Here is a 53,325-nt window from a genome sequence, read left to right as displayed (position 1 = left end):
TGACGAGGGGGCGGGTGACGCTCGCCGTGCATCCTCCAGCTCACGCAACCGCCGCAGCTCCCCCTCGGTCGCGGTGCCGTCGCGGCCGTACGCGCGGCGCTGGAGCTGTCGCAGTTCGTCGGCGTCATTCTCCGGCAGCACCGTCAGCACCTCCTTCGCGCGTGATCATCAGAGCGGAGTGCCCGTTGCTGGCGGTCGGAAGCTCCAGGCGGACGACCTCACCGCTGGGCTCGTTCACCACGTTCAGCACGAGGGTGGCGCTCTGCTCCTGCATCGTGAGCGCATCGGCGCACACCCGGGGGAACGCCGCGTCCGAGCCGTCGTAGATCAAGCAGGTCTGGAAGCCGTCGAGCTCCATTCCGGTCCACACCGGCACATCGCCGTCATAGCCGACCACCCACAGCGAGTTGATCTGGAACCCCTGATCCGCGATGCGCTTGGCCTTCTCCGCCTCGTCGGCATTCGCCCACGTCATCCCATTGGTGGTGCCCGGTCCGAACTCCGCCACGTTCGCGGCGACGGCAGGCTCGCCGGAGGCCGTGAACACCATCTGCACGTTGAGCTCGCGGCGGGTGTCCGCCTTCGACTCGAGCGTGACCGCGCCGAACAGTCCCGTCCTGCCCACCGTCTCGGTGCGCTCGCAGCTGGGCAGTGCAGACGGCGAGGTCGCCACGAGCAGGCAGGTGATCGCGGCGGCATTCTTCGTCGCCACCCAGATGACCGCACCTTCCTCGACGGCGAGGGCGCGCAGCGAGCCCCGGTCGTAGTTCCCGCTGGCGAGCAGGGAGCTCTGCCACTCCTGCTGCTCCGGACTCAGGGCGACGGTGGCGGACCCGGACCCGCCGGACAGCGCCCATCCGAGCCCGACGCCGACCAGCACCAGCGTCGCGACGGCAGCGGCGAGCGGAAGCCAGCGCGTACGCAGCCATGATCTGTCCGGTGGCCGCCCGGAGCCTCCCGAGTCTCCCTGGTCCATGCCGGTCGTCGTCACATCGCCGTCTGTCGAACCCGGCAGGTCCTCTGTCTGAGGCTTCTCGTTCCCTGTCTCCGGCGTCGAGGCTGCGACAGGAGCTCCGACGGGCGGATCCGCGACCGCGGGCGTCGGCTCGGCACGGCGCCGCTCCAGTTCGCGCAGTCTGAGCGCTTCGGCCGCGGTGAGCGATGCATCGCGACCGTACGCCCGCGCCTGCAGTGAGCGCAGCTCGGCGAGCTCGGCCGCGTCCGACATCGGTTCAGCCGAGCCGCTCGAACTGCATGCCGGCCCAGACCAGCCAGCCCAGGCTGTAGACGGTCGCGCAGAGCCCGAGCACGAGCGCCCAGCGCGCGATCGCACGGTTCTCGACCGGGCGACGCAATGACATGATCGCCGCGATGACCGCCACCACTGCGACCGGAATCCCCCACCCCACGAAGAACGACGCTCCGAGCGCCACGATCGCGGCCACCAGCGCCCACGGCGCCAGTCGGGTGTCGTCGATCGACACGGTCCCGGTGGACGGCTCCCACTCCGTCTCCTCGGGGGCGTCGATGTCCGGTCCCGTCACGACGACCGGTTCGATGCCCACCGGGCCCGTGGGCAGGCGGGTGTAGCCGTCGCGCCGCGCGCCGGGAAGGCGGGCGGTTCCCGCGGGGTGCTCCACCTCGTCGCTGGGGCGCTCGATGCGAGCCGCCGGCGTCGGGGGCGGGGCCGGCTCCGCGTCGGGAGCGCCGGGGGCGGCGCTCATGCGGGCACCGCCTCCGCGACCTGGATCTCCGTCACGGGAAGCGTCGAATCCGCCCCGAAGGCGAGCGTCGACGGCGGACGCCCGGAAGAGATGAGCTCGGCGGCGAGTGCGGCGATCATCGCCCCGTTGTCGGTGCAGAGCGAGAGCGGGGGGATGCGCACGGTGACGCCAGCGGCGTCCGCGCGCTCGAGCGCGACATCGCGCAGCCGTCGGTTCGCGACGACCCCTCCCCCGAGCAGCAGGCGGGGGACGCCGAGATCGGAGCACGCGGCGAGGGCCTTCGTGACCAGCACGTCGACGACGGCCTCGCGGAAGCTCGCGGCTACGTCGGCGACGGGCACGTCGATCCCCTCGGCCTCGCAGCGCTCGACCCAGCGGGCGACCGCCGTCTTGAGCCCAGAGAACGAGAAGTCGTACCGGTGCTTCGCCAGGTCGGAGGCCCGCGACAGTCCGCGGGGGAACCGGATCGCGTGCGGGTCGCCGGTCGCCGCCGCCCGATCGATCTCCGGCCCTCCGGGGTACGGGAGCGACAGCAGCCGGGCGACCTTGTCGAAGGCCTCGCCCGCGGCGTCGTCCATCGTCTCCCCGAGCAGCTCGACGTCTGTGGTGAGGTCTCGCACGTGCAGCAGTGAGGTGTGCCCGCCCGAGACGAGCAGGGCGATCGTCGGGTATTCGAGCGGCGCGGAGTCGGCCGTGAGGATGTCGGCCGCGATGTGCCCGACCAGGTGGTTCACCGCGTACAGGGGCTTGTCGATCGAGACGGCGAGGCCCTTCGCGGCGCCGACACCGACCATCAGCGCGCCGGCGAGCCCTGGCCCGCTGGTGACCGCGACGGCATCGAGGTCGGCGAGTCCCACCCCCGCTTCGGCGAGCGCGGCGTCGATCGAGGGCTGCAGCGCCTCGAGGTGCGCCCGCGCGGCGACCTCGGGAACGACGCCGCCGTAGCGCGCGTGCTCGTCCATGCTCGAGGCGATGGTGTTGGACAGCAGGGTGCGCCCACGCACGATGCCGATGCCCGTCTCGTCGCAACTCGTCTCGATGCCCAGAACCAGCGGTTCGCTCATGCCTTCGCCTCCTCGTCCGCCACGGAGGGCGTCGCATGGTGCCGCAGGTGCATTCGCATCACGATCGCGTCGACGCCATCCGGCTGATAGTAGTGCGGGCGGCGGGCGATCTCCTCGAAGCCCTCGGCACGGTACAACCCCTCCGCGGAGGGGTTGTCGGCCCTGACCTCCAGGAAGACCTCTCGCGCACCACGCTCCGCCGCCGCGGCGAGCAGAGCGCGCAACAGGGCGCGTCCTCTCCCGTGTCCCCGATGTTCGGCGAGCAGTGCGATGGTCTGGATGTCGGCGTCGGCGCTGCCGAGCAGTGCCCGTACCCCGCCGTAGCCGATGACCTCGCCGTCGTGCTCGTCGACCAGATACCGGCCGTGCGGGCTGACGAGTTCGGCGACCATGGTCTCCGAGCTCCAGGCATCGGTCGGGAAGGACCTGTTCTCGATCGCCATGATCGCCTCGAGGTCATCTGCTGTGGCGTCTCGAAGGGTCATGTGCCCACCTTCTTCGGGGCACCGGGGAGCGTCACATCAGGGTGCCGCATGTACAGGGGCTCCTCCCCGGCGAGCGTGCGGCCGGCCGCGAGAGCCCGCGCGCCGACCCGTGCGAGGTCCGTCGCGGACAGCGTCGACACATCGATGCGGCGGATGCCGTCGAGGTGGGCATCCGCGTCTGCCGCTCGGACGAGCACGGTGTCGGCGACCACAGCGGGGATGCCGTCGTCGTCGAGACCATCGAACACGGTGATGGCGACCTCGCGTCGGCGCGCGTCGGTCACGATCGCGAAGGGTGGGGTCTCGGTGTCGAGAGCGGTGAGGGCTGCCGCGACGTGGCTGGGGACGGGGACGACGGGGAGGTCGCGGCCGAGGGCGAAGGCGCGCGCGGCGGCGATGCCGATGCGCAGGCCGGTGAACGGCCCCGGCCCCATGCCGGTGACCACGTGCGTGATCTCCGTGTCGCCCGCCCCGCCGGAAGCATCGCCCGCCTCGCTGAGAACTTGCACGAGCAGGTCTCCGATGACCTCGGCATGGCCGAGCGGGTCGACGGCAGCCGCTTCGGCACGTCGTTCCCCGTCGGCATCGATGAGGGCGACGGCAGTGCCCAGGGAGGTATCGACGGCAAGGATCACGACTCCAGATTAGCCGCCGTCCCCTGCGGAGGGCTGCCGACCCGAGCCGCGCACCCCGGGTCAGCCGAGCGGCGCGCGCAGGGGGTAGTCCTGGTCTTCCAGGATCACCTGCGCGGCGGCTCCTGTGGTCTGGTTCACGATCACGGGGGCGAGGAGGTTCACGCTCACGCCCTCGGACGAGGGGTGGGCGACCACCAGCACCAGCGCGTCGTCGGGAGAGCCGAGAGCGAGGCCGTCCGCCTGCTCATCGCTGAGGGTCGGCGCGTAGTCGCTCAGCACCGTCCGAGGATCGACCAGGAACAGGCGCAGTTCCGCATCGTCGACCGCCCGCAGGGAGAACAACCCGTCTGACCCGTCGACGGGGGCGAGTGCGAAGTCCACATGGGGAGCCAGTCCCGGAGGCGGGGCGATGAACGTCAGTACGGCGCTCATCGCAGGAAGTCCATGAGCGACGGCTGCAGCACACGCGCGTTGACGGCGAGCGCCGAACGGTACACGAGCTCCTGCGCCTGCAGACGCACGAGCACCTCGATCGAATCGACGTCCTCCACCGCCGTCCTGCGGGACTCGAGGGACACGGAATTCTGCACTGCCGCCTCCTTGGCGCGTTCGATCTGGGACTGCCTGGTTCCCACCGAGCCCTGCACCCCGAGCATGGCGGTGCGTCGACTGTCGATCTCGCCGAGCCGGGGCCCGACGTTCGTGCCGGAGCGGAGGTCCGCCACGATCTTGTCCACGAGCGCGAAGACGGAGTCGTCTCCCGTGCCGAAGACCGCGGCGCCGTCGGTGTCGACGCGCACCGAGGCGGCGTCGGAGACCCGACGGGTGACTTCCGCTCCCGGCACCCCGCTGTGACTGTAGTCGGCGGCGAAGGCGGCCGTGTCGGACGTGCCCGCGAACACGGAACGGCCGAGCAGCCGCGTGTTCGCCTGGGACAGCATCTCCTTGCGGATGCCTTCGAGCTCGACCGCCAACGCCTCCTTGGCCGTCGCGTCCAGCGCCCCGTCGTTCGCGCCCTGGGCCGTCAGATCACGCACGCGCGCGAGCAGGGCGGTGCTCGCCGTGATGGCCGTGTCGGCAGCGGTGACCCAGGCGAGGCCGTCGTCGATGTTGCGCGCATACTGCTCGGTGCGACGCTGCTCGGCGTGAAGCGCCAGTGCCGTGGCCGCGGCCGCCGGGTCGTCGGACGGTGCGGCGAAGGCACGCTGGGATGTCGCCTGCTCCTGCAGACGCGCCAGCTCGGAGAGGTTGGACTGCAGCTGGCGCATGGCCGTCTGCGTCATGGCGGATGACGTCACTCGAGAGATCACGGTGCTCCTTCGCTCAGCGTCCGACGAGGCCGGTGCGGTTGATCAGGACGTCGAGCGCCTCATCCACCGCTGTCATCACACGGGCGGCGGCCTGATAGGCGGTCTGGTAGGTGAGCAGGCTGATGGTCTCCTCGTCGCCGTCGACAGCGGCGACCGACTGCTGGGCTCCGACGGCGGCGACCGCTGCGGAGTCGGAGAGCTTCGCGCGCTGCACGTCGGCCGCGGTCGCGACCCCGAACCGGGTGACCTGATCGGACCAGACGGCGTCAGGGGAGCCAGCGCTCCGACCGATCTGCGAGATCAGGTCGGCGTTGGTCGCGTCCAGGGCACCGGCACCGGGCGCCGCGAGCGCGAGCTCGGAGGCCGAGCCGACGGCGACGGTCAGGCCCAGTGCGGCGGAGCCCGTCGTCGGCACGGTGAAGAAGTCTCCCCCGGCCTGGCCGGTGGAGGTCACCCCTGCCCTGTGCTGGGCGTTCATGGCGTCGGCCAGCGTCGTTGCGACCTTGTCGTACGTCGCCGCGAGCCCGGCGAGCATGCCGCCTTCGGAGGCCGGGGCCAGCACCGACAGCGAGGCACCGAGCTCGCCGCCGTCGATCGACACGGGCAGATCGGGCGCAGACGCCCACGAGAGGCTGAACCGCTGCCCCGAATCGATCGAGGCAGGCCCGGTCAGCACCAGGTGGCGTGAATCGGAACCCGATACCAGCGCGTTACCGCCCAGCCGCACGGTCATCGTGCCGTCGCTCTCGATGGTCGCCGCCGCGCCGGACATCCTGGCCACGTTCTGCGCGAGGACGCTGCGCTGATCCATGAGCTCGTTCGCCGAGCGGCCGGAAGCGAGTGCATCGCGGATCTCTCCGTTGAGGACCGCGATCTGGTCGGCGGTGGCGTTCACCTGGGAGACCGTGCGGTCGGCGGAGTCGCGCGCATTGCTCCACTGGGTGGCGACGTTCCGGTACCCGCCGGCGATGTGCGAGGCGAGCTCCTTCGCCGATTCCAGGATGCTCGAGGCCGCTGCCCCCGAGTCCGGCGTGTTCGCGAGGTCCTGCCAGCCGGACCAGAACTTGGACAGCCGGGCGGCGAGTCCGTTCGCCGTGGGCTCGGCCAGCGATGCCTCGACCGTGGTCGCGGCCACCGCCCTGGTCGACCAGTACCCCGAAGCGCCGAGGGCGTCGCGCACCCTGGCGTCGAGAAGGGCGTCACCCAGGCGTGCGACGCCGTCGATCGAGACGCCGTGCCCCGGGAGGGCGCCCACGCTGAACCGTCCGGTCTGCGCGATGGCCGCGACGGCCGAGGTGGTCACGCGCTGCCGCGTGTACCCCTCCGTCTTCTGATTGGCGATGTTCTGCCCGACCACGTCCATGCCGCGTCGGGCAGCCGCCAGTCCGCTGGCCGCCGTGTTCAATCCGCTGAAGGTCGACATGATCCCCTCTCGGTCACATCTCGGTGTCGATGATCCGCGCGGCGTCGTCGCGCGCGCGGTCACCCTTGGTCGTGTACTCGCCCGTGTCGTGCCCGAGCGCGGCGATCGTCTCCTGCGTCGCGCGGAGCACTCCGCTGAGCTGCTCGGCGTTGGCGTCGCGCAGCTGCTCGACCTCGGCGGCGAGCTTCGACAGCGCTCGCAGATGGTCGGCGAACACCTCCTGCCATGCCCCTTCCGGCGCGTGCTCGATCAGCTCGCGGATCGTCGACGCCTCGGGAGCTCCCCACTCCTCGGCGACGGTGGCGACCTCGACGGTGCGGGCGAGGCCTGCGCCGCGCAGTCGATCGAGCACCTGATCGATCTCCCGTGCGGCAAACTGGATCCACTGGGATCGCCCGGCGGCGAGGAGCAGCTGCTGCTCATCGAGCTTGAACAGCAGCATCTCGAGCAGCTCGCGCTCTCGCCACAGCTGTATCGATAGTTCGTTGGCTCCCATGATCCCCTTTTCCCCAGTGATCGCCCCGCCTGACAACGCGGCCAAAGGTCACTATCGGCCAGCGTCTGCCTAACGTTACTATGTGGAACGGCGATGGATAGTTCTCCCCATGTACAAATCACAAAACGTGTGATATGTGCATCTGTTCATCTCCTCGGATCTTTCGGAGTGCATCCAGAGAGGTGGATCATCCCCCATGTCGTCGCGCGCTGAGCGCAATCTGCTCATAGAGAGCAACCTCCCCCTGGTCGGATACCTCGCCGCCGAGACCCATGCCCGCGCCACCCACATCCCCCGCGACGAGCTCGCGGCCGTCGGAGCACTCGCGCTCGTGACAGCCGCCGAAGCATTCGATCCGGAGCTCGGCGTACCCTTCGGGGCCTACGCCCGCCGACGCATCCTCGGCGCTTTCGCCGACGAGATGCGCTCGATGGACTGGGCCTCCCGCGGCATACGCAAACGCATCAAGGAGACCGTCGCCGTCCGCGAGGCGCTGACCGCCGGGCTCGGCCGCACCGCGACGGTCGCCGAGGTCGCCACCGCGATGGGCGTCGCGAAGGACGTCGTGATCGAAGCACTCGGCGACGCCGCCAGGATGCTGACCACTCTCGACGACCCCGCCGCCCGTGACGTCACCGCCGACATCCCCCTCCCCGAGGAATCGGCGCTGGTGGGAGAACGGCGCGAGGTGCTCGAGCAGGCGGTCATCGCCCTGCCGGAGCGCATGCGGCGGATCGTGCAGGCGGTCTACTTCGACGAACGCCCCGTCAAGGAGATCGCCGAGGAGCTCGGGGTGACGCACTCCGCGGTGTCGCAGCAGCGCTCGGAAGCGATCCGGCTTCTGCGCGACGCCCTGGACCGCTACTACGCAGAGGGGTCGACGCCGGCAGCGACGACGCGTGTCTCCCCCGCGGCCCGCGATGCCTACTTCACCAGGATCGCGGACGCCGCCGGCTCCCGGATCGCCGGGGTCTTCCGCGAATCGGCGACTGCCTGAGCCGATTCCCCGCCGGCCCGGCTAACGCGCCGGGACCCTCCGCCGATAGGTGTGACCGGGAGACCACGGATGGTCTCCCGCACAACACCATTCACGGAGGAGAACCCTTATGGGTATGCAGATCAGCACGAACGTGTCGGCACTCAACGCCTACCGCAACCTGTCCAACACGCAGAACGACCTGTCGAAGTCGCTCGAGAAGCTGTCCAGCGGCTTCCGCATCAACCGCGCGGCCGACGACGCTGCAGGCCTCGCGATCTCCGAGGGCCTGCGTTCGCAGGTCAACGGCCTGAACGTCGCGGCACGCAACGCCCAGGACGGCATCTCGGTCATCCAGACCGCTGAAGGCGCCCTGACCGAGGTCCACTCGATCCTGCAGCGCGTTCGCGACCTGACCGCTCAGGGTGCGAACGACTCGAACAACACGAAGTCGCGCGACGCGATCCAGAAGGAGATCAACACCCTCGGTGATGAGCTCACCCGGATCGCCGGCAGCACGAACTTCAACGGCATCAAGCTGCTCTCGGGCGGCGACACGCTGACGTTCCAGGTCGGCGCGGGCTCCGTCGCCGCCGAGGACCAGATCTCGGTCGCCCTGACCGACTTCGCCACCCTCGGTGCCGACATCAAGACGCTCGCGGCGACCATGACGGACGCCGCGACGTACGGTGCCGCGCTGGCGGGTATCGACACGCAGATCCAGGCGGTCTCGACCGCACGCGCCGGCTACGGTGCGCTGCAGAACCGGTTCGAGTCGACCATCAACAGCCTCAACGTGTCGGCAGAGAACCTCTCCGCCGCCGAGAGCCGGATCCGCGACACCGACATGGCGTCCGAGATGGTCAAGTTCACGTCGAAGAACATCCTGTCCCAGGCAGGTACGGCGATGCTGGCACAGGCCAACCAGGCCAACCAGGGCGTGCTCCAGCTCCTGCGCTGAACCACGTCATAGGGTCCGGACGCCCACCGGCGTCCGGACCCTGTCCGCTCCTCAACAGGAAAGGCGACCATGTCCCTCTCGCTCGACGGCCTCGTCTCCGGCCTGAAGACCACCGAGGTCATCAAGGCGCTGATGGATGTCGCCTCCATCCCCCGTTCGCTGCTCAAGGCGAAGATGGATGACAAGAACGGCATCGTCACCCAGCTGCGCACCCTGAACACGGCGGTGCAGAACCTCGCCACGGCAGCCGAGAAGGCCGCGACCCGCGACGGACTCGCCCGCTTCACCACCTCGTCCTCCTCGCCGACGGTCACCGTCGCCACCCGCGATGGTGCCGCGCCCCTCTCGGCCGACATCGTCGTCGACAAGGTCGCCAAGAACCACACGATCGTCTCCGCAGCCTCCGCCGGGTGGCCCGTCGACCCACCGGTGATCACCCTCGAGAACGCCAAGGGCGAACGCGTGCAGGTCACCGCAGACTCCACGTCGATGCAGGACGTCGCCCGCGCGGTGAACGAAGCGGGCTTCGGCATCGTCGCCGCGGCCGTCCCCGCCGGACGTGACGCCGACGGCAACTCGATGCACCGCCTGCAGTTGCGGGCCGCGGACTCGGGAGAGGCCGGCCAGTTCCGCGCCTACCGCGGAGACACCGCTGCGGTAGCGGCCGGCACCGCCTCCGACATCTCCACCGAAGCAGGAGCGGCCGTCATCGACGTCGGTGCCGACGCCCAGGTGCGCCTGTGGGCCGGCACCAGCGCGGAGCAGGTGCTGACCTCGTCGAGCAACACCTTCACCGACCTGTTCGACGGGGTGGACGTGACCGTCTCCGCGGCCTCGGCGGCGCCCGTGACCATCGGCGTCGCCGTCGACACCGCTGCTCGCACCAAGGCCTCCGCCGAGTTCATCGCCGCCGTCAAGGACATCCTGACCCGCATCGACAACGGCTCGAAAGCGACCATCGCCGCCAAGCAGGGCGACAAGACCACTCTGGGCGTCTTCACCGGCGACAGCGCGGTCCGGGGACTGCGCACGGCCCTCGCCGATGCGGTGCAGCACCCCGTGAACGGCGTCTCCCCTTCGTCCATCGGCATCTCGAGCGACATGTACGGCGTGATGAGCTTCGACGAGGAGAAGTTCGCCGAAGCCCTCGCGAAGGACCCGGATGCCGCCGCAGGACTGTTCTCCGACATCGCCTCGCGGGTGCAGGACACCGCGAAGGTGTACTCGGACAAGTACGAGGGGCTTCTCACCACGCGGATCACGGGCCAGGAGAGCGAGGTCAAGGGACTCGGCGAGCAGATGGAGCGCTGGGATGTCCGCCTCGCGCAGCGCAAGACCACTCTCGAGCGCACCTACGCACGCCTCGAGGTGATGCTCTCGCAACTGCAGTCGCAATCCTCGTACCTGACCTCGCAGATCGCCGCCCTTCCGGGCTCGAGCTCCAACTCGGGGAAGTGAGCATGAACGCCGCGCTCCGCGCCCAGCAGCGCTACCGTGACGACGCCGTGCTGTCGGCGCCGCCCGAGCGTCTGGTGACCATGCTCTACGACCGTCTCCTGCTCGACATCGAGCGCGGGGAGATCGCTCAGCGCGCAGAGGACTGGACCGAGGCGAACGCCCAGCTGCAGCACGCCCAGGCGATCGTCTCCGAGCTGTCGTCCTCGCTGACCGACGACTGGAACGGCAGCGCCGGCCTGCGTTCGCTGTACGTCTTCCTGTCGCAGACGCTCATCGGCGCCAACATCGGCCGCGACCCGGAGCGCACGCACGCGTGCCACGAGATCGTCGCGCCGCTGCGTGACGCCTGGCACGAGGCCGCTCGCACCGTCGCCGAGGCGCGGGTGTGAGCGGGGAGGAGTGGACCGCGCTGCTCGACCGGCTCGAGCAGGAGGCCGAGCAGATCCTCGATGCCGCCCCCGGTGCCGCCGCCGACGCCGACCTCGCCCCGTGGACGCCGCCGAGCACGCCGCTTCCCGCCGAGCTCGCTGACCGCGCCCGGCGGGTGATCGACCTCCAGCGCTCAGCGATGGACCGTGCCCGCTCCGACCTCGACGGCATGCGTCGGCATCTCGGCGCCGTGAGCCGCATCCCCAGCACCCGTCGGCCGGAGGAGCCTGCCTACCTCGACGTCGATGGGTGAGCTCGCTCCCTAACGTCGCGCCGAACCCTGCCGATAGAGCAGGGAGAGCACGGATGGCTCGCAATTCTCGGCCATGGATCGGCCATACCACCCACACACGGGGAGCCGGTTTCGTGTTCGATTCTGTGACCATGAACGCGCTGACGAGCGCGCTCGACGGCCTCGCGCAGCGCCAGCGCGCGATCTCCGACAACATCGCCAACATCAACACCCCGAACTATCACGCCAAGCGCGTGCAGTTCGAGCAGGCTCTCGCCCGGTCGATCGATGCGGGTGATGGACGGGTCGGGGCGACGGTCGGCACCTCGCTCGAGCCCACGCGCCTCAACGGCAACAACGTCAACCTCGATACCGAGACCCTTTCCAGCATCGACACGATGCTGCGCTACCAGTTCGCCACGCAGGCCGTGAACGGCTCGTTCACATCGATGCGCACCGCGATGAGGACCTCATGACCTTCGACGCGATCGGCATCGCCGGCACCGGCCTGACCGTGCACCGCAAGTGGCTCGACGCCATCAGCGACAACATCGCCAACATCAACACCGCCGCTCCCAGCAACGGTGCGGCATTCCGCGCACGGTACATCCTCGCCCAGACGAGCGACCAGTCCCCCGGCGTGTACGTCGCCGGCACCGCCCAGGGCAGTGCACAGGGACGTCTGGTGCACCAGCCCGACCACCCGCTCGCAGACGCAGACGGCTACGTGCGCTATCCGGACATCGACCTCGGCGACCAGATGAGCCAGCTGATCCTCGCGCAGCGCGGCTACCAGGCAAGCGCTGCCATCGTCGACCGCGCCCGCAATTCCTACGAATCCGCCCTGCAGATCGGACGCAGCTGATGGCCGCACTCCCCGGCATCGAAGCCATCTCCTCGAGTTTCACGCTCGCCCCTCCCGCCGTCGCGCCCGCGAAGGCCACCGACGACACGGCGTTCGCGAACAGTGTCACCGGCGCCATCGACGAGCTGCGCACGCTGCAGTCGGAGTCGGACAAGCTCAAGGTCGCCGCGGTGACCGGAGACCTCGATGACATCCACTCGGCGATGATCGCGTCGTCGAGGGCCGCCGTCACCCTCGAGCTCGTAGCCGCCGTGCGCAACAAGGGCGTCGACGCGTTCAACGAGATCATGCGGATGCAAGCCTGATGCCCCAGGCCGTCACGAACGTGTTCCAGCGGATCGGACGCGTGATCGCGGGCTTCTCGCTCGCGCAGCGCACGATCGCGATCATCGGGGTCGCCGTACTCGCGCTCGGCATCGTCGCGCTCTCCAGCTGGCTCAGCCGCCCCACCTACACCCCGCTGTTCTCGGGCATGAGCGCCTCCGATGCGAACGCCGTGGTCGAGCAGCTGCGCTCGTCGTCGGTGCCGTACGAACTGGCGGACGGCGGAGCGACGGTGCTCGTGCCCGAGAAGGACGTGTACGACCAGCGCCTGGCCGCAGCGTCCGCCGGTCTTCCCGGCGCGAGCTCCGGCGGGTACTCGCTGTTGGACAAGATGGGCGTCACGACGAGCGAGTTCCAGCAGTCGGTGACCTTCAAGCGCGCGATCGAGGGCGAGCTCGCCGCCACCATCTCCTCGATCAAGGGCGTGACGGCCGCGTCGGTGCAGCTCGCCATCCCCGAGGAGAGCGTGTTCGTCTCCGAGACCGTCGACCCCACGGCTTCCGTGTTCGTGGAGACCTCGGGCAACTCGACGCTCTCCCCGAAGCAGGTCGAGGCGATCGTGCATCTGACCTCGGCCGCGGTCAGCGGCATGAAGCCGGAGAACGTGGCCGTGGTGGATCAGAGCGGCCAGACCCTCTCGGCCGCCGGCGTCGGCACGACCGGCGGCATCGACCAGCAGGCCAGCGACTACGAAGCACGGGTGACCGCGAACGTGCAGCAGATGCTCGACACGGTCGTCGGCCCCGGCAACGCCAAGGTGACCGTGGTCGCCGAGATCGACCACTCCGTCAACGAGCGCGTCGAGGAGACCTACACGCCCGCCGAGGGCGCGCCCCCGTTGACAGAGCAGACCAGGACCGACACGCAGAACGGCTCGAGCTCGAACGCCGGCGTGCTGGGCCCCGACAACATCGCGGTCCCCTCGGCCGGGGGCGACGGTACCTCCGAGTCGACGGAGACCTCGAAGACCAACGCGGTCAACAAGAGCACGCAGAGCACCTCGACACCCGCCGGCTCGCTGCTGCGGCAGTCGGTGTCCGTGGCCGTCGACGCCGGTGCGGGCGGCGACCTGAGCACCGCGCAGCTGAGCGACCTCGTCGAGACCGCCGCGGGGATCGACACCGACCGCGGCGACTCGATCGCCGTCGAGCTCGTCGCCTTCAACCAGACCAGTTCCGAGGCGGCGCAGGCGGCACTCCAGGCGGCGAAGGACGCCGAGGGCGCCGAGCGCCAGGCCGCGCTGCTGAACACCGTCATCATCGCAGCCGCCATCGCCATCCCGCTGCTCGCCGGTCTCGCCGCACTCATCATGCGTGCGCGCCGACGCCGCGGGGCCGACACCGAGTTCGAGGAGCTCTTCGGCGCCCGTCCGCCCGCGCTCTCCGCCCTCGACGCGGGCGCGACCGCCGCGATCGATCAGGCGCCGACCACGCCGCTGGCGTTCCTCGAGACGACGCCAGACCCCGAGCCGGAGCCCGACCCCGAGCCCGCGCAGGTGAGCCTCGAGCGCCGGCGCGCGGAGATCGACTCCCTCACGCGGCAGGACCCGAAGCGCACAGCCGACCTGCTGCGGACCCTCATCGACGACAGGCAGCAGGTATGACCGGACTGACCGATCGGCAGACAGCGGCCGTCGTCCTGATGAACCTCGATCGCGCCCAGGCGATCGAGGTGATGAAGCATCTGTCCGAAGCGGAGGCCGAGGCCGTCGCAGCCGAGATCATCGACTTGCAGAACCTGGACGCGGCGACCACCGCTCAGGCGCTCGGCCAGTTCCACCGCATCGCGTCGGGCCACCTGCCACCCGCCCGCGGAGGGCGCGACATCGCAGCGGGACTCCTGGAGGCGACGTTCGGCGCCGAACGCGCGGCCGCCGTGCTGGGCAGAGTCGGATCGTCGTCGATGAACTCGTCCTTCGAGTTCCTCGGATCCGCAGACCCGGCTCAACTCGCGACGCTGCTCGACGGCGAACTGCCTCAGACCGTCGCCCTGGTGCTCGCCCATCTGCCCACGGACCGTGCTGCCGCCGTGCTCTCCACGCTCCCCGACCCCACACGCACGGACGTCGCCCACGCGATCGCGACGATGGGTACCGCATCTCAGGAGGCGATCGCGATCGTGGCGGACGCCCTCAAGGCGCGGACCGGCACCTTCGCGGCGCGCGACACTCCTGAGGTGCTCGGCGGCGTCGAGCCCCTCGTCGAGATCATCGCCCGTTCCGGCGCCACGGTGGAGAAGGCGCTGCTGGCGAGCATCGAGGACAGGGACAGCGCGTTGGCCGAGGACATCCGCTCGCGCATGTTCACGTTCGCCGACATCGTCAAGCTGGACGACCGCGACACCCAGCGCGTGCTGCGAGGCATGGACATCCGCTCGCTCGCCCTGGCTCTCAAGGGCGCGCACCAGCCCATCGCCGACCTCATCCGTCGCAACGTCTCCGAGCGCAACAGGGAGAACCTCGACGAGGAGGCCCGCACGCTCGGCCCCGTGCGCGTCTCGCAGGTCGAGGAGGCCAGAGCGGAGATCGTGCGCACGATCCGCGCACTCGAGGCCGCCGGCGACATCACCGTGCAGCGCGCCGACGAGGACGAGTATGTCTACTGAGGCCTTCGCACCGGTGCTGTTCCCGCGTCTCGACGGCCGCGAGAACGGCGAGCAGTACGCGATCGCCCGCACGCGCGGCTACGCCGACGGGCATGCGGAGGGGTTCCGCGCCGGCCGCGCGGAGGCCGAGTCGGAGCAGCGCGCGGCGGACGAGGCGCGGGCAGCGAGCGAGGCGACCGAGGCGCAGCGGATCGAGACCGCGGTCGCCGCGCTCCACGCCGCAGCGCGGTCCCTGGGAGACCGGGAACGGGAGCTCACCGCCGCCGGTGAGGACCAGGTGCTGCGCTGCGCGATCGAGCTCGCGGAACTGATCCTGGTCGCGGAGCTCTCCGGGCCAGGCGCGGCCGCGGCCGCCGCCCTCCGACGCGCGATGACCGGCGCGGGCCCCGAAGCGATCCGCGAGGTGCGCCTGAACCCGGATGACCTCGCGACCCTGCAGACGTCCGCCGCGGAGCCGAGCGACATCGCCCTCGTCGCCGACCACGCGCTCCACCGGGGAGATGCCGTCGCCACCCTGGCTCACGGCCACATCGACGCCCGGATCGGAAGCGCGCTCGAGCGCGCCCGTCGCGCCCTCGCGGAGCACGCCCCGTGAGCGTCCGGGGCGCGGTGCGCGAGGCGGTTCGACCCGAGCGCATCGGCGAGGTCTCCCAGGTGCGCGGCCTCAGCGTGCAGGTGCGTGGCCTCGACGGGGCCGTCGGCGACGTCGTGACGCTGGACGGTGTCGATGCCGAGGTCGTCGCGATCAGCGAGGGCGGACTGCGCTGCATGCCACTCGCCCCTGTCGCAGGCCTCACGGTGGGAGCCCCTGTGCGCGCTCGCGGAGGAGCACTGCGGGTGCCGACAGGAGCAGCGCTCCTCGGACGCGTCCTCGACGGTCTGGGCCGCCCGATCGACGGGAAGGGTCCGCTGACCGGTGCTGTGCCGGTGAGCCTCGACCATGCTCCGCCCTCCATCATGGGCCGCGACCGGATCGACTCGCCCCTTCCGCTCGGCGTACGGACGCTCGACACACTCGTCAGCGTCGGACGCGGCCAGCGCGTCGGACTCTTCGCGGGTTCCGGCGTGGGGAAGTCGTCGCTGCTGTCGATGATCGCGCGCGGCACCGAAGCAGAGGTCACCGTGATCGCGCTGGTCGGCGAGCGCGGACGCGAGGTGCGCGAGTTCATCGAAGACGACCTCGGGCCGGAAGGACTCGCCCGCTCCGTCGTGGTGGTCTCGACCTCGGACCAACCTGCCATGGCCCGCATCCGCGCCGCGTACACCGCCACCAGGATCGCCGAGGCCTTCCGCGACGACGGCGCACACGCCATCCTCATGATGGACTCGCTCACGCGCGTCGCCATGGCGCAGCGCGAGATCGGGCTCTCGGCCGGGGAGCCTCCGGCCACCCGCGGATACCCGCCCTCCACGTTCTCCCTCCTCGCCGGTCTGCTCGAGCGGGCAGGCACGGACACGCGCGGTTCCATCACCGGCATCTATACGGTGCTCGTCGACGGCGACGACCACAACGAGCCGATCGCCGACACGGTGCGGTCGATCCTCGACGGCCATGTCGTGCTCGACCGGGCGCTCGCACTGTCAGGCCACCACCCCGCGATCGACGTGCTCGGATCGGTGTCGCGTGTCGCCGGCAAGGTCACGACCCCCGAGCGCCGGGCGCACGCCGCGACGCTCCGCGCCGTGCTGGCCGCCCGCCGACGCGCCAACGACCTCATCGACATCGGTGCATATCAAGCCGGAGCGGATGCCCGCATCGACGCCGCGATCGCCCATGAGAAGGAGATCAGCGCGTTCCTCACGCAGCCCCTCGACGAGACCTGTGAGATCGAGGATTCCTGGCGTCGCCTGGACGACCTCGTGGCATCGTTCGGAGGAGTGTCATGAAGCGGTCGTTCTCGCTCGCCGGTCTGCTGCGGGTCAGGGAGATCCAGGAACGCGCAGCGGCCCAGCGCCTCTCGCGCGCCGTGATCGACGCGCAGCACACGGAGGCGCGCGATCGATCCCTCCGCGCGCACCTGTCCGCGGTCGGAAGCGAAGCCGTCGACGTCCGCTCCCTCGCCGCGCTCGCGGCAGCTCGCGTCGCCGGCCGGACCCTGCTGGTCGACCTGACGACCCTGTCCGAACTGCAGAAGCGGACGGTGGACGAGGCGAGGACAGAGCACGCCGAAGCGCGGAGGGCGATGCGCGGACTCGACCGGCTCGCCGAAGCGCACGCCCTCCGGATGCGGACCGCGGAGCTGCACGCCGAGCAGACGGAGCTCGACGAGATCGGTTCGCGCACGAGCAGCACGACCACGGAGGACCACGCATGACGTCTCTCGGCATCGTCGACATGCTCACCCCGCGGATGAACCGTGCTGCGGGATCGCCCACCGACGCCCGTCAGCCCACCCCCGGAGCCGTGGCCTTCGCCGATGTCATCATCGATGCCTCGCGTGCCACCGACGATCGGGCGGCTGACACGTCGGCGAGCGCACCCGCCGACGACTCTTCCCCCGATCTCGCGACAGTTCACCCCGCGCCGTCCGACCCCACGGCCTCACCCGTGCCATCCGGTCCGATTCCGCCCAGCGTCGCCCTGCCCACCCCCGTGCCGACCAGCCCGGCTCCGCCCGTGGAGGAGACCCTGCTCGGCGTCGGAGCTCCGACGGGGACACCGCCGACGGCTCACGCCCCGGGAGGCGCCGCTTCGACGGGTGCGTCCGGCGGCACTGCCGTGGGCGAAGGGGCAGCGGGCGTGATCGAGATCGGGTCGCCACCGTCCCCCGCGGGATCGGTCGCCGCCGCCTCAGGTCTCGCGACCGGCGGTGCATTGCCGTCACCGCCGCTCAGCGGACCGGCGGCCATGAGGATGTCGGCGGATGCGACGACGGTGGCTGCTCCGGAGACGGATGCGCTCAGCTCGACCTCGACCTCGACCTCGGCTTCGACATCGACTTCCAGCGCGGGGAACGCCGGCACTGCCGCGTCAGCGCTCTCGACCACCGCGGCCCTCCCCGCCGGCGGGAGCACCGCAGCAGATGCCCGCGGAGCAGCGGGCGCAGAGGATCAGACGATCGTCCCGTCGGATCCGGCGTCGGAGTCCACGGCCCCGGTCGCGCCGACCGGCCCGTCGGCGACCCCGGCGCATTCGGTCCCCCATGCCACCGGCGACGCGTCCACCGCGACTCCGGCGATCGGGGGCACGACCCCCGCGACGCCCGTGTCCACTGCGACGGCTCCGAGCGTCGTCGCGACGGCCCGTCCCGCGCTGTTCACCCAGATCACGACCCCCATCGTCTCGCTCGCGCAGGCACCGGACGGCGACCACAGCCTCACGCTCACCGTGTCGCCCGAGAACCTCGGTCCCGTGACGGTGCGCGCCCACATCTCCGGGGGCGCGATCCACATCGAGCTGCACGCGCCGAACGACCTCGGCAGGGAGGCGCTGCGCGCGATCCTCGTCGACCTCCGTCGCGACCTCGCCGCCGCGGCACCCCATGCGTCCCTCCTGCTGTCGACCTCGGACGACGGACCCGCCGCTTCGAACCCGCAGAGCTCCGGCGGCGGCGGTGCAGCCGGTGGGTCTTCGCACACCGCGGGTGCGGACCAGGGTCGGGCGGGACCGGGAACACCGAACGGCCGTGACGGGACGACCGGAACCGCAGTGCCGGGAGGCTCACCTTCCGCGGATCACCCTTTATCCGTCGATCCGACTTCCCCGCTGACTTCGCCGCACGGCGGCATCGACATCTTCGCCTGATCCGAGAGGAACCCACGACCATGGTCGAACCGATCTCCGGCACCATCCCGCCCTCGGGAGTGCAGACCGGCAGCACCACACCCGCGTCCGAGCGCAAGAAGACGCTCGACTCCGAGGTCTTCCTTAAGCTCCTGGTGACGCAGCTGACCAACCAGGACCCCAGCTCGCCCATGAACACCAACGAGATGATCTCGCAGACCACGCAGTTGGCCTCCATGGAGCAGCTGACCGCCCTCACGGCGACCTCGACCGAGAGCTTCGCCCTCAGCATGCGTCAGACCGCTGCGGCATTGATCGGCCACGAGGCTCAGTACGTCGATGAGAAGGGTGTCACCCAGAAGGGCATCGTCACATCGGTGTCCTACGCCGGCGCCGTGCCGCTGGTCACCATCGGCGAGGCCTCCATCCCCCTCGACGCCGTCTCCGGCGTCTCCGTCGCTCCCCGTCCGCAGTCCTGACCAGTCCATCCAGAAAGGCATCACCATGCTCCGCTCTCTGTTCGCCGGAATCTCGGGTCTGCGTTCTCACCAGACCATGCTCGACGTCACGGGCAACAACATCGCCAACGTCAACACGACCGGCTTCAAGGCCTCGGCCGTGCAGTTCCAGGACTCGCTCTCCCAGCTCGTGCGCAACTCGATGATGCCGCAGCAGGCCGCCGGCGGTCAGAACCCCGCCCAGGTCGGCCTCGGCGTGCAGGTGGCCGGCATCAGCACCAACTTCGCCTCCGGGGCACCGCAGCCCACGGGCGTGCCGACCAACCTCATGATCGCCGGAGACGGATTCTTCGTCGTGCGCTCGGGCGGCGAGACCCTCTACACCCGCAACGGTGGATTCTCGTTCGACGCGAGCGGCAAGCTGGTCTCGGCAGACGGCGCCCTTGTCCAGGGCTGGACGGCGCAGAACGGCGTCATCGTCCCCGGTCAGGGCATCGGCGACATCCGACTTCCGGTCGGCGCACTCAGCCCCGCCGCGGCGACCACGACGGCGCGTGTCACGGGGAACCTGCCCTCGGGTGCCGCCGTGGGCGAGCAGCTGGTGCGCGACATCAAGACCTACGACGCCGAGGGTACGGCGACCTCGCTGCGCCTCACCTTCACCCGCACGGCCACGGGCTGGAACGTCACCGAACCGGGCGGCACGAACACCGCTCTCACGTTCACGGACGGCAAGCAGGGCGCAGCCTCGTCCATCGTCTCCGGTGGTGTCACGGTGGACCTCTCAGCGGTCACCGGTTTCGCGGATGTCAGCGACGTCGCGATCAAGGAGCAGAACGGCAAGCCGGCCGGCACCCTGAGCTCGTACGCGCTGATGAACGACGGCAGCCTGGTCGGCACGTTCAGCAACGGCGACACCGAGGTACTCGCCCGCGTCGCGCTGGCCGGATTCGTCAACCCCGGCGGACTCGAGAAGGCGGGCTCCTCGCAGTACCGGCCGAGCGGGAACTCCGGAGAGCCGACGCTCGGTCAGGCGGGCTCCGACGGTCTCGGCGGCATCATCAGCGGCGCGCTCGAGATGTCCAACGTCGACCTGTCGCAGGAGTTCACCAACCTGATCGTCGCGCAGCGCGGCTTCCAGGCCAACGCCCGCATCATCACCACGAGCGACGAGGTGCTGCAGGAGCTGACGAACCTCAAGCGCTGAGCCGTCGGGGAGCCGCGGCGGCCTGCATGCTCACGAGCGCGCCGCGGCTCCCCCGACGTCAGACGAGCTCGCTCACCAACTGTTCGATGCGCGCGCGGATGTCGTCGCGGATGGGGCGGACAGCGTCGATGCCCTGGCCTGCCGGGTCGTCGAGCTTCCAGTCCTCGTAGCGCTTGCCCGGGAAGAACGGGCAGGCGTCGCCGCATCCCATCGTGATGACGACGTCGGATGCCTGCACGGCTTCGGTCGTGAGCACCTTGGGCTGCTCGGAGGTGATGTCTATGCCGAGCTCGCTCATAGCTTCGACCGCGATCGGGTTGATCTGGTCGGCGGGCATGGAACCGGCAGAGCGGACGTCGATGCGGTCCCCTGCGATGTCGCGGAGGAAACCGGCCGCCATCTGGGAGCGTCCGGCGTTGTGCACGCAGACGAAGAGGACCGAGGGCTTGGTGGTCGTGTCAGTCATGGTTGCTCCAGGTGAGAGGTCTTGTCAGTTGAGGAGTTCGTCGACGAGCGCACGCACGCGTTCGGCGATGTCGTCGCGGATGGCTTCGACGCCTTCGCGCGACGCGAGGGCAGGATCTCCGACCGCCCAGTCGTCATAGCGGACGCCGGGGATGATGGGGCAGACATCACCACACCCCATGGTGATGACGACGTCGGCTGCACGCACGGCGTCATCAGTGAGCGGCTTCGGGAAGCGCTCTGCAGCCTGGTCGCCTTCGATCTCTGCGAGAAGCGAGCGGACGTGCGGGTGGACGACGTCGGCGGGAGCGGAACCCGCAGAGCGTGCGACGACCTTTCCGGCAGCCAGCTGGTTCACGAGAGCGGCAGCGAGCTGTGAGCGCCCCGCGTTGGCGACGCAGACGAAGAGCACCTGGGGTGCTGCAGCCTCGCGGTCGCGGGTCAGGTCCGCGAGCCGTTGACGGGCGAAGCGCTCAGTCAGCGGAACGAGTGCTGAGGTGACGCGTGCGGTGCGTGCGAGCGCGGTGTAGGACTCGCGGACGGTGGTGAGGACGACGTCTGCTTCGAGTTCGGGAACTTCCGCTGCGAGCTCCTCGGCGAGACGGGTCACCCGTGCGTCGAAGTCCGGTCGCAGTGGACCGTCGTCGTCTATGCTTCCGGGTGCGACCGAGGCGGGGGCGAAGGAGTCCAGCAATGCGGTGACGGCCCCGCGCCTGGTCGGGTTGATGCGGTACCAGACCCAGGTTCCGCGTCGTTCGGAGGTGAGGACATCGACGTCCTTGAGCACCTTGAGGTGATGGGAGACCGTCGGCTGCGAGACATCGGCGAGCTCGGCGAGGTCGCACACGCAGGACTCGCCGCGCGGGTCGGAGGCGATGGCCGACAGCATCCGCAGGCGCAGCGGGTCCGACAGCGCCTTCAGGGTGGCCGCCACTGAGGAGGCTGCTTCCAGACCGATGGCATGGGTGGCGACGGGACTGCAGGTGTCAGTGTCGGTCGCAACGGTGACGTTCATGACGGCATCCTTTCAGCGGTGTACGGGTCGGTGTGGAACCAGCGGCGGGCCGCCCAGAGGGAGACGTACACGAGCCCGACGAGAACCGGAACCTCGATCAGCGGGCCGACGACGCCGGCGAGGGCCTGCCCGGACGTCGCTCCGAACGTGCCGATGGCGACGGCGATGGCGAGCTCGAAGTTGTTGCCGGCCGCGGTGAATGCCAGGGTCGAGGAGCGGGCGTAACCGAGTCCGAGTGTCTTCCCGGTGAACAGGCCGATGAACCACATGACCGCAAAGTAGGCCAGCAGAGGAAGCGCGATCCGGGCGACGTCCCACGGGCGGCTGGCGACCTGTTCCCCCTGGAGGGCGAACAGCAGCACGATGGTGAACAGCAGCCCGTAGAGGGCCCAGGGACCGATCTTCGGCAGGAAGCGGTCTTCGTACCAGTCGCGCCCCTTCGCACGCTCTCCGATGAGGCGGGAGGCGAAGCCGGCGATGAGGGGGATGCCGAGGAAGATCAGCACGTTCAGTGCGATCTGCCAGACCGAGATCTCCAGCCCCTGCGAGTCCAGCCCCAGCCAGCCGGGGAGCACGGTGAGGTAGAACCAGCCCAGCAGCGAGAACGCGACGACCTGGAAGACCGAGTTGATGGCGACGAGGACTGCGGCCGCTTCGCGGTCACCGCAGGCGAGATCGTTCCAGATGACGACCAAGGCGATGCAGCGCGCGAGCCCGACGATGATGAGTCCTGTGCGGTACTCGGGCAGATCGGGCAGGAACGCCCAGGCGAGGACGAACATCAGCGCAGGGCCGACGATCCAGTTGAGCACCAGCGACGAGATGAGCAGCTTCTTGTCACCCGTGACGGCGGCGACCTTGTCGTAGCGGACCTTCGCGAGGACCGGGTACATCATCACGAGCAGGCCGAGCGCGATAGGAACGGAGATCCCACCGAGCTCGAGGCCGGCCAGGAGATCGGAGACGCCCGGGATGAAGCGGCCGACGAGGATACCCCCGACCATGGCCAGGCCGATCCACAGCGGCAACCACCGATCCAAGGTGGACAGACGCCGAGCGGCCGGGGCGGTGGTGGGCACGGTTGCGGTGCTCATGCGAAGAGCTCAGCTTCTTGTATCGACATATGTCTATATTGACATTCATAAATATAGAACGCAATCGCTGCTCGGGGAGTTCATCTGCCGGGCACCCTGGCAACCTGACTCGTCGATTGGACACGGAAGGGCGGGCCTCCTCTGAGGAGCCCCGCCCTTCCGCCACCCGAAATCAGCCGACAGTGACGGGCCGCGCGCCGATCCGGATAGCCGAGGGAACCGCACAGCAGCTGCCCGCGTCGTCGTCGAAGTCGCCGGATCCCCCGCACACGCCGGTATCGGGGAGGACGAGCTCGCTGCGCCCTGCGGCCTCATGATCTCCCACCAGGTGCGCGGCGACACTTCGCACCTGCTCGAAGCCGGTCAACGCGAGGAAGGTCGGCGCCCGGCCGTAGGACTTCGCGCCGACGATGAAGAACCCCTGCTCCGGCTGCGCGAGCTCTCGCGCTCCCGTGGCCCCCACGGATCCGCAGGAGTGGATGTTCGGGTCGATCTCGGACGCGATGCCAGCGACCGCCTCGAGCGCGGGATCGAGATCGATCCGGAGCTCTCGCAGCATCTCAGTGTCCGGCCGAAAGCCCGTGAGTGCGAACACGCGACCGACACCTTCCACCTCGCGCCCGTCTTCGGCGACCACGGTCAGCCCGTCAGCGGTCTGCCGGAACGCGGCGACCCGGAATCCGGTCACCAGCTCCACGACACCCTCGTCGACCATCTTGCGCGCGCGAGAGCCGAGCGCGGCCCGTTCGGGAAGCTCATCTCCGGCGCCGCCTCCGAAGACGTTCGTTGCCGCCCCCCTACGGAGCATCCAGGTGACGCGGGTGCCAGGGGCCCGTCGTGCCAGCTCGCTCAATCTCAGGACGGCGTGCGCGGCAGAGTGCCCCGCTCCCACGACGACGACGTGCGACCCCGCGTGCTCTGACACATCGGCCGGGATGCGGTACGAGATCAGATCCGATGCTGCGGCCTCCCCGAGGGCGGGATAGCCATCCGCTCCCGCCGGATTCGGAAGAGCCCAAGTGCCGCTCGCGTCGATGACAGCGCGAGCGAGAACTCGCGACTCCTGTCCGTCCGCACTGACCGTATGCACGACGAAGGGCTGGCCCCTGCGCCCGCCCTCGACGACTTTGTCACGGCCGTGACGAGCGACTCCGGTGACGGTCGTCGCGTAGTGGACGCGCTCACCCAAGGCATTCGCCAGAGGCGCCAGGTAGCCGTCCACCCAGTCGGCGCCGGTCGGATATCCCGACACTGGTGCAGCCCAGCCGGTCGTCTCAAGAAGACGTCGTGCTGCAGCGTCCACGAGCTCCGGCCAGGCCGAGAACAGGCGCACGTGTCCCCACTCGGAAACCGCAGCAGCAGGCCCCTGACCACGCTCGATCACCATCACGTTCTCGTCGCGTTCGACGAGAAGCGCCGCGGCGGCGAGGCCCTGCGGACCCGCTCCGACGATGACGACAGGTAGCTCAGACATGACATCTCCTCACATTGACAAAGTTCAATATGAAGACTGTCGCTCACCTATCGAAGATTGTCAATACGTGGCAGACTAGACCCGTGAGCGTGTCAACGACAATCGAAGCGACATCCTGCTGCGTTCCGCCCATAGCACCCTCGATGACCGTCGAGGATGCGGAACGCGTTGCCCGGGTCTTCAAAGCGCTTGGCGACCCCACGCGCGTCCGACTGTTGTCGCTCATCGCCGCCGGAGCTGGCGGAGAAGCGTGCATCTGCGACCTGACCGAGCCTGTGGGACTCTCGCAGGGCACGGTGTCCCACCACATGAAACTGCTCGCGGAAGCGGGACTGGTCACGCGAGAACAGCGCGGCAAGTGGGCGTACTTCGCTCTGAACGTCGACGCGATGGATGCGGCTGCCGCTGCTCTCCACGCGGTCTGAGCACCTCGATCGTCAGAGCTCGCGGAGCTCCGAGGTCATCTCCCCGCCGGCGTCCCCCGTGTTGACGGTCCCCTTCGGCTCGAAGAGGATGGCGTGCACTTCTTCGTCGGCTCGCGGGCAGTGCTCCACGCCCTGCGGCACGGCGAACACGTCGTTCGGTCCCAGCTGATCCGACACCCCGCGCTCCCCCGGTACTGTCGTATCCGGAAGAACGGAGCCGGAGATGAACGCCCTCGACGCATTCGGCACCATCGCCGAGGTCTTGTCCTGGATCGGGCTCGGCATCGGCCTGCCCCTGCTCGTCATCGTGCTCCTGGTGAAGATGCATGACGGCTCCTGGCTGCCTCAGGAGGTCGTCATCGTCGAGGAGCAGGACGGCCGGGCGCGCGCCCGCTGGTTCGCGGCCGGCGATTTCCGGGAACGCCCGCTCCGCTCCGACGAGTCCGCCCACTGGCGCGGACGTGAGGAAGTCAACGCGTTCGTCAGCGCGCGTCACCCCGGCCTGATGCGGTTCGAGCCCCGACGACCGCTGCTCCATGCCTTCCAGGTGCTCGGGATCACTCTGGCCGCGGTCGGAGGCTGTGCGGTCGTCTTCTCCGTCGTCCTGCTGTTCGTCGGCTGAGGCACGGAGTCCGCACACAGTGTTCGCGGGCAGGATGGAAGACATGTCCGCATCGCCGCTCGCCGCACGTCCCTGGCTCGATTCCTATGCGGACGGCGTTCCCGCCGAGATCGAGGAACCATCGCAGACGCTGCCCGAGATGCTCGCCGCGAGTGTCAAGGCGTTCTCTCGGCGACCGGCGCTGGACTTCTTCGGTGCCGTCACGTCGTACCGTGACCTCGGCGAGCAGGTCGAACGGGCCGCCGAGGGATTGCGTCGGCTCGGGGTCGGCGCCGGCGACAGGGTGGCCCTGGTACTGCCCAACTCTCCGCAGCACGTCGTGGCGTTCTATGCGATCCTCCGGCTCGGGGCGATCGTGGTCGAGCACAACCCGCTGTACACCGCACGCGAGCTTCGCCACCAGTTCGAAGATCATGGGGCGCGGGTCGCCGTCGTGTGGGACAAGTCCGCCGACACGATCGCTGGATTCCCCGCCGACGTCAGGGTCGAGCACATCGTGAGCGTCGACATCACCGAGGCGATGCCGCTGTCGAAGCGCCTCGCTCTCCGTCTGCCTCTGCCCAAAGCCCGCGAGGCCCGCGCGAAGCTCACCGGCACCCCGAAAGCGCGGCACCTGATCGAGTGGAAGCAGCTCGCTGCGCACCGACGCATCTCACGCCGAGTGCCGGGGCCGACCTTGGACGACACCGCGCTCCTGCAGTACACCAGCGGCACGACGGGCGCCCCGAAGGGAGCGATCCTCACCCACTCCAACCTCCGAGCCAATGCGATGCAGGGGCGGGCGTGGGTGCCCGGACTCGTCGACGGCGAGGAGACCTTCTACGGTGTGCTGCCGCTGTTCCACGCGTACGGCATGACTCTGTGCCTGACCTTCGCGATGAGCATCGGAGCGCGGCTGGTCCTGTTCCCCGCGTTCGACCTGGGCCTGGTCACGGCTGCGGCACGGACGACGCCACCCACGTTCCTTCCGGCCGTGCCGCCGATCTACGACGCTCTCGCCCGCGCAGCTGCCCGAGGGACCATCGACCTCTCGACCGTGCGCTTCGCCATCTCCGGAGCGATGAGCCTCCCTGTCGCGACGGTGAAACGCTGGGAGGAGGCGACCGGCGGCCTGCTCGTCGAGGGCTACGGCATGACGGAGAGCTCGCCGGTGGCGCTCGGCAACCCGATGGGCCCGACACGTCGCCCCGGCACCGTCGGTGTGCCCTTCCCGAGCACGGAGATCCGGATCGTGGACCCCGCTGACCCCGATGTCGACCTGTCCGCCGGTGATCCAGGGGAACTGCTCCTGCGCGGCCCGCAGGTGTTCCAGGGGTACTGGCGTCGTCCGGGTGAGACGGCCGACGCGCTGCTGCCCGACGGGTGGCTCCGCACAGGCGACATCGCCCAGGTCTCTCCCGACGGCTTCGTGACCATCGTCGACAGGCTCAAGGAACTCATCATCACGGGAGGCTTCAACGTGTCGCCGAGCGAGGTGGAGGATGCGCTCGTCGCCCACCCCGATGTCGAGGCCGCAGCGGTCGTCGGTCTCCCCAAGCCGCACGGTGGAGAAGAGGTCGTCGCGGCAGTGGTGCTCCGCGACGGAGCTGCTCTCGAGGTCGATGCGCTGCGCGACTTCTGCCGCACCCGGCTCACGCCCTACAAGGTGCCGCGACGGATCACGGCCGTCGACGACCTCCCCCGGTCCCTCATCGGCAAGGTGCTGCGGCGCCAAGTGCGCGACCAGCTGCTCGCCGACCGCTGAGTCCGCTGAATCCTGGCGTCGATCACCGACGGCGAGCCCGCCTAACGCGCAACGCCGTCCGGCCGACAGTCACCCCCGACAGCCCAGGACGGGCCGTCGGGTCTGTGCTCTTCGGAACGCGGACGGATCTTTCCAGGATGGAGCCCATGATCGTCCTCACGCGCCTGAACCGTTCGCGGTTCGCGGTGAATCCCGACCTGATCGAACGTGTCCAGGCAACGCCGGACACGACGCTCATCATGGTCGACGGTGCGACCTTCGTCGTCACCGAGACGATGGATGACGTGATCGCGCAGATCACCCGGTTCCGCGCCGGGGTGCTGGCAACCGCCGCCGCCCTGATCGCCGAAGCGGGAACCGATTCCGTGGCCCCCGCTTCTGAGGTCGGTCTCTGATGGATCCGTCTCTCATCCTCGGACTGATCCTCGCGTTCGGCGCCCTGATCGCCATGATCAACCTCGAGGGCGCGACCCTCGGATCGCTGCTGATCCCCGCCCCGATGGTGCTGGTCTTCGGAGCCACGATCGCCGTCGGCATCGCGAGCGGCACCATGCGCGATGCGCTGCATGCGGTCAAATCGCTCCCCCGCGCGTTCCGCGGTGAGCGCCGCACCGCGTCGAGCATGATCGACACGGTGGTCGGCTACGCCGAGAAGGCGCGTGCCGAAGGGCTCCTCGCCCTCGAGCAGGGACTCGAGGACGAGAAGGACCCGTTCCTGCGCCAGGCACTGCAGAGCATCGCCGACGGCACGGACGCGGAAGACCTGCGCACGCTGCTGGAGGACGAGCTCACCTCGACCGCCGCCCGCAACCGCACCGCCTCACGCTTCTACATGACGCTCGGAGGCTTCGCGCCAACGGTCGGCATCATCGGCACCGTCGTCTCCCTCACGCACGTGCTCGAGAAGCTCGACAAGCCGGACACCCTCGGTCCGATGATCGCGACAGCATTCGTGGCGACGCTGTGGGGTCTGCTCTCGGCAAACTTCATCTGGCTGCCCATCGGCGGTCGCCTGCAGCGGCTCGGCGAGCTCGAAGTCGAGCGCATGACGGTGCTCATGGAGGGCATGCTCGCGGTCCAGGCCGGCGCTCCGCCCCAGTTCGTGAACGAGCGTCTGCGAGCGCTGGTGTCCGAGCGTCCCGCTGCCCGATCCGGCCGGAAGGCCCGCACCTCAGCAGCCGAGGAGACGGAGCAGGCGTCATGAGCGTCCGTGCCCGTCGCCGCGTGCCGCAGGAGGAGCACAGCGGTCCGGACGAGCGGTGGATGGCGTCCTACATGGACATGGTGACCGTGCTGATGTGCATGTTCATCGTGCTGTTCGCCATGTCGACCGTCGACCAGGAGAAGTTCGAGGCTCTGAGCGCTTCTCTCGCCACGGGCTTCGGGCAGGAGCCGTCCGACGAGATCGACGCCACGACGGGCGTGGTCGTGCCCCCGGAGCTGGTCGACGAGAAGGGCGAGGACTTCGCCGACGTCGACCTGGCCGCCGCGCAGACCGAGTTCAACGAGCTCTCGGCGCTTCGCGAGCGTCTGCGCCAGGTGCTCGCCGACAACGGTCTCGAGGCGGATGTCACGTTCACGATCGACGAGCGCGGCCTCACGATCGGGCTGGTGAGCGCGGAGACGTTCTTCGACACGAACAGCACGACGCTCAGCGACAAGGCGCTCCTGGTCCTCGATGCGCTCGGCTCCGTACTGGTCACCACCACCAACGAGATCTCGGTCGAGGGCCACGCCGACGTGCGTGGGTCGGTCGCCCCGTACCCGACGAACTGGGAGCTCTCCGCCGGCCGCTCGACGCAGGTGCTGCGACACCTCGTGGAGGCCTCGGGTCTTCCCCCCGCCCATGTCAAGTCGGTCGGCTTCGGCGACACGCGTCCTGTCGCCGCCGGAGATGCACCGGACGCACTGGCCCAGAATCGCAGGGTCGACATCGTGGTCCTGTCCGATGCGAACGAGGAGGTGCGAGCCCTCATCCCCCAGGCCCAGGCGGGGAAGCCGGCCTCCTGAGCACCCTTCCCTCCTAACGCACGCCGATCACCGCCCGATAGTCCGGTTCGTGGTGATCGATAACAGCGTGCGCTCCGAAGTGCGCGCGGGGACGACGGCGAAGGCCCCCGAAGTCGAGGTGTACGACTTCGGCCGTTCCGCGACCCTCTCCCGCGAGCACACCCGCGCCCTGGAACTCGCCTTCGAGACGTTCTCGCGGCAGTGGTCGGCGCAGCTGTCGGCGAAGATCCACGTGCGGGCCACGATCGCGGTCGAGCACGTCGGGATGATGACCTACGGCGAGTACGCCCAGTCCCTCCCCACCACGACCACCATGATCGTGTGCGCGCTCCCCGAATCCGAAGAGCGCCTCATCGTGCAGCTGCCCACCTCCGCCGCGACGGCGTGGATCGTGCAGATGGTCGGCGGCCGGGCATCGACCGCCTCGGAGGACCGCACCTTCACCCCGATCGAGCAGGCCCTGATCCGCTCGTTGATCGTCGACGCGATCGACCACCTCACCGGGGCGCTCGATGGTCTGCTCCCCGTCGGCGTCTCGTTCAGCGGCATCCAGTACAGCTCGCAGTTCGCGCAGGTCGCGGCTGCCGGTGAGCCCGTCATCGTCGCGCGGTTCTCGATGCGTCTGGCTGGTCGCACGGTGCCGACGAGCGTGATGCTGCCCGCCTCGGTGCTCGCCGGATTCACCGTGCGTCCCTCCGACCTCGAGCGCACTGCCGCACCCGACCGGATCCGCCGCCAGGTCGAGGTGGCACCGGTCGAGGTGGCTTTGCGGCTCGCACCCCGAACGGTTCTGCCGCGCGAGGTGCTCGATCTCGCTGTGGGCGACATCATCGCCTTCCCGCACTCCGCCGACCGTCCGATGGTCCTCACCGTCGGTGATCAGACCATCGCGACCGCTGCCGTTGGCAGCGCGGGCGCGCGGCTGGCCTGTGTCGTCACCACCACCGTCCCCGATCCCGCATCCGCCGAGGAGTCCGCGTGAGCAGCACCACCACCTACGAGTCCGCCGTCGCCGCCGCCTTCGCCGCATCGCTCCCGACGCCCTCCCCGCTCATCGCACGCGCCTCCCAGGTCTCGGGCGACACCGGCGACGCCGTGATCGTGCAGTTCGTCGGCGAGGCCAGCGCCCAGCTCGCCGTGCAGCTCTTCGAGCCGGAGATCCTGGTCGACGGGCTCGGCGGCACACCGCTCACCGATCGGTTGCGCGATGCCCTCGAGACCGCGACCAGCGCACTGGGCTCCGGCGCTCTCGGCGAGGCCGCCGTGGGCGATGCCTCCGCCCTCTTCGCGGACCCGGCTGTGCAGCTGTTCGATCTGCAGGACGACGCCGATCACACGGTCGGACGCCTGGCCGTCGTCGTCACCCACGCGCCGGCAGGAGCCGCGAACCCGTCCCGCCGGCTGCACCGCATCGCCGGCGTCGAGATGGAGCTCACCGTCGAGATCGGCCGCACCAGGATGGCGGTGCGCGACGTGCTGGACCTGGAACCCGGACGCATCGTCGAGCTCGACCGCTCCGCCGGCGCCCCCGCCGACATCAAGCTCAACGGACGCGTCATCGCCCATGGCGAGGTCGTCGTGGTCGATCAGGACTACGCGGTGCGCATCACCCGCATCCTCGAGAACGTCGAGGCCTGACCCTGGACGACCTCCTGCTCGGCCTGCGGGTCGTGCTCTCGCTCGCCGCAGTACTCGGAGTGCTGTGGTTCCTGCAGCGCCGTGTCGCGCGCACGCAGGCCCGTCGTCGCGACAGTGAGGCGATCACGGTGCTCGGACGCCAGGGAGTCGGCCCGAAGGCGCAGATCGTCGTGATCCAGACCGAGGACGCCCGATACGTGCTCGGCGTCACGGAGCACGGCGTGAACGTCGTCGATCGGCTGCCGGTCAAGCGGACCGACACTTCGGAGGAGACACCCCGCCCGGCATGGTCGCCGGCGACCACGGAAGCGGCGTCCGACGCCGCGGAGTTCGACCGGATCCTGGCCGCGGCGGCCCTGACGGAATCGACGGACATCCCTCCGGAGTCATCGGCGCCGCAGCGCCGCGTGCGGCACCGCAACGATCCGCTGCGCGGCTCCATCCTCTCCCCCGAGACGTGGCGGCAGACCGCCGAGGCCATCCGGCGCACCCGATGAACGTCACCCGTGGGGTCGTCGACGGGCGCGCGCTGCGACGAATCGCGCTGATCCTCGCCGCGGCACTCGCACTCGTCGTGGTCCTCACCCTCATCGCGGGCACGGCCGCCCACGCACAGGTGACCCCGGACGATCAGGGCGAGGGCGTCACGATCGACATCAACGGCGTCGACGGCGGTCCGTCGGGGTCGATCCTGACCCTGCTGGGCATCACGCTGCTCTCGGTCGCCCCCGCGTTGCTGCTGATGATGTCGTCGTTCACGAAGATCTTCGTCGTGCTGGCGATGACCAGGAACGCCCTCTCGTTGCCGACCATCCCCCCGAACCAGGTTCTGGCGGGGCTGTCCCTCTTCCTGTCGCTGTTCATCATGTGGCCGGTGCTCACCGAGATCAACACGGTCGCGGTGCAGCCCTACATCGACGGCTCGCTCTCGTTCACACAGGCCATCGACGTGGGCCAGCTGCCCCTGCAGGAGTGGATGCTCCGCTTCACCCGCGAAGAGGACCTCGCGCTCATGACGCGGATGGCCGGCCAGCCCAACCCCGAGGACCCCTCGAGCGTCCCGATGTACACGCTCATCCCCGCGTTCATGATCTCCGAGCTGCGCGCGGCGTTCATCATCGGCTTCGTGATCTTCATCCCGTTCCTGGTGATCGACCTCGTCGTGGCAGCGGCGCTGATGTCGATGGGCATGATGATGCTCCCGCCCGTCATGATCTCGCTGCCGTTCAAGATCCTGCTGTTCATCCTCGTCGACGGCTGGGGGCTCATCATCAGAGCCCTCCTGGAGAGTTACGGAGGGGTCGGATGAGCCCCGAGGCGGTCATCGACATCGGCACGCAGGGACTGATCATCGCGGCGAAGCTCGCCGCCCCCGTCCTGGTCACCGCGCTCGTCGTCGGCTTCGCGATCTCGCTGTTGCAGTCCATCACCCAGGTGCAGGAGGTGACGCTGTCGTTCGTCCCGAAGATCGTCGCCGTCGGCATCGCACTGTTGATCGCCGGCAACTGGATGATCGCCGAGATGATCGCCTTCACCAACGAGATGTTCGCCCGTATCCCCTCGCTGTTGAGTGGATGACGGCGTGTACATCCCCATCGATTTCGCGTGGCTGGAGGCCACGATGCTCACCGCGGTGCGCATCACGGCCTTCATCATGATCGCTCCGCCGTTCTCCTACGGGGCGATCCCGGTGCGCGTGAAGGCGATGCTCGCGATCGGGCTCTCCCTCGCCGTCGGCACCGCCGTCGCCCCCGGGTACGAGAACCTCGACACCGGTCCCTTCCTCGGCGCGCTCGTCCTGCAGCTCGTCACGGGTGCCCTGCTGGGGTTCCTGGTGCTGCTGTGCTTCTCCGCGCTCCAGGCTGCGGGAAGCCTGATCGACGTCTTCGGCGGGTTCCAGCTCGCGCAGGCGTTCGATCCCCACTCGATGGTCAACGGCGCGCAGTTCACCCGGCTGTTCCACATCACCGCGCTCACGCTGCTGTTCGCCTCGGGCGGGTACCAGCTGATTTTGGCCGGGCTCGCGCGGAGCTTCGAGGCCGTGCCCGTCAACGGTATCTTCCAGGTGGCCGGTCCTGCCGAACTGCTCGTCGACGGGGTGACGCAGCTCGTGCTGGCGGCCGTGCAGATCGCCGGACCGCTCGTGCTCGTGCTGTTCCTCGCCGATGTCGGGCTCGGGCTCATCACCCGTGTCGCCCCTGCCCTGAACGCGTTCGCGATGGGCTTCCCGGTGAAGATCCTCCTGACTCTGCTGCTCGCCGGAGCCGTGTACGCCGTGCTCCCCGGCATCGTCGACGCCCTCGCCGCCAACGCCCTGCGGATGATGCAGGGGGTGCACCGATGAGCGGGACCGATACCGGCGAACGCAGCGAGAAGGCGACGGACAAGCACCTCAGCGAAGCGAGGAAGAAGGGACGCCTGTCACGCAGTCAGGACCTCACGGCCTGGCTCGGTATCGGCGCGGCGGCCGTCACGATGCCCGCCGCGATCGCGCTCGGTGCATCGGCGGGGACGGAGCAGCTGCTCACGCTCGACTCCCTGGTCGCGGCGCCGACGCCGGAGGCCGCGCTCGCAGCGCTCGGCCGCGGCCTGGCCTCCGTGCTCCCGACGCTCACCGTGATGCTGACGGCCGTCGCGATCGTCACGCTGATCGGCGCGGTCATCCAGGGGGGTGTGCACCTGCGCCCTCTGACGGGCCGCTTCGAGCAGTTCAACCTCGTCAACGGCGTGCGCCGCGTGTTCGGCATGCAGGCTCTCTGGGAGGGCGCCAAGGCCCTCATGAAGACCGCCGCCATCGGCATCGCCCTCTGGTTCGTGATCGCGAGCCTGATGCCCGTGCTGACCGCGAGCGGGGCGCACTCCGTCACCCGACTGCTCGGCACCGCGAGCGAAGGCACGACCGCCCTGCTGCAGACCGCGATCGGCGTGGGGCTGGCCCTCGCCGCGATCGACATGTTCGTGGTGATGCGACGCAACCGCAAGCACACGCGCATGACCAAGCGCGAGATCCGCGACGAGAGCAAGAACTCCGAAGGCGATCCGCTCATCCGCCAGCAGCGCCGTTCACGGCAGCTCGCTGTCAGCCGCAACCGCATGATCGCGGCCGTCGCCGGCTCCGATGTGGTGGTGGTCAATCCCACCCACATCGCCGTGGCACTGCGGTACGAACCCGGCAGGGCCGCGCCCAAGGTGGTCGCGAAGGGCAGCGGCGTGATCGCGGAGCGCATCCGCGACGAGGCCGTGCGCGCCGGTGTCCCACTGGTGCGCGAGATCACCCTCGCCAGGGCTCTGCACGCCGCCTGCGAGCTCGGGCACGAGATCCCCGAAGACCTGTACAACGCCGTGGCTCGTGTGCTCGTGTTCGTCGACTCGCTGCGACGACGCGGGGCCGCCCGCGGCATCCACTCCCTTCCCTACCGGAGGACCGCATGAGACAGCTGCTTCCCAAGCTCGGAGTGCCGATCGGCGTCGTGGGCATCATCATGCTCCTCGTCGTGCCGGTGCCGCCGTTCCTGCTCGACATCCTCATCATCCTGAACATCATGTTCGCGCTCGTGATCCTGCTGACGTCGATGTTCGTGAAGAAGCCGCTCGACTTCTCGGTCTTCCCCTCGCTGCTGCTCGTGGCGACGCTGTTCCGCCTGGGGCTCAACGTGGCCTCCACCCGTCTGGTGCTCGGCGAGGCGTATGCGGGGCAGGTGATCGAGGCCTTCGGCGCCATCGCGGTCGGCGGCTCGCTCATCATCGGCGCCGTCGTGTTCCTCATCCTCGTCGTCATCCAGTTCGTCGTCGTGACCAAGGGTGCGGAGCGCGTGGCCGAGGTCGGCGCACGATTCACGCTCGACGCGATGCCCGGCAAGCAGATGGCCATCGACGCCGATCTGAACGCCGGACTCATCACCGATGCGGAGGCCCGCGAGCGCCGCGCCGAGGTGGCGGCCGAGGCCGACTTCTACGGAGCCATGGACGGTGCGTCCAAGTTCGTGAAGGGCGACGCGATCGCCGGTCTCGTCATCATCATCATCAACATCGTCGGCGGCATCGCCATCGGGATCGTGCAGCACGGCATGACGATCGACGAATCCGTGAGCACCTACAGCCTGCTGACGATCGGCGACGGTCTGGTCACGCAGATCCCCGCCCTGCTGATGGCCGTCTCCACCGGCATGATCGTGACCCGCTCCACGGCGGAGGCGGAGATGGGGACGGCGGCGTCCGCCCAGCTCGGCCAGTCCCGCAATGCGCTGATCATCGCCGGATGCGCCGCGATCATCATGTCGCTCATCCCGCACATGCCGATGCTGCCGTTCGTCGCGATCGGCGCGACGCTGCTGCTGATCGCGCAGCGGATCAAGGCCACCCAGAAACGCGAAGAGGCGGCTGCGGTGCAGAGCCCGTCGACTGTTCCGACCGACCAGCCGGAGGAGCTCATCGAGAAGATGCGTGTGCATCCGCTCGAGATCTTGCTCGCCCCCGACATCGTGGATCTGGTCACCGGGGGCCCGGACGACCTCCTCGCACGCGTGAAAGCCCTCCGACGCCGTGTCGCCCTCGATCTGGGGCTGGTCGCGCCACCGGTGCGCACCCGCGACAGCATCGAGCTGCCGCAGGCGACCTACGTCATCCGGATCGCCGGGGTCGAGACCGGTCGCGGTACGGCACCCGTCGGGTCGGTGCTCGCGCTCGGACAGGGGCTGGACAGCCTTCCCGGCACGGCGACGCTCGACCCGGTCTTCGGTCTCGAGGGCAAGTGGATCCCCATGGAGATGCGCCATAGCGCGGAGTTCGCCGGGGCCACCGTGATCGACCGCGCGAGTGTGATCATCACGCATCTCTCCAGCGTCATCCACGCCCACGCCGCTCGACTGCTCAGCCGCGAAGACGTGCGCCAGCTCACCGACGCCCTCAAGCAGGTCTCGCCCGCTGCGGTCGAGGAGCTCACCCCCGCTCTGCTCTCACTGGCAGAGGTGCAGCGCGTTCTGCAAGGCCTCCTGGCGGAGCGGGTCCCCATCAACGACCTCAGCCGCATCTACGAGGCTCTCGCGTTGCGGGCCAGGGTGTCCACCGACCCGGAGGGCCTGATCGAGGCCGCCCGCGCCGCCCTCGGCCCGGCGATCGCCGCCCGTTTCGCCGATGCCGGAACCCTGCGCGTGGTCATGATCAACCCGCTGCTGGAGCAGGCCATGCTCGAGAGCCTGCGCTCGAGCGACGAGGGCAGTCAGATCGTCTTCGATCCGCAGCGCATGGAGACCGTGATCGAGTCCGTGAAGCACGCCGTCTCCTCGGTGCGGGAAGGCGGCGAGCCGGTGCTCGTGTGCGCACCCTCGTTGCGACCGGCCGTGCGGCGCCTCATCTCCGCGCAGACCGACGGCCTCCCCGTGCTGTCGTACAACGAGGCGACTGCCGCGGCTCTCACGATCGAGACGGTGGGCGTCGTGCACGACATCCCCGCACCGGCGGTCGGCGTCGTCCCCGCAGCACTAGGCTGAACGAATGCTGGTGTTGACGAGGCGGATCGGTGAGAGCGTGCGCATCGACGGCGACATCGAGGTCACGCTGCTCGAGATCAAGGGCGACAGCGTGCGCATCGGCGTGAAGGCGCCGCGCGAGACGCGCATCCAGAGGACCGAGATCATCGAGGCCGTGGTCGCCGAGAACGTGTCGGCCGCCGCCGAGACGGGTGACGACGCCGAAGGCGCGATCGTCGCTGCCCTCGCGCGAGGACGAGAGACCCGCACGCGGTAGTCAACCCGCCGGTCGCACGCCGCTCAGGTCGTCCGCGTTGGCGCGCTTCCACTGATCGCCGCCCGCCGCCCTGGCTCTGACCGCGGCCCGGTCCGCCGCTGCCCGCAGCAGGTCGTAGTCGTAGCCGACGACGGATACGGGCGCCCAGCCGATGCTGGCGGAGGAGCGGATACCGCTCGCTGAGGCGTCCTTCTCGAGCATGGCGATGCGGGTGAGCATGCCGCGCAGGTGATACCGCACCGCTTCGTCGCTGCCACGGATGATCACCACGGCCCGCCCGTCCTCGATCCGATCGGCGTCCGCTGATGCCGGCAGCGCGTCTTCGATGTCGTCGTGGAAGCGATCGACGATGCGGGCGAACTCCGCTCCGGTCGATGCTTCGCGGAGGTCGACCGGATCGTCGAGGCGGATGTCGAGGACGGACCACGGCTGGTCGTTCTGCGCTTCGGCTTTGCGCAGACGTCTGCGGGCGCGATCCGCCCCGTCGGTGCTGCGACCGGTAGCGGCTTTCTCCCCCACGCGCACCAGCAGCACGAGGGTGAAGGCCGCGCAGGTGCTCACCACGAGGGTCCCGACGGCGTTCATGCCGCGCAGCGCGCTCAGTTGCTCCTGGGTTCCCGCACCGCCCACGACGAGGGCGGAGGCGGCGCTCACGACCGCCACGACCACGAATCCGCACGAGGCGAGAGCCAGCGGCAGCACGATGTCCCTGGCCACGGGCCGTCCGCGCAGGAGCTCGTACGCGACCATGCCGGCGAACACCCCGCTGGCGAGGAAGACGACGTGGAAAGTGGCCAGATACCAGGGCGTCTCGGTCGTCGCCACGAGAAGCACGGGGGCAGCCACCAGGAAGGGGGTCACCGCCCACCAGGATGCGCGGCGACCGAAGTGCAGCCGCAGTCCGATCCACACCAGCGGCTCGAAGCACAGCATCAGCGCAGAGGCCGCGGCGCGCAGCATCTGCTCATCGGTCTGCTGCCCGGCCAGCCACAGGTAGGCCCCGAGCATGCCGAGCCCGAACGCACCGGCCCAGGTCACCGTCGCACGGCTCGGGCGGGCGAGCGTTCCGAGCCCCACCACCAGCGCTGTGAGCACGGTGACGACGGCCACCATGCTGGTGGTGATGTCGACGTTCACCGGAACGAGCGGACTCATGTGTGCTTCTCCTTCGCTCGGTGATGCGGGAACCGCAGTGTCACCCTGGTTCCGGTGCCGGCCTCGCTGACCACATCGATCGTGCCCTCGTGGGCGGCGACGATCTCCCTGGCGATCCCCATCCCGAGCCCCGTTCCGCCGATGCCGGCACGCATCGCGCTCTCCGCACGGAAATAGGGCTCGAACACCCGCGAGAGGTCTTCGGGGGACATCCCCGTCCCGTTGTCGGAGACAGCGAGTTCCGCGTACCCGTCGGGCCCTGTCGAGAGGTCCACGGTGATGATCCCTCCGGCGGGGGTGTACTTGACGGCGTTGCTGAGCAGGTTGTCCAGCACCTGGCGCAGGCGGAAAGCGTCGCCGGAGACGACGAGTCCGCCCTCCCCCTCCACGGTGAGGGTCTGTCTGCTGCCGGCGATGAGCGGTGAGTACGAAGCGGCGGACGCCTCGACGAGTTCGCGCAGGTCCACAGGAGCGAACGGCTCCGGGGCCGTATGGCTCGTCTGCTCCAGGATGCTCCCGACGAGCTCCTGCATACGATCGCCCGCGTGCGCGATGATCTCCAGCTGAGCGGGCACCCTCCCCGGGAGGTCCTCGCGTTCGCGCAGCAGCTCCACGTGGCCGATGATCGCGGTGAGCGGGTTGCGCAGCTCGTGCGAGACGACCGCCGTGAACGCCCTGCGCTCCTCCTCGGCCTCGAGCATCGCGGTCACATCATCGATCACGACGAGAGTGATGTCCTCCCCCTCGCCGGCCGTGGCCATCGGCTGTGTGCTCACCTCCAGCGCCCTCCACTGTCCACCGCCGTCGAACAGCCAGACCCGCTCGGACTGCAACGTCTCTCCGCGCGCCGCCCTCGCCAGCGTCGTGCGCGTCTGCGGCACGGCATGGCCGCGACGCGCGTCGTACTCGACCGAGGCGGAGGGCAGAGCGGCGCCGAAGCGGTCGCGCCCGTACAGAGACCTGTACGCGTCGTTCATCTGCAGGATGCGACCGGACGATGTGACGACGACGAGCGCGGCGCCCAGCGCGTCGACGATCTGCGTGACCCTGCGCTGGTTGGCTTCGGCGCGCTCGGCCGCGCGATTGACCTGCTCCGACCGCCGTTGGAGAAGTCGGCGTGCCGCACGAGAGCGCTGAGCGCCGATGCGCACCGTGACGCCCAGGAACCCGAGGGTGATCACGAGCGTCAACAGCCGCAGCAGGATGTCCGCCGGAGTGCCGTTCTGATCCGCGAAGACCACGAGAGTGCCGCTGATGAAGGCGATGCCTCCGAGCACCCACGGCAGGGAGAAGTAGGTCGCCAGCCAGACCACGGGGAAGACCCAGAGGAAGCCCAGGCGGATGTCGGGCGCGTTCGTCGTGAAGCCGACGGCGAGGGCGTCCAGGAGCGGGATGGCAGCCACCGCGCTGTGCGGGAGTCGATGCCAGGGCACGGCCAGAGTCACCAGAGTGGTCACGACGACGAGGGCGATCCCCGTGACGATCAGAGGGTTGGCGAAGGTCTGGGGCTTGAAGGCGGTGATCATCACCACGATGGCGACGATGCTGCCCATGAACACCAGTTGCCATCGCCAGATCGAGACGGTGCGGATCATGCTCTTCGCCCGCCCTCCGGTCGATCCTCAGCTTTCCCGCAAGATTACTCAAAGATCGGTGCAGCCCGCTCTTCGGGCGGCCTCGCACCCCTAGCATTCTGAGTGGGGCCGAAACTGCGACTGGGGAACAACGCAGACGCCGGGGCCAGGCGAGTGGGGATTCGCAGGCATCCGGGGCCGCGGCTGGGGAGCCGCGGCTCCGCCCCGGTCAGTTCGTTTCGATCGTTGCGGGGGTCAGGCGGTAGCCGACCCCGCGCACGGTCTCGACGTAGCGAGGGGCGCTCGTGCTGTCACCGAGCTTTCGCCGCAGGTTGGCGATGTGCGTCTCGATCGCGCGCTTGTCCGGCTCGCTCACGTAGTCGCTCGAGCCCGGGGGAAGGCCGCGCAACCCCCGGGCGAGCTCGGCCTTGCTGCATACGCGCTGCTTCGCCTCGAGCAATGCGGCGAGCAGATCGAACTCGGTCGGGGTGAGGTCGATCCGCCGTTGCCCGATCAGGACCATCCGCGTGTCGAGGTCGAGGCTGAGGTCCCGGTGCACCCGCCCACGCCAGGTGAGCACGGTCGCGCCGTCGGCCACGGGCTCGGGTTCGACCGGAGCACGCAGGCTCGACGCACTGCGGACGTCCGGCAGTCGAGGACGACGCAGGAGCGCCTCGATGCGGGCACGCAGCTCGCGCGGGCGGAACGGCTTCACCAGATACTCGTCGGCACCGGAGGTGAGCCCCAGAACCACGTCGGACTCGTCGGAGAGCGCCGAGAGCATGATGATGAAGGTGTCGCTGACTCGACGGATGCGCCGCGCCACCTCGAAGCCGTCGATGCCGGGCAGGTTGATGTCGAGGGTCGTGATCACCGGCTGGTGCCGCTCGACGGCCCCGAGACCGTCCACACCCGACCCCGTGAGGATCGTCTCGAAGCCCGCCGCGAGGAAGACCTCGTCGAGCAGGGAGCGCACACCGGGATCGTCCTCGATGATCACGGCGACCAGGGCGCGGACGTCCCCCGAGCTCACGAGGCGCTCTCGCGCGTGATCGTGACGAAGCGCGGCGCGTCGGCATCCAGCTCGGACGGGTCGACATCCGCCGCTCCGACGGGCCGTTCCACCTCGATGTCCCACCACGAGTCCGCCAGCTCCCCGGCCATGCCACGCCCCCACTCGATCACCACGACGGACCGCTCGAGGTCGAGGTCGAGGTCGTCGAGCTCAGCAGCCGAGCCGAGCCGGTAGGCGTCGACGTGCACCAGTGGTGCTCGGCCGACCAGGGAGGGATGAGTGCGGGCGATCACGAAGGTCGGGCTCTGCACCGGTCCGCGCACCCCCAGCCCCTCGGCGAGACCGCGGGTGAAGGTGGTCTTCCCCGCGCCGAGAGGACCGGTCAGCACGAGCAGGTCGCCCGCCTCGAGATGCTCGCCGATGCGCAGACCCAGCTGCTCCATCTCCTCGGCGGTGGCGATCTCCCGGCGGCCGAGGAAGGCGGGATCCACGCTCACGACGTCCTCCGAGGCACCCGGGGGCCGATCCGGGTGACGATCTCGTAGTTGATGGTGTCGGCGGCTTCGGCCCAGTCCGCAGCCGAGGGCACGCCGAGGGTGGGGTCGCCGAACAGGACCACCTCATCCCCGATCGAGACGGGGGTGTCCCCGACGTCGACGATGAACTGATCCATCGCGATCCGTCCGACGTTGAGGAACCGGCGCCCGCCGATCGAGACCGGAAGCTTCCCCGAGGCGTTGCGGGGCACCCCGTCGGCGTAGCCGAGAGGAACGAGCACCAGGGTCGTGTCGCGGTCGGTGCGATGGTCATAGCCGTAGGAGACCCCGGTTCCCGCCGGCACGCGACGGACGGCGGCGATCGCGCCCCGGAGGGTCATGGCCGGCCGCAGCCCGAGTTCCGCTGAACTGCGGTCGTCGAAGGGCGAGAGGCCGTAGAGTCCCACGCCGATGCGGACGGCGTCGAGGCGCATCTCGGGCAGGTCTATGGCTGCTGCCGTGGCGGCGATGTGTCGGATCTCGGGATGGACGCCGAACGACGCAGCGGTGGCGACCCCCTCTTCGAATTTCGCGAGCGCCGCCCTGTCGTCGTCCACGGAGGTGTTGGAGAGATGGCTGAACAGTCCCACGATGCGCAGGCGCCCGATGCGCTCGAGCCGCGCCGCCTCCGCCAGCACACGTCCCCAGTCCGCCGGGGCGATGCCATTGCGCGACAGCCCGGTCTCGAGCTTCAGGTGCACTCCGACCGGCCGGTCGACAGCGGCTGCCGCGCCGGCTGCCTCGAGCTGATCGAACGAGGAGATCCCGACTTCGATGTCCTGTGCCGCGGCGTGCTCGAACCTCTCCCCCGGCGCATGCAACCACGCCATGATCGGCGCGTGCACGCCCTGTCTGCGCAGCTCGAGCGCCTCGGGGATCTCGGCGACGCCGATCCGCGTGGCACCGGCCGAGAGCGCGGCCACCGCTGCCGAAGCCGCACCATGACCGTAGGCGTTGGCTTTCACGATGGCGATCACCTCGACGCCGGTGAGGCGCCGGAAGTGCCGCACGTTGTCGGCGATGGCATCGAGATCGATGGTCGCTTCTCGGAACGGGACGGTCACAGCGGTGCTCCTTCGGCGACGACGAACGCCGCGGCGAGGCCGGCGTCATGGGTGAGAGTCAGATGCAGTGTGAGGATGCCCCGTTCCTCGACGACGGCGGCCGTCGACCCGGAGAGCACGAAGTGCGGGCGACCGGAGGGTTCCGAGGCGATCTCGATCTCGGTCCAGTGCACACCGTCGGATCCGCCCAGAGCCTTGATCAACGCCTCTTTGGCGGCATAGCGCGCGGCGAGGGAAGGCAGACGTAGCGTGCGCTCCGACGGGGCGAAGAGGCGTTCGCGAAGTCGCGGCGTCCGCTCCATCGTCCGCTCGAACCTCGGGATGTCCACGAGGTCGATGCCGGTTCCGATGATCACCCGTTCAGCCTACCGAGCCTGAATCTCGTTGAAATCGCCCAAATGGCTCCGTTTCCGCTGGAAACGAAGCCATTCGCGCGAATCGGGGGCCGGGTCTACTCGACCGTCACCGACTTCGCGAGGTTGCGCGGCTGGTCGACGTCGAGTCCCTTCGCCGTGGCCAGGGCCATCGCGAAGATCTGCAGCGGCACGACGGCGAGCAGCGGCTCGAACATCGGGCCGGCGAGCGGGATGCGGATGACCTCGTCGGCGAACGGCAGCACGGCCGCGTCGCCCTCCTCGGCGATCACGATCACCCTGGCACCGCGCGCGCGGATCTCCTGGATGTTCGAGACGACCTTGGAATGCACGAGCGCCGAGTGACGCGGCGACGGCACGAGCACGAACACCGGCTGCCCCGGCTCGATCAATGCGATCGGACCGTGCTTGAGCTCGCCGGCGGCGAAGCCCTCCGCGTGGATGTAGGAGATCTCCTTGAGCTTGAGCGCACCCTCGAGCGCGATGGGGTACCCCACGTGCCGGCCGAGGAAGAGCACCGAGCGCGTGTCCGCCATCCACCCGGCGAGCTGCGTCACGTGCTCCTGCTCGCTGCCGAGGACCTTGGCGATCTTCTCGGGGAGCGCCGCGAGCTCTGCCGCGTCGAGCGAGGCGTCGGCCACGGCACCGCGGACCCGGCCCATGTGCAGGCCCAGCAGCAGGAGGGCGGTGATCTGTGCCGAGAACGCCTTGGTCGAGGCCACGGCGACCTCGGGTCCGGCGTGCGTGTAGACCACCGCGTCCGACTCACGCGGGATGGTGGCGCCCTGCGTGTTGCAGATCGACAGCGTGCGCGCACCGCGTTCGCGGGCGTACTTCACGGCCATCAGGGTGTCCATCGTCTCCCCCGACTGGCTGATCGACACGACCAGGGTGTCGGCGCCGATCACAGGGTCGCGGTAGCGGAACTCGTGTGCGAGTTCGACGTCGACGGCCACGCGTGCCCACTGCTCGATCGCGTACTTGCCCACCAGCGCCGCGTAGGAGGCCGTGCCGCAGGCGGTGATGATGACCCGGTTGATGCCGACGAAGAGCTCGTCGAACCCGTCGAGCTCCGGGATCACGACCTGACCGTCCTGGATGCGGCCGCGGATGGTGTTCGCCACCGCCTCGGGCTGCTCAGCGACCTCCTTGGCCATGAAACTCGACCATCCGCCCTTCTCGGCGGCTGCCGCGTCCCACGACACGTCGAAGGGCTCCGGCTCGACGGGTGTGCCGGCGAAGTCGGTGACCGTCACGGAGTCCGGGGTGATCGAGACGATCTGGTCCTGACCGATCGCGAGCGCCTTGCGGGTGTGCTCGATGAAGGCGGCGACGTCGGATCCGAGGTAGTTCTCGCCCTCGCCGAGCCCGATCACGAGCGGGGAGTTGCGACGAGCGCCGACGACGAGGCCCGGGTGGTCCTGGTGCATCGCCAGCAGGGTGAATGCCCCCTCCAGGCGGTTCACGATGTTGCGGAAGGCCAGCTGCAGGTCGCCGCCGTTGCCGGCGTACTCCCGTCCGAGCAGGGCTGCGGCGACCTCGGTGTCGGTCTCGCTGCGGAACACCACGCCGTCGGCGAGGAGCTCATCACGCAAGGCCGAGAAGTTCTCGATGATGCCGTTGTGGATGACCGCGAGCTTGTCGTCATCGGCCAGGTGCGGGTGCGCGTTGTCGTCGGTGGGCCCACCGTGCGTCGCCCAACGGGTGTGCCCGATGCCGGTCGAGCCGTCGGGGAGCGGCGCATCCGCGAGCGAGTCGCGCAGCACGGCGAGCTTGCCCGCCTTCTTGCGCATGCCGAGCGCCCCGTCACCGTCGATGACCGCCACGCCCGCAGAGTCGTATCCCCGGTACTCCAGGCGTGCGAGGCCTGCGAGAAGGATGTCCTGGCTGGGGCGCGGGCCCACGTATCCGACGATTCCACACATGGCATCAAGAGTAAGACGCGTTTTTTGCGAGTCGTCCGTACAATCGGACGTCGCAGGGGGGCCTCAGAGCTTGCGCAGGAGCACGCTCTCCACGTCGTGATCCGCGCCCTTGCGCAGGACGAGCCGCGCACGGTGCCGGGTGGGCATCACGTTCTCGACGAGGTTCGGCATGTTGATCTCGTTCCAATATCCCAGTGCGGTGGTGATCGCCTCCTCGTCGGTGAGGTGCGCGAACACGTTGAAGTACGACGAGGGGTTGCTGAACGCGGCCTGACGAAGGGCGAGGAAGCGATCGACGTACCACTTCTCGATGTGCGAGGTGTCGGCGTCGACGAAGATCGAAAAGTCGAAGAGGTCGCTCACGGCCACGTCGTTCGGCGCGGGCGGCGGCTGCAGCACGTTCAGGCCCTCGACGATGACGACGTCGGGGCGGCGCACCACCACGTTCGCATCCGGGACGATGTCGTAGCGCATGTGCGAGTAGAAAGGAGCACGCACCTCGGCGGCACCGCTCTTGACCTCGGTCAGGAACTCGATCAGGGCGCGGCGGTCATAGGACTCGGGAAAGCCCTTGCGGTCCATGATGCCGCGGCGCTCGAGCTCCGCGTTCGGGTAGAGGAACCCGTCGGTCGTCACCAGTTCCACCCTCGGGGTCCCCGGCCAACGGCTCATGAGTTCGCGCAGCAGGCGCGCGATGGTCGACTTGCCCACGGCGACAGACCCGGCGACTCCCACGACGAACGGGGTGGTGGTGTCGTCCTCTTGGAGGAACGAAGAGGTGGCGGCACCCAGTCGCTTCGTCGACGTCGCGTACAGGCTGAGCAATCGACTCAGCGGCAGATACACCTCGCGCACCTCGGTGAGCGAGAGGCGATCTCCGATGCCGCGCAGCTCGACGACCTCGGTCTCCGTGAGCGGCTGGTCGAGTCCGGCGGCGAGGCGCGCCCACTCCGCACGCCCGATCTCCCGATACGGAGACAGCGGCAGCGTGGGGTCGGCGGTGGTCACGGGGTCCATCGTATCGGCGCGCTCACGGCGCGATGTCCGCGGGAGAGTATTCTCATCCCGTGCGCCTGGGAGTCCTCGATATCGGATCCAACACCGTCCACATGCTCGCGGCCGACGTCCGCCCCGGTGGACGTCCGCTCGCGACGACGAGCGACCGGACGGTGCTGCGCCTCATGCGCTACCTCACCCCCGACGGGTCCATCGCGGAGGAGGGCGTCGTCGCGCTCGAGGCCGCGGTCGCGCAGGCCCGAAGGGTCGCGGAGAGCGAGCGCGTGGATGCCCTGCTCGCCACGGCGACGAGCGCGGTGCGCGACGCCCGCAACGGCGCAGACGTCATCGCCCGCATCGAAGCAGCGCTGGGACAGAGTCTCCAGGTGCTCGACGGCGAGACCGAGGCGGAGCTGACCTTCCTCGCGGTCCGTCGCTGGTTCGGCTGGTCGGCAGGTCAGCTCCTGCTGCTCGACATCGGCGGCGGCTCGCTGGAGATCGCAGCGGGAGCCGAGGAGCTGCCGGACGCTGCGGTCTCGGTCCCCCTGGGCGCGGGGCGCATGACCGTACAGTTCCTGCCGAACGATCCGCCCGGTGAGACGGACGTGGAACGACTGCGCGCGCACGCGACGGCGACGCTTGCGGAGGTGCTGCCGAGGTTCGTCGCCCTCCCCCGCCCCGATCACGTGGTGGGCTCGTCCAAGGCCATCCGTTCCCTGGCCCGACTGGTCGGATACCCGGCCCAGGGATGGTCGGGGAGCGAACGGATGCTGCTCCCCCGCACCGCTCTCGGATCGTGGATCCCCCGGCTCGCACGTCTGCCCGCGTCCGCCAGACAGGAGCTGCCCGGCATCACCCCGGATCGGACGTTCCAGATCGTGGCCGCGGCCGTGTCGCTGCATGCGGCGATGACCGCCCTCGACGTGGACGAGCTCGAGGTCTCACCATGGGCGCTGCGCGAAGGGGTGCTGCTGCGCTACATCGAACAGCTGAACTGGAGCGACTCCTCCCGTTGAGCGGTGCGTGACATCGGATGAACATCCTCTGTTGCCCGCTGTGACCGCGCCGGTATCCTCTGACCAGGCGAACATCCGCCCGCCCGCACGAAGGAAGACGGGGGGCGTGAACGCCCGGCGCGACGGCCAGCTGGTCGACGCCGCCGCATGGTCATCGGCGTCGGGGGGTGCTGAGTGGGTCCAGGAGATGCGAGAGCGATCGACTCGGCGGAGCTGAGCGCACATGGCGTGCACGCGGTGGATGAGCGTGTCCCCCTCCTGGCGACGAAGCGGACGTCGGGTCCGGTGACCCTGTTGTCCCTGCAGGGCAGCACCACGGAGCTCGCCATCGACACCGCCACGACTCACCCCGACCACGCGGTCTTCGCCTTCGTCGACGCCGCAGGGCTCGCGGCGAAGGAGCAGAACGGTCCGTGGATGCCCGTCGAGAGCGGGCTCGTGGTGGCCCCGCCCGGGGTCGCGGAGCGCGTGCGGTGTGTCGGCACGTGGCACATCACCGCCGCCTATGTTCCCCGCACCGCGCTCGGGACATACGTCGCCGCACTCCCCTCCTCGACATGGATCCTCGAGGAGCGACGCCCGCTCGATCGGGCGATGCAGGCGTTCATCGAGCAGGTGCTGGCCGTCGATGACGAGGCGACCGCGATCGAACGATATGCGATGGAGCATCTGATCGTGGAGATGAGCGGAGCGGTGCTGCTCGACCGCGTCGACGCCGTATCCGGACCGCGCTCAGCTCACGCCGCCCTGCGGGACCGAGCGGTCGCCCTGATCGCTCAGCAGTGCGGCGACCCGGGGCTGAACCCCGCGCGGGTAGCCCGCGAGGTGCAGACCTCCCTCCGCCAGCTCCAGCTGGTCTTCGCCGAGGTCGAGAACACGGTCGCGGGCGAGATCAGACACCGACGCACGCTCCTGGCGCGGTCTCTGCTCACCGACAGCCGATACGACGATCTGAGCGTCGAGCAGATCTCGCAGCGCTCGGGTTTCGCCTCTCCGATCAGCCTTCGCCGCGCCATCGAGGAGGACTACGGTGCCACGCCCCGCGCATTGCGCACCCATCGCGACGCCGCTCGGCACGGTGGGGAACGCGAAACGGCCGACCGCTGAGATCAGCGGTCGGCCGTGTTCGGTCGCGAGGTCAGAGCGACAGACGTTCCTGCACGACCTCGGCGAGGCGACCGGCGTAGGCGTGGACGGATTCCGCGTCGGAGGCTTCCACCATCACACGCACCAGCGGCTCGGTTCCGGACTTGCGCAGCAGCACCCTTCCGGAATCGCCGAGCTCCGACTCGATGTCGCGCACAGCCTGCTGCACGACCTCGTCCTCGGACACACGGTCCTTGTCGACGTCGCGCACGTTGATGAGCACCTGCGGGTAGACCGTCATCACCGACGCCAGCTCTGCGATCGACTTCTGCTGCCGCGCCATCTCGGCGACCAGGTGCAGGCCGGTGAGGATCCCGTCGCCCGTGGTGGCGAACTCGCTCATGATCACGTGACCGGACTGCTCACCGCCGAGCGCGTAGCCGCCCTCGTTCATGTCTTCGAGCACGTAGCGGTCGCCGACGGCCGTCTGCCGTACCGTGATGCCGTGCTCGCGCATGGCGACGTGCAGACCGAGGTTGCTCATCACCGTCGCGACGAGGGTGTCGTCGGTGAGGTGCCCGCGCTCCTTCATGGACACCGCGAGGATGGCCATGATCTGGTCGCCGTCGATGTGGTTGCCCTCGGCGTCGACGGCAAGGCAGCGATCGGCGTCGCCGTCGTGGGCGATCCCGATGTCGGCGCCGAGGCGCACGACGGCCTCCGCGAGATTGTCGAGATGGGTCGAGCCGACGCCGTCGTTGATGTTCCAGCCGTCAGGGTCGGCGCCGATGACGGTGACCTCGGCGCCCGCATCCCGGAACGTCTCAGGAGAGACCCCTGAGGCGGCGCCGTGGGCGCAGTCGAGCAGCACGTGGATACCGTCGAGGCGGTTCGGGAGCGACCCGAGAAGATGCATGACGTAGCGGTCCTCCGCGTCGGAGAACCGGTCGATGCGTCCCACCCCGGCGCCCGTCGGGCGCAGCTTCTCGCCGGACATGGCCTCTTCGATGCGGCGCTCGACCTCGTCGGGGAGCTTGCGGCCCCCGCGGGCGAAGATCTTGATCCCGTTGTCGGGAGCGGCGTTGTGCGATGCGGAGATCATCACACCGAAGTCGGCGTCACGGTCGGCGACGAGGAAGGCGAGCGCGGGTGTCGGAATGACCCCCGCCTCGAGCACGTCCACTCCCGAGGAGGCGAGACCGGCAGCGACGGACGCCGCGATGAAGTGCCCGGAGACCCTGGGGTCGCGGGCCACGACTGCGGTCAGCCGCTTGCCTTCGGCCTTGCGAGCCTCCGCAGTACGACCCTGGCCCAGGACGACAGCAGTCGCCTGGGCCAGGGTGAGCGCCAGGTCGGCGGTGAGGATGCCATTGGCGAGTCCTCGCACACCGTCCGTGCCAAAGATCGGCATCGGAGCAGTTAACCTTAACGCTTCGAGTACTGAGGCGCCTTACGGGCCTTCTTGAGTCCAGCCTTCTTGCGCTCCTTGACGCGAGCGTCGCGCGAGAGGAAGCCGGCCTTCTTCAGGGTCGGACGGTTGTTCTCCTCGTCGATGCCGTTCAGGGAGCGGGCGATGCCGAGGCGAAGCGCACCGGCCTGGCCCGAGGGGCCTCCGCCGGAGATGCGTGCGATGACGTCGTATGCACCGGCGAGGTTCAGCACGGTGAACGGGTCGTTGATCAGCTGCTGGTGCAGCTTGTTCGGGAAGTAGTCCTCGATCGTGCGGCCGTTGACCGTGATCGTGCCCGAGCCGGGGACGATGCGCACGCGGGCGATGGCCTGCTTGCGACGGCCGACAGCGGCACCCGGGACGCTGAGGACGGGGCGGGGAGCCGCCTCGACCGCGTCGGTCTCGGGAGTCGACGTCGAGAAGTTCTGGGGGGTTTCGGTGGTGTCCTGGATGTCAGCCACGAGTATGTCCTTAAGTCTTACGGCGCTTACTGGGCGACCTGGTCGAGGGTGTACGGCGTCGGCTGCTGCGCGGCGTGCGGGTGCTCGGCACCGACGTACACCTTGAGCTTGGACAGCTGCTGGCGGCCGATGCTGTTCTTGGGGAGCATGCCACGGATGGCCTTCTCGACAGCGCGGACCGGGTTCTTCTCGAGGAGCTCGGCGTAGGTGACGGACTTCAGGCCGCCCGGGTAACCCGAGTGGCGGTAGGCCATCTTCTTCTGGAGCTTCTGACCGGTGAGCGCGACCTTGTCGGCGTTCACGATGATGACGAAGTCACCCGAGTCGATGTGGTTGGCGAAGGTCGGCTTGTGCTTGCCACGCAGGAGCGTAGCGGCGTGCGAAGCCAGACGGCCGAGAACGACGTCGGTGGCGTCGATGACGACCCAATCGCGCTGGACTTCGCCAGCCTTGGGAGTGTAAGTGCGCGTCACGATAGTGCTGCTTTCTTGTGTCGAACGGAGAAGTTCGTGAATCCCACTCCGGGGTGGTTCTTCCCGACAGGGAGGAACACGCCAGTGGAGGGCTCACGTTCGGACGATGCGCTTTCTCCGCGGACGGGAAAGGCACCAAAGGGAAATCATACGCCACCGGTGCCGTATGCCCAAACCGCGGCTCAGTCGGGCTTGACCGTGACGAGGATCGGACGGTGATCGCTCGCCCCCTGCGGCAGGGTTGTGATGCGCTCGATCTCGAAGCCCGTCGACGTGGCGAAGTCGTAGTGGCCCCGGAACACCCGGTAGCGCGTGTACGTGTGGTCGTCGCTGAGGGAGAGCGCGTAACCGTGGTCGCGCACGGCCTGACCGAGGTTCTCCTTGAAGATCGGATAGTTGTAGTCACCGACCATCAGCTGGGGCAGGCCCTCGCCGAGCGCGGCGAGCTCGGAGAGCGCGGCGCGGATCTGGTGACGGCGCAGGGAGTTCAACGCGGTCAGCGGAGCGGCGTGGAAGGAGGCGACGATGAAGTCCTGGCCGTCGTCGATGTCGCGCAATCGCGCACCGAGAACGCGTTCGTGTGCGGGTTTCGCGATCCGGTCGTGCAGGGATTTCTTGAGTCCGAGCATGCGGATCGCCTGCAGGTGGAACGTGCTCGCGCGATAGAAGAGTGCGAGTCCGAGACGGTTGCCCTGGGTGGCGTCGGCGAGCACGAGGTCGCCGATCTGCGTCGGCAGCGCGGGGACGTCGCACTCCTGCAGACAGAGGATGTCGGGATCGTGCTCGCGCACCAGAGTCACGAGCTCACCCGCGGCTCGATGCTTCTGGAGGTTGTACGAGATGACCTTCATGACCGTTCCACGCTACTCCGGCCCGCTGTGCATCGGCTCCGGATTGCACACCGTGACTCGTCTGCGGTATTGCGCCGCATGCCCCTGCTCGCGGCGCTCCGTCGTCGCGGGCGGGGTCCGAGGCGCGCGTCAGTCGCGGTCTCGACGCGCGCGCGTCTGGATCGCTCGCGACGACAGCAGCTCGTCGGCGGGGTACCCGACCTCGGTGAGGATCAACCCCCGCGCGGCCAGCACCTTGAACTCGCTGGTGCGGGTGAGCGCATCGCGCAGCACCACGAGGTCGTCGACATCGAGGCGCCCCTCCCCCACGGCGACGCAGGCCCCGACGAGTGCGCGCACCATGCTGTGGCAGAACGCGTCGGCCTTGACCTCCGCGACGAGCACGCCGTCGGCATCACGCTCCCAGCGGTAGTCGAGCAGTGTGCGGATCGTCGTCGCCTCTTCCCGAGGCTTGCAGTACGCCGCGAAGTCGTGCAGTCCGATCAGCGTCCGCGCCGCGGCATCCATCGCGCGCTCGTCGAGGCGGCCGCGGACGAGGGTCGTGTCGTGGCGCCGCAGCGGGTCGTACCCGGCCTGTCCGTCGGCGAGACGATAGCGATAGCGACGCCAGACCGCGGAGAACCGTGCGTCGAACCCCTCGGGGGCGATCGACGACCGCGTGACGGTCACATCCGAGTACGCACCGAGCACACCCCGCATGCGGCCCGCGATGGTCTCGGCGGGCTCCGACGGCGCCCGCCCCTGCCGGGCTTCGATGCGCGACCACTGCTTCTCGTCGAGGTCGACGTGCGCGACCTGGCCGCTCGCGTGCACGCCGGCATCCGTGCGACCTGCCACCACGAACTGCACGTCCGAGCCCACGATGCGCGCGAGGGCGGCTTCCAGCGTGCCCTGCACCGTGCGCAGAGTCGGCTGCTTCGCCCACCCTCGGAAATGGGTGCCGTCGTAGGCGATGTCGAGCCGGATGCGCACGCAGCAAGCCTAGGACACCGAGACCGCCGGACTTCAGGCGGCGTTCACCGTTCGACCAGGATTCCGTCCCGATCGCTGTAGAGATGCGCCCCCGGCCGGAAAACCACACCCTCGATCACGAGCGCGACATCGGTCTCACCGGCTCCGAGCTTCGCACTCTTGCGCGGATTCGTCCCCAGGGCCTTGACCCCCAGCTCGAGGGCATCGATGGCGACACTGTCGCGGATGGCGCCGTTGATCACGACCCCGGCCCAGTCGTTCGCCACGGCGGACGCCGCGATCAGGTCGCCCATCAGTGCCGTCTCCAGCGATCCAGCGCCGTCGACGACCAGGACCGCGCCCGCACCGGGAGTCGCCAGCACCGCCTTCACCAGCGCGTTGTCCTCGAAGCAGCGCACGGTGCGGATCGGCCCGTCGAACGCCGACCGCCGGCCGAAGGAGCGCAGCTGCAGCGAGAGCGACTGGATCTCCTCCCCGAGCTCGTCGTAGAGGTCCGCCGTCGCGACCGCCATCCTCAGATGCCTCCGTCGATCGACCGGATGGTCACGGCAGGCTCGTCCGGGACCATCACCTCGGTGTCGCGGTTCAGGCTCTCGCCACGGAAGAAGCGCTTCGAGCGCGGGAAGAGGTACCAGACGAACATCAGCACCAGACCGAATGCCAACGAGCCGACGCCGATCACGAACGTGCCGCCGATACCGAACAGGACCGTGTAGCCGTAGTCGACATCCCACATGTCGATGGCCGACTGGATGAACGCCCACGCGAGCATGAGCCCGCCCAGCAGCGGGAACAGCCCCTTGAAGAAGAACTCGCGCGCGGACGAGGTGAGGTCCTTGCGGAAGTACCACACGCACGCGAAGCCGGTGATGGCGTAGTAGAACGCGATCGCGAGACCGAGGGACAGGATCGAGTCCTGCAGGATGTTGTCGCTGATCAGCGTCATCCCGACGTAGTAGACGGAGGCGACCACACCCATGACGATGGTCGAGAACGACGGCGTCTTGTACGTCGGGTGCACCTCCTTGAACCTGGCGGGCAGGGCGCGGTAGACACCCATGGCGAGCGTTCCCCGGGCGGTCGGCAGGATCGTGGTCTGGGTCGACGAGATGGCCGAGATGATCACGGACACCACCAGCACCCAGCCGAAAGGACCGAGCAACCCGTCCTTGATCGCGAGGAAGAAGTCGTCGGCGTTCGCCTCGTTGCCCAGGCCCGTGCCGTCCTCGCCGAGTCCGGCGTACATCATCGCGGCGATGGTCACCGCAACGTAGGTGAACAGCAGGATCACGGTGGTCAGCAGCGCGGCGCGTCCGGGGATGCGCTTCGGGTCCTTGGTCTCCTCGTTGAGCGCGAGGCAGGTGTCCCACCCCCAGTAGATGAACAGCGCCAGAAGGATCGCCTCCGTGAAGCCCGACCAGTCGGTGAACGCGAACGGGTTCATCCACTCCCAGTCGAAAGGCGTCGCGTTCGGAGCCGTGCCGTCGAAGAACTGCCACAGCGCCGCGACGATGAAGATCGCCAGTGCCAGGTATTGGATCGCGAGGAGGATGTTCTGGATGCGCTCGCCGATCTCGACGCCGCGCCAGCTGACCCAGGTCATCGCCGCGATGAAGAGCACGGCGACGACGACGACGCGCCAGTCGTTGTTCTCCAGGTCCTGTCCGATCAGCGACCAGAAGTAGACCGAGGCGATCTGCGCGAGGTTGGCCAGCACGACCATTCCCGCGACGGCGACTCCCCACCCGCCCATCCAGCCCACCCAGGGAC

62 protein-coding genes are annotated in these 53,325 nt (G+C 69.1%); 33 read left to right on the top strand and 29 right to left on the bottom strand.

What is annotated here, in order from left to right; translation table 11 throughout:
* Positions 1-124 precede the first annotated feature (124 nt).
* The 9 genes from FFS56_RS17295 to flgN are packed head-to-tail and all read right to left on the bottom strand — an operon-like array spanning position 125 to position 7,137.
* A complete protein-coding gene (locus tag FFS56_RS17295) occupies positions 125-1,228 on the bottom strand; it encodes a hypothetical protein (protein WP_127011880.1) in 1,104 nt (367 codons plus the stop codon).
* Between the two features lie 4 nt (positions 1,229-1,232).
* Positions 1,233-1,724, bottom strand: coding sequence for a hypothetical protein (locus FFS56_RS17290; protein ID WP_046747411.1), 492 nt, complete (start codon positions 1,722-1,724; stop codon positions 1,233-1,235).
* Positions 1,721-2,788, bottom strand: coding sequence for a tRNA (adenosine(37)-N6)-threonylcarbamoyltransferase complex transferase subunit TsaD (gene tsaD, locus FFS56_RS17285; protein ID WP_046747410.1), 1,068 nt, complete (start codon positions 2,786-2,788; stop codon positions 1,721-1,723). The genes FFS56_RS17290 and tsaD overlap by 4 nt, the downstream gene beginning before the upstream one ends.
* Entirely contained in the window at positions 2,785-3,273 is a 489-nt protein-coding gene (rimI, locus tag FFS56_RS17280) for a ribosomal protein S18-alanine N-acetyltransferase (protein WP_127011879.1), read from the bottom strand. Before rimI ends, tsaD begins: the two co-directional genes overlap by 4 nt.
* Positions 3,270-3,908 carry a tRNA (adenosine(37)-N6)-threonylcarbamoyltransferase complex dimerization subunit type 1 TsaB gene (gene tsaB, locus FFS56_RS17275; RefSeq protein WP_127011878.1) on the bottom strand — a complete coding sequence of 213 codons (639 nt, stop codon included), beginning with the start codon at positions 3,906-3,908 and terminating at the stop codon, positions 3,270-3,272. The genes rimI and tsaB overlap by 4 nt, the downstream gene beginning before the upstream one ends.
* A gap of 60 nt (positions 3,909-3,968) precedes the next feature.
* The gene (locus FFS56_RS17270) at positions 3,969-4,340 is read right to left on the bottom strand and encodes a flagellar assembly protein FliW (protein ID WP_046747407.1); all 372 of its coding nucleotides are present in this window, start codon (positions 4,338-4,340) and stop codon (positions 3,969-3,971) included.
* Positions 4,337-5,218, bottom strand: coding sequence for a flagellar hook-associated protein FlgL (gene flgL / locus FFS56_RS17265; RefSeq protein WP_058632719.1), 882 nt, complete (start codon positions 5,216-5,218; stop codon positions 4,337-4,339). Before flgL ends, FFS56_RS17270 begins: the two co-directional genes overlap by 4 nt.
* A 13-nt stretch (positions 5,219-5,231) precedes the next feature.
* Positions 5,232-6,641 (bottom strand): flagellar hook-associated protein FlgK, encoded by a 1,410-nt coding sequence (gene flgK, locus FFS56_RS17260; RefSeq protein ID WP_046747405.1) that lies wholly within the window; start codon positions 6,639-6,641, stop codon positions 5,232-5,234.
* A 13-nt stretch (positions 6,642-6,654) separates the two neighbouring features.
* Complete coding sequence (flgN, locus tag FFS56_RS17255; RefSeq protein WP_046747404.1) at positions 6,655-7,137, bottom strand: flagellar export chaperone FlgN; 483 nt, start codon at positions 7,135-7,137, stop codon at positions 6,655-6,657.
* A gap of 196 nt (positions 7,138-7,333) precedes the next feature.
* Here flgN and FFS56_RS17250 point away from each other — a divergent pair, with 196 nt between their 5' ends.
* From FFS56_RS17250 to FFS56_RS17175, 16 genes are all read left to right on the top strand, one after another.
* On the top strand, positions 7,334-8,134 hold the full coding sequence (locus FFS56_RS17250; protein ID WP_046747403.1) for a sigma-70 family RNA polymerase sigma factor: 801 nt from the start codon (positions 7,334-7,336) through the stop codon (positions 8,132-8,134).
* 109 nt (positions 8,135-8,243) lie between these two features.
* Complete coding sequence (locus FFS56_RS17245) at positions 8,244-9,074, top strand: flagellin (protein ID WP_046747402.1); 831 nt, start codon at positions 8,244-8,246, stop codon at positions 9,072-9,074.
* Between the two features lie 69 nt (positions 9,075-9,143).
* The gene (fliD, locus tag FFS56_RS17240) at positions 9,144-10,532 is read left to right on the top strand and encodes a flagellar filament capping protein FliD (RefSeq protein ID WP_127011877.1); all 1,389 of its coding nucleotides are present in this window, start codon (positions 9,144-9,146) and stop codon (positions 10,530-10,532) included.
* Positions 10,533-10,534: 2 nt separating this feature from the next.
* On the top strand, positions 10,535-10,921 hold the full coding sequence (fliS, locus tag FFS56_RS17235; RefSeq protein WP_127011876.1) for a flagellar export chaperone FliS: 387 nt from the start codon (positions 10,535-10,537) through the stop codon (positions 10,919-10,921).
* On the top strand, positions 10,918-11,214 hold the full coding sequence (locus tag FFS56_RS17230; protein ID WP_061015743.1) for a hypothetical protein: 297 nt from the start codon (positions 10,918-10,920) through the stop codon (positions 11,212-11,214). The genes fliS and FFS56_RS17230 overlap by 4 nt, the downstream gene beginning before the upstream one ends.
* A gap of 113 nt (positions 11,215-11,327) precedes the next feature.
* The gene (locus FFS56_RS17225; protein WP_046747398.1) at positions 11,328-11,669 is read left to right on the top strand and encodes a flagellar basal body protein; all 342 of its coding nucleotides are present in this window, start codon (positions 11,328-11,330) and stop codon (positions 11,667-11,669) included.
* Entirely contained in the window at positions 11,666-12,058 is a 393-nt protein-coding gene (locus tag FFS56_RS17220; RefSeq protein WP_021198933.1) for a flagellar basal body rod C-terminal domain-containing protein, read from the top strand. The genes FFS56_RS17225 and FFS56_RS17220 overlap by 4 nt, the downstream gene beginning before the upstream one ends.
* Positions 12,058-12,363, top strand: a complete 306-nt coding sequence (gene fliE / locus FFS56_RS17215; RefSeq protein WP_046747397.1) for a flagellar hook-basal body complex protein FliE — start codon at positions 12,058-12,060, stop codon at positions 12,361-12,363. The genes FFS56_RS17220 and fliE overlap by 1 nt, the downstream gene beginning before the upstream one ends.
* On the top strand, positions 12,363-13,985 hold the full coding sequence (gene fliF, locus FFS56_RS17210; RefSeq protein WP_127011875.1) for a flagellar basal-body MS-ring/collar protein FliF: 1,623 nt from the start codon (positions 12,363-12,365) through the stop codon (positions 13,983-13,985). The genes fliE and fliF overlap by 1 nt, the downstream gene beginning before the upstream one ends.
* Entirely contained in the window at positions 13,982-14,986 is a 1,005-nt protein-coding gene (gene fliG / locus FFS56_RS17205) for a flagellar motor switch protein FliG (protein ID WP_046747395.1), read from the top strand. Before fliF ends, fliG begins: the two co-directional genes overlap by 4 nt.
* Positions 14,976-15,581: a FliH/SctL family protein gene (locus FFS56_RS17200; protein ID WP_082108585.1), complete on the top strand. Its 606-nt coding sequence runs from the start codon at positions 14,976-14,978 to the stop codon at positions 15,579-15,581. The genes fliG and FFS56_RS17200 overlap by 11 nt, the downstream gene beginning before the upstream one ends.
* A complete protein-coding gene (locus tag FFS56_RS17195) occupies positions 15,578-16,873 on the top strand; it encodes a FliI/YscN family ATPase (RefSeq protein ID WP_127011874.1) in 1,296 nt (431 codons plus the stop codon). The genes FFS56_RS17200 and FFS56_RS17195 overlap by 4 nt, the downstream gene beginning before the upstream one ends.
* Complete coding sequence (locus FFS56_RS17190; protein WP_046747392.1) at positions 16,870-17,301, top strand: hypothetical protein; 432 nt, start codon at positions 16,870-16,872, stop codon at positions 17,299-17,301. Before FFS56_RS17195 ends, FFS56_RS17190 begins: the two co-directional genes overlap by 4 nt.
* A complete protein-coding gene (locus FFS56_RS17185) occupies positions 17,298-18,731 on the top strand; it encodes a flagellar hook-length control protein FliK (RefSeq protein WP_127011873.1) in 1,434 nt (477 codons plus the stop codon). The genes FFS56_RS17190 and FFS56_RS17185 overlap by 4 nt, the downstream gene beginning before the upstream one ends.
* 20 nt (positions 18,732-18,751) lie before the next feature.
* Complete coding sequence (locus tag FFS56_RS17180; RefSeq protein ID WP_046747390.1) at positions 18,752-19,189, top strand: flagellar hook capping FlgD N-terminal domain-containing protein; 438 nt, start codon at positions 18,752-18,754, stop codon at positions 19,187-19,189.
* A 25-nt stretch (positions 19,190-19,214) separates the two neighbouring features.
* On the top strand, positions 19,215-20,375 hold the full coding sequence (locus tag FFS56_RS17175; protein WP_046747389.1) for a flagellar hook protein FlgE: 1,161 nt from the start codon (positions 19,215-19,217) through the stop codon (positions 20,373-20,375).
* 58 nt (positions 20,376-20,433) lie between these two features.
* Here the strand turns inward: FFS56_RS17175 and FFS56_RS17170 are convergent, their stop codons facing one another.
* The 4 genes from FFS56_RS17170 to FFS56_RS17155 all read right to left on the bottom strand — a co-directional run bounded on the left by FFS56_RS17170 (position 20,434) and on the right by FFS56_RS17155 (position 24,423).
* A complete protein-coding gene (locus FFS56_RS17170; protein ID WP_046747388.1) occupies positions 20,434-20,841 on the bottom strand; it encodes an arsenate reductase ArsC in 408 nt (135 codons plus the stop codon).
* A 24-nt stretch (positions 20,842-20,865) separates the two neighbouring features.
* Positions 20,866-21,855 carry a metalloregulator ArsR/SmtB family transcription factor gene (locus FFS56_RS17165; RefSeq protein WP_046747387.1) on the bottom strand — a complete coding sequence of 330 codons (990 nt, stop codon included), beginning with the start codon at positions 21,853-21,855 and terminating at the stop codon, positions 20,866-20,868.
* Positions 21,852-22,949, bottom strand: a complete 1,098-nt coding sequence (arsB, locus tag FFS56_RS17160; RefSeq protein ID WP_127011872.1) for an ACR3 family arsenite efflux transporter — start codon at positions 22,947-22,949, stop codon at positions 21,852-21,854. The genes FFS56_RS17165 and arsB overlap by 4 nt, the downstream gene beginning before the upstream one ends.
* Positions 22,950-23,121: 172 nt before the next feature.
* The gene (locus tag FFS56_RS17155; protein WP_127011871.1) at positions 23,122-24,423 is read right to left on the bottom strand and encodes an NAD(P)-binding domain-containing protein; all 1,302 of its coding nucleotides are present in this window, start codon (positions 24,421-24,423) and stop codon (positions 23,122-23,124) included.
* A gap of 143 nt (positions 24,424-24,566) precedes the next feature.
* Between FFS56_RS17155 and FFS56_RS17150 the strand changes: the two genes are divergently transcribed.
* A complete protein-coding gene (locus FFS56_RS17150) occupies positions 24,567-24,848 on the top strand; it encodes a metalloregulator ArsR/SmtB family transcription factor (protein ID WP_046747384.1) in 282 nt (93 codons plus the stop codon).
* 12 nt (positions 24,849-24,860) lie between these two features.
* On the opposite strand, the gene FFS56_RS17145 is transcribed toward FFS56_RS17150, so the two are convergent.
* The gene (locus FFS56_RS17145) at positions 24,861-25,025 is read right to left on the bottom strand and encodes a hypothetical protein (RefSeq protein WP_233437388.1); all 165 of its coding nucleotides are present in this window, start codon (positions 25,023-25,025) and stop codon (positions 24,861-24,863) included.
* Positions 25,026-25,071: 46 nt separating this feature from the next.
* Between FFS56_RS17145 and FFS56_RS17140 the strand changes: the two genes are divergently transcribed.
* From FFS56_RS17140 to csrA, 14 genes are all read left to right on the top strand, one after another.
* Complete coding sequence (locus FFS56_RS17140; protein ID WP_127011870.1) at positions 25,072-25,470, top strand: hypothetical protein; 399 nt, start codon at positions 25,072-25,074, stop codon at positions 25,468-25,470.
* Between the two features lie 43 nt (positions 25,471-25,513).
* Positions 25,514-27,214, top strand: a complete 1,701-nt coding sequence (locus FFS56_RS17135) for a long-chain-fatty-acid--CoA ligase (protein ID WP_127011869.1) — start codon at positions 25,514-25,516, stop codon at positions 27,212-27,214.
* Between the two features lie 146 nt (positions 27,215-27,360).
* Positions 27,361-27,609, top strand: coding sequence for a flagellar FlbD family protein (locus tag FFS56_RS17130; protein ID WP_046747381.1), 249 nt, complete (start codon positions 27,361-27,363; stop codon positions 27,607-27,609).
* Complete coding sequence (locus FFS56_RS17125; RefSeq protein ID WP_046747380.1) at positions 27,609-28,418, top strand: MotA/TolQ/ExbB proton channel family protein; 810 nt, start codon at positions 27,609-27,611, stop codon at positions 28,416-28,418. Before FFS56_RS17130 ends, FFS56_RS17125 begins: the two co-directional genes overlap by 1 nt.
* Positions 28,415-29,224: a flagellar motor protein MotB gene (locus FFS56_RS17120; RefSeq protein ID WP_127011868.1), complete on the top strand. Its 810-nt coding sequence runs from the start codon at positions 28,415-28,417 to the stop codon at positions 29,222-29,224. The genes FFS56_RS17125 and FFS56_RS17120 overlap by 4 nt, the downstream gene beginning before the upstream one ends.
* Before the next feature lie 49 nt (positions 29,225-29,273).
* Positions 29,274-30,206, top strand: a complete 933-nt coding sequence (locus FFS56_RS17115) for a flagellar motor switch protein FliM (RefSeq protein ID WP_058632701.1) — start codon at positions 29,274-29,276, stop codon at positions 30,204-30,206.
* Complete coding sequence (gene fliN / locus FFS56_RS17110) at positions 30,203-30,862, top strand: flagellar motor switch protein FliN (RefSeq protein ID WP_127011867.1); 660 nt, start codon at positions 30,203-30,205, stop codon at positions 30,860-30,862. The genes FFS56_RS17115 and fliN overlap by 4 nt, the downstream gene beginning before the upstream one ends.
* Before the next feature lie 32 nt (positions 30,863-30,894).
* On the top strand, positions 30,895-31,359 hold the full coding sequence (locus FFS56_RS17105) for a flagellar biosynthetic protein FliO (protein ID WP_230977946.1): 465 nt from the start codon (positions 30,895-30,897) through the stop codon (positions 31,357-31,359).
* Positions 31,356-32,171 (top strand): flagellar type III secretion system pore protein FliP, encoded by an 816-nt coding sequence (gene fliP / locus FFS56_RS17100; RefSeq protein ID WP_046747377.1) that lies wholly within the window; start codon positions 31,356-31,358, stop codon positions 32,169-32,171. Before FFS56_RS17105 ends, fliP begins: the two co-directional genes overlap by 4 nt.
* Entirely contained in the window at positions 32,168-32,440 is a 273-nt protein-coding gene (gene fliQ, locus FFS56_RS17095) for a flagellar biosynthesis protein FliQ (protein ID WP_017828226.1), read from the top strand. The genes fliP and fliQ overlap by 4 nt, the downstream gene beginning before the upstream one ends.
* A gap of 4 nt (positions 32,441-32,444) precedes the next feature.
* On the top strand, positions 32,445-33,206 hold the full coding sequence (locus tag FFS56_RS17090) for a flagellar biosynthetic protein FliR (protein WP_046747445.1): 762 nt from the start codon (positions 32,445-32,447) through the stop codon (positions 33,204-33,206).
* Positions 33,203-34,294, top strand: a complete 1,092-nt coding sequence (locus FFS56_RS17085; protein WP_058632699.1) for an EscU/YscU/HrcU family type III secretion system export apparatus switch protein — start codon at positions 33,203-33,205, stop codon at positions 34,292-34,294. Before FFS56_RS17090 ends, FFS56_RS17085 begins: the two co-directional genes overlap by 4 nt.
* Complete coding sequence (locus FFS56_RS17080; protein ID WP_046747375.1) at positions 34,291-36,351, top strand: flagellar biosynthesis protein FlhA; 2,061 nt, start codon at positions 34,291-34,293, stop codon at positions 36,349-36,351. The genes FFS56_RS17085 and FFS56_RS17080 overlap by 4 nt, the downstream gene beginning before the upstream one ends.
* Positions 36,352-36,355: 4 nt before the next feature.
* A complete protein-coding gene (csrA, locus tag FFS56_RS17075) occupies positions 36,356-36,607 on the top strand; it encodes a carbon storage regulator CsrA (RefSeq protein ID WP_046747374.1) in 252 nt (83 codons plus the stop codon).
* Here csrA and FFS56_RS17070 read toward each other — a convergent pair whose 3' ends face one another.
* The 8 genes from FFS56_RS17070 to coaA form a co-directional block, all read right to left on the bottom strand.
* Positions 36,608-37,762, bottom strand: a complete 1,155-nt coding sequence (locus tag FFS56_RS17070; protein WP_127011866.1) for a hypothetical protein — start codon at positions 37,760-37,762, stop codon at positions 36,608-36,610.
* Entirely contained in the window at positions 37,759-39,357 is a 1,599-nt protein-coding gene (locus tag FFS56_RS17065; protein WP_046747372.1) for a PAS domain-containing sensor histidine kinase, read from the bottom strand. Before FFS56_RS17065 ends, FFS56_RS17070 begins: the two co-directional genes overlap by 4 nt.
* 208 nt (positions 39,358-39,565) lie before the next feature.
* The gene (locus FFS56_RS17060) at positions 39,566-40,369 is read right to left on the bottom strand and encodes a response regulator transcription factor (protein WP_061018510.1); all 804 of its coding nucleotides are present in this window, start codon (positions 40,367-40,369) and stop codon (positions 39,566-39,568) included.
* Positions 40,366-40,794 carry a tRNA (adenosine(37)-N6)-threonylcarbamoyltransferase complex ATPase subunit type 1 TsaE gene (tsaE, locus tag FFS56_RS17055; RefSeq protein WP_127012936.1) on the bottom strand — a complete coding sequence of 143 codons (429 nt, stop codon included), beginning with the start codon at positions 40,792-40,794 and terminating at the stop codon, positions 40,366-40,368. Before tsaE ends, FFS56_RS17060 begins: the two co-directional genes overlap by 4 nt.
* 50 nt (positions 40,795-40,844) lie before the next feature.
* The gene (gene alr, locus FFS56_RS17050; protein ID WP_061018508.1) at positions 40,845-41,951 is read right to left on the bottom strand and encodes an alanine racemase; all 1,107 of its coding nucleotides are present in this window, start codon (positions 41,949-41,951) and stop codon (positions 40,845-40,847) included.
* Entirely contained in the window at positions 41,948-42,307 is a 360-nt protein-coding gene (locus FFS56_RS17045) for a holo-ACP synthase (RefSeq protein WP_017828216.1), read from the bottom strand. The genes alr and FFS56_RS17045 overlap by 4 nt, the downstream gene beginning before the upstream one ends.
* Positions 42,308-42,402: 95 nt before the next feature.
* Entirely contained in the window at positions 42,403-44,250 is a 1,848-nt protein-coding gene (glmS, locus tag FFS56_RS17040; protein WP_127011865.1) for a glutamine--fructose-6-phosphate transaminase (isomerizing), read from the bottom strand.
* Positions 44,251-44,313: 63 nt separating this feature from the next.
* The gene (gene coaA, locus FFS56_RS17035) at positions 44,314-45,267 is read right to left on the bottom strand and encodes a type I pantothenate kinase (protein ID WP_046747367.1); all 954 of its coding nucleotides are present in this window, start codon (positions 45,265-45,267) and stop codon (positions 44,314-44,316) included.
* A 50-nt stretch (positions 45,268-45,317) separates the two neighbouring features.
* Here coaA and FFS56_RS17030 point away from each other — a divergent pair, with 50 nt between their 5' ends.
* The gene (locus tag FFS56_RS17030) at positions 45,318-46,262 is read left to right on the top strand and encodes a hypothetical protein (RefSeq protein ID WP_046747366.1); all 945 of its coding nucleotides are present in this window, start codon (positions 45,318-45,320) and stop codon (positions 46,260-46,262) included.
* Between the two features lie 237 nt (positions 46,263-46,499).
* Entirely contained in the window at positions 46,500-47,369 is an 870-nt protein-coding gene (locus tag FFS56_RS17025; protein WP_127011864.1) for a helix-turn-helix domain-containing protein, read from the top strand.
* Positions 47,370-47,400: 31 nt separating this feature from the next.
* On the opposite strand, the gene glmM is transcribed toward FFS56_RS17025, so the two are convergent.
* From glmM to FFS56_RS16990, 7 genes are all read right to left on the bottom strand, one after another.
* Positions 47,401-48,759: a phosphoglucosamine mutase gene (gene glmM, locus FFS56_RS17020; RefSeq protein ID WP_046747365.1), complete on the bottom strand. Its 1,359-nt coding sequence runs from the start codon at positions 48,757-48,759 to the stop codon at positions 47,401-47,403.
* A gap of 14 nt (positions 48,760-48,773) precedes the next feature.
* Positions 48,774-49,259, bottom strand: coding sequence for a 30S ribosomal protein S9 (rpsI, locus tag FFS56_RS17015; protein ID WP_045263679.1), 486 nt, complete (start codon positions 49,257-49,259; stop codon positions 48,774-48,776).
* Positions 49,260-49,285: 26 nt separating this feature from the next.
* Positions 49,286-49,732, bottom strand: a complete 447-nt coding sequence (gene rplM / locus FFS56_RS17010; RefSeq protein ID WP_046747364.1) for a 50S ribosomal protein L13 — start codon at positions 49,730-49,732, stop codon at positions 49,286-49,288.
* A gap of 182 nt (positions 49,733-49,914) precedes the next feature.
* A complete protein-coding gene (locus FFS56_RS17005) occupies positions 49,915-50,583 on the bottom strand; it encodes an endonuclease/exonuclease/phosphatase family protein (RefSeq protein WP_058632688.1) in 669 nt (222 codons plus the stop codon).
* Positions 50,584-50,712: 129 nt separating this feature from the next.
* A complete protein-coding gene (gene truA, locus FFS56_RS17000) occupies positions 50,713-51,555 on the bottom strand; it encodes a tRNA pseudouridine(38-40) synthase TruA (RefSeq protein ID WP_046747362.1) in 843 nt (280 codons plus the stop codon).
* A gap of 44 nt (positions 51,556-51,599) precedes the next feature.
* Positions 51,600-52,067 carry a ribonuclease E activity regulator RraA gene (gene rraA, locus FFS56_RS16995; protein WP_046747361.1) on the bottom strand — a complete coding sequence of 156 codons (468 nt, stop codon included), beginning with the start codon at positions 52,065-52,067 and terminating at the stop codon, positions 51,600-51,602.
* A 2-nt stretch (positions 52,068-52,069) separates the two neighbouring features.
* On the bottom strand, positions 52,070-53,325 hold a 1,256-nt coding region (locus FFS56_RS16990; RefSeq protein WP_137772334.1), incomplete at its 5' end, for an APC family permease.

Origin of the sequence: Microbacterium sp. Beta, assembly GCF_005502545.1 — a bacterium.
GTDB classification, from domain to species: domain Bacteria; phylum Actinomycetota; class Actinomycetes; order Actinomycetales; family Microbacteriaceae; genus Microbacterium; species Microbacterium oxydans.
Note: the sequence above shows the minus strand (reverse complement) of the source record. Positions and strands in the feature narration are given on the sequence as shown.

Coding starts and splice junctions, on each gene's coding strand:
- FFS56_RS17295 (WP_127011880.1), bottom strand. CDS start 1,228: ATGTCGGACGCGGCCGAGCTCGCCGAGCTGCGCTCACTGCAGGCGCGG.
- FFS56_RS17290 (WP_046747411.1), bottom strand. CDS start 1,724: ATGAGCGCCGCCCCCGGCGCTCCCGACGCGGAGCCGGCCCCGCCCCCG.
- tsaD (WP_046747410.1), bottom strand. CDS start 2,788: ATGAGCGAACCGCTGGTTCTGGGCATCGAGACGAGTTGCGACGAGACG.
- rimI (WP_127011879.1), bottom strand. CDS start 3,273: ATGACCCTTCGAGACGCCACAGCAGATGACCTCGAGGCGATCATGGCG.
- FFS56_RS17270 (WP_046747407.1), bottom strand. CDS start 4,340: ATGAGCGCCGTACTGACGTTCATCGCCCCGCCTCCGGGACTGGCTCCC.
- flgK (WP_046747405.1), bottom strand. CDS start 6,641: ATGTCGACCTTCAGCGGATTGAACACGGCGGCCAGCGGACTGGCGGCT.
- flgN (WP_046747404.1), bottom strand. CDS start 7,137: ATGGGAGCCAACGAACTATCGATACAGCTGTGGCGAGAGCGCGAGCTG.
- FFS56_RS17250 (WP_046747403.1), top strand. CDS start 7,334: ATGTCGTCGCGCGCTGAGCGCAATCTGCTCATAGAGAGCAACCTCCCC.
- FFS56_RS17245 (WP_046747402.1), top strand. CDS start 8,244: ATGGGTATGCAGATCAGCACGAACGTGTCGGCACTCAACGCCTACCGC.
- fliD (WP_127011877.1), top strand. CDS start 9,144: ATGTCCCTCTCGCTCGACGGCCTCGTCTCCGGCCTGAAGACCACCGAG.
- fliS (WP_127011876.1), top strand. CDS start 10,535: ATGAACGCCGCGCTCCGCGCCCAGCAGCGCTACCGTGACGACGCCGTG.
- FFS56_RS17220 (WP_021198933.1), top strand. CDS start 11,666: ATGACCTTCGACGCGATCGGCATCGCCGGCACCGGCCTGACCGTGCAC.
- fliE (WP_046747397.1), top strand. CDS start 12,058: ATGGCCGCACTCCCCGGCATCGAAGCCATCTCCTCGAGTTTCACGCTC.
- fliF (WP_127011875.1), top strand. CDS start 12,363: ATGCCCCAGGCCGTCACGAACGTGTTCCAGCGGATCGGACGCGTGATC.
- fliG (WP_046747395.1), top strand. CDS start 13,982: ATGACCGGACTGACCGATCGGCAGACAGCGGCCGTCGTCCTGATGAAC.
- FFS56_RS17200 (WP_082108585.1), top strand. CDS start 14,976: ATGTCTACTGAGGCCTTCGCACCGGTGCTGTTCCCGCGTCTCGACGGC.
- FFS56_RS17190 (WP_046747392.1), top strand. CDS start 16,870: ATGAAGCGGTCGTTCTCGCTCGCCGGTCTGCTGCGGGTCAGGGAGATC.
- FFS56_RS17185 (WP_127011873.1), top strand. CDS start 17,298: ATGACGTCTCTCGGCATCGTCGACATGCTCACCCCGCGGATGAACCGT.
- FFS56_RS17180 (WP_046747390.1), top strand. CDS start 18,752: ATGGTCGAACCGATCTCCGGCACCATCCCGCCCTCGGGAGTGCAGACC.
- FFS56_RS17175 (WP_046747389.1), top strand. CDS start 19,215: ATGCTCCGCTCTCTGTTCGCCGGAATCTCGGGTCTGCGTTCTCACCAG.
- FFS56_RS17170 (WP_046747388.1), bottom strand. CDS start 20,841: ATGACTGACACGACCACCAAGCCCTCGGTCCTCTTCGTCTGCGTGCAC.
- FFS56_RS17165 (WP_046747387.1), bottom strand. CDS start 21,855: ATGAACGTCACCGTTGCGACCGACACTGACACCTGCAGTCCCGTCGCC.
- arsB (WP_127011872.1), bottom strand. CDS start 22,949: ATGAGCACCGCAACCGTGCCCACCACCGCCCCGGCCGCTCGGCGTCTG.
- FFS56_RS17155 (WP_127011871.1), bottom strand. CDS start 24,423: ATGTCTGAGCTACCTGTCGTCATCGTCGGAGCGGGTCCGCAGGGCCTC.
- FFS56_RS17150 (WP_046747384.1), top strand. CDS start 24,567: ATGACCGTCGAGGATGCGGAACGCGTTGCCCGGGTCTTCAAAGCGCTT.
- FFS56_RS17140 (WP_127011870.1), top strand. CDS start 25,072: ATGAACGCCCTCGACGCATTCGGCACCATCGCCGAGGTCTTGTCCTGG.
- FFS56_RS17135 (WP_127011869.1), top strand. CDS start 25,514: ATGTCCGCATCGCCGCTCGCCGCACGTCCCTGGCTCGATTCCTATGCG.
- FFS56_RS17130 (WP_046747381.1), top strand. CDS start 27,361: ATGATCGTCCTCACGCGCCTGAACCGTTCGCGGTTCGCGGTGAATCCC.
- FFS56_RS17125 (WP_046747380.1), top strand. CDS start 27,609: ATGGATCCGTCTCTCATCCTCGGACTGATCCTCGCGTTCGGCGCCCTG.
- FFS56_RS17120 (WP_127011868.1), top strand. CDS start 28,415: ATGAGCGTCCGTGCCCGTCGCCGCGTGCCGCAGGAGGAGCACAGCGGT.
- fliP (WP_046747377.1), top strand. CDS start 31,356: ATGAACGTCACCCGTGGGGTCGTCGACGGGCGCGCGCTGCGACGAATC.
- fliQ (WP_017828226.1), top strand. CDS start 32,168: ATGAGCCCCGAGGCGGTCATCGACATCGGCACGCAGGGACTGATCATC.
- FFS56_RS17085 (WP_058632699.1), top strand. CDS start 33,203: ATGAGCGGGACCGATACCGGCGAACGCAGCGAGAAGGCGACGGACAAG.
- FFS56_RS17080 (WP_046747375.1), top strand. CDS start 34,291: ATGAGACAGCTGCTTCCCAAGCTCGGAGTGCCGATCGGCGTCGTGGGC.
- csrA (WP_046747374.1), top strand. CDS start 36,356: ATGCTGGTGTTGACGAGGCGGATCGGTGAGAGCGTGCGCATCGACGGC.
- FFS56_RS17070 (WP_127011866.1), bottom strand. CDS start 37,762: ATGAGTCCGCTCGTTCCGGTGAACGTCGACATCACCACCAGCATGGTG.
- FFS56_RS17065 (WP_046747372.1), bottom strand. CDS start 39,357: ATGATCCGCACCGTCTCGATCTGGCGATGGCAACTGGTGTTCATGGGC.
- tsaE (WP_127012936.1), bottom strand. CDS start 40,794: ATGGAGCAGCTGGGTCTGCGCATCGGCGAGCATCTCGAGGCGGGCGAC.
- glmS (WP_127011865.1), bottom strand. CDS start 44,250: ATGTGTGGAATCGTCGGATACGTGGGCCCGCGCCCCAGCCAGGACATC.
- coaA (WP_046747367.1), bottom strand. CDS start 45,267: ATGGACCCCGTGACCACCGCCGACCCCACGCTGCCGCTGTCTCCGTAT.
- glmM (WP_046747365.1), bottom strand. CDS start 48,759: ATGCCGATCTTTGGCACGGACGGTGTGCGAGGACTCGCCAATGGCATC.
- FFS56_RS17005 (WP_058632688.1), bottom strand. CDS start 50,583: ATGAAGGTCATCTCGTACAACCTCCAGAAGCATCGAGCCGCGGGTGAG.
- rraA (WP_046747361.1), bottom strand. CDS start 52,067: ATGGCGGTCGCGACGGCGGACCTCTACGACGAGCTCGGGGAGGAGATC.